52 protein-coding genes and 1 pseudogene (1 of these 53 running past the window's edge) are annotated in these 57671 nt (G+C 38.2%); 32 read left to right on the top strand and 21 right to left on the bottom strand.

Going from position 1 to position 57671, the window contains the following annotated elements; all coding sequences use genetic code 11:
- The first annotated feature begins 408 nt into the window (after positions 1-408).
- A complete protein-coding gene (locus tag FJX03_07460) occupies positions 409-717 on the top strand; it encodes a hypothetical protein (protein MBM3633517.1) in 309 nt (102 codons plus the stop codon).
- A gap of 234 nt (positions 718-951) precedes the next feature.
- On the top strand, positions 952-2844 hold the full coding sequence (locus tag FJX03_07465) for a hypothetical protein (GenBank protein ID MBM3633518.1): 1893 nt from the start codon (positions 952-954) through the stop codon (positions 2842-2844).
- Between the two features lie 54 nt (positions 2845-2898).
- Here the strand turns inward: FJX03_07465 and FJX03_07470 are convergent, their stop codons facing one another.
- A complete protein-coding gene (locus FJX03_07470) occupies positions 2899-3654 on the bottom strand; it encodes a hypothetical protein (protein MBM3633519.1) in 756 nt (251 codons plus the stop codon).
- Positions 3655-3891: 237 nt separating this feature from the next.
- On the opposite strand from FJX03_07470, the pseudogene FJX03_07475 reads away from it, so the two are divergent.
- A pseudogene (locus tag FJX03_07475) lies at positions 3892-4980 on the top strand (IS3 family transposase).
- Between the two features lie 288 nt (positions 4981-5268).
- Here FJX03_07475 and FJX03_07480 read toward each other — a convergent pair.
- On the bottom strand, positions 5269-6183 hold the full coding sequence (locus tag FJX03_07480; GenBank protein ID MBM3633520.1) for a trypsin-like serine protease: 915 nt from the start codon (positions 6181-6183) through the stop codon (positions 5269-5271).
- 491 nt (positions 6184-6674) lie between these two features.
- Between FJX03_07480 and FJX03_07485 the strand changes: the two genes are divergently transcribed.
- Positions 6675-7151, top strand: coding sequence for a hypothetical protein (locus FJX03_07485; protein ID MBM3633521.1), 477 nt, complete (start codon positions 6675-6677; stop codon positions 7149-7151).
- A 50-nt stretch (positions 7152-7201) separates the two neighbouring features.
- Here the strand turns inward: FJX03_07485 and FJX03_07490 are convergent, their stop codons facing one another.
- Entirely contained in the window at positions 7202-7870 is a 669-nt protein-coding gene (locus FJX03_07490; GenBank protein MBM3633522.1) for a hypothetical protein, read from the bottom strand.
- A 364-nt stretch (positions 7871-8234) separates the two neighbouring features.
- Between FJX03_07490 and FJX03_07495 the strand changes: the two genes are divergently transcribed.
- From FJX03_07495 to FJX03_07585, 19 genes are all read left to right on the top strand, one after another.
- Complete coding sequence (locus FJX03_07495) at positions 8235-8924, top strand: hypothetical protein (protein MBM3633523.1); 690 nt, start codon at positions 8235-8237, stop codon at positions 8922-8924.
- 198 nt (positions 8925-9122) lie between these two features.
- Entirely contained in the window at positions 9123-9797 is a 675-nt protein-coding gene (locus FJX03_07500; protein ID MBM3633524.1) for an iron-containing redox enzyme family protein, read from the top strand.
- Positions 9798-9832: 35 nt separating this feature from the next.
- Complete coding sequence (locus FJX03_07505) at positions 9833-11113, top strand: HAMP domain-containing histidine kinase (protein ID MBM3633525.1); 1281 nt, start codon at positions 9833-9835, stop codon at positions 11111-11113.
- 119 nt (positions 11114-11232) lie between these two features.
- The gene (locus FJX03_07510; protein ID MBM3633526.1) at positions 11233-12264 is read left to right on the top strand and encodes a response regulator; all 1032 of its coding nucleotides are present in this window, start codon (positions 11233-11235) and stop codon (positions 12262-12264) included.
- Between the two features lie 126 nt (positions 12265-12390).
- Positions 12391-13113, top strand: a complete 723-nt coding sequence (locus tag FJX03_07515) for an ABC transporter ATP-binding protein (protein MBM3633527.1) — start codon at positions 12391-12393, stop codon at positions 13111-13113.
- An 87-nt stretch (positions 13114-13200) separates the two neighbouring features.
- A complete protein-coding gene (locus tag FJX03_07520) occupies positions 13201-14196 on the top strand; it encodes an ABC transporter ATP-binding protein (GenBank protein ID MBM3633528.1) in 996 nt (331 codons plus the stop codon).
- Between the two features lie 2 nt (positions 14197-14198).
- Positions 14199-14591, top strand: coding sequence for a hypothetical protein (locus tag FJX03_07525; GenBank protein MBM3633529.1), 393 nt, complete (start codon positions 14199-14201; stop codon positions 14589-14591).
- A 178-nt stretch (positions 14592-14769) separates the two neighbouring features.
- Positions 14770-16203 carry a pyruvate kinase gene (gene pyk / locus FJX03_07530; protein MBM3633530.1) on the top strand — a complete coding sequence of 478 codons (1434 nt, stop codon included), beginning with the start codon at positions 14770-14772 and terminating at the stop codon, positions 16201-16203.
- A 2-nt stretch (positions 16204-16205) separates the two neighbouring features.
- Complete coding sequence (locus FJX03_07535; GenBank protein ID MBM3633531.1) at positions 16206-18017, top strand: M3 family oligoendopeptidase; 1812 nt, start codon at positions 16206-16208, stop codon at positions 18015-18017.
- Positions 18018-18356: 339 nt separating this feature from the next.
- On the top strand, positions 18357-18512 hold the full coding sequence (locus tag FJX03_07540) for a Flp family type IVb pilin (protein ID MBM3633532.1): 156 nt from the start codon (positions 18357-18359) through the stop codon (positions 18510-18512).
- A gap of 228 nt (positions 18513-18740) precedes the next feature.
- Positions 18741-18893 (top strand): Flp family type IVb pilin, encoded by a 153-nt coding sequence (locus tag FJX03_07545; GenBank protein ID MBM3633533.1) that lies wholly within the window; start codon positions 18741-18743, stop codon positions 18891-18893.
- A 99-nt stretch (positions 18894-18992) separates the two neighbouring features.
- Complete coding sequence (locus FJX03_07550) at positions 18993-20321, top strand: CpaF family protein (GenBank protein ID MBM3633534.1); 1329 nt, start codon at positions 18993-18995, stop codon at positions 20319-20321.
- The gene (locus FJX03_07555; protein MBM3633535.1) at positions 20318-21313 is read left to right on the top strand and encodes a type II secretion system F family protein; all 996 of its coding nucleotides are present in this window, start codon (positions 20318-20320) and stop codon (positions 21311-21313) included. The genes FJX03_07550 and FJX03_07555 overlap by 4 nt, the downstream gene beginning before the upstream one ends.
- A gap of 2 nt (positions 21314-21315) precedes the next feature.
- Positions 21316-22299, top strand: coding sequence for a type II secretion system F family protein (locus FJX03_07560; GenBank protein MBM3633536.1), 984 nt, complete (start codon positions 21316-21318; stop codon positions 22297-22299).
- Complete coding sequence (locus tag FJX03_07565) at positions 22289-22786, top strand: hypothetical protein (GenBank protein ID MBM3633537.1); 498 nt, start codon at positions 22289-22291, stop codon at positions 22784-22786. The genes FJX03_07560 and FJX03_07565 overlap by 11 nt, the downstream gene beginning before the upstream one ends.
- A complete protein-coding gene (locus FJX03_07570; protein MBM3633538.1) occupies positions 22783-23346 on the top strand; it encodes a pilus assembly protein in 564 nt (187 codons plus the stop codon). The genes FJX03_07565 and FJX03_07570 overlap by 4 nt, the downstream gene beginning before the upstream one ends.
- Before the next feature lie 12 nt (positions 23347-23358).
- Entirely contained in the window at positions 23359-24987 is a 1629-nt protein-coding gene (locus FJX03_07575; GenBank protein ID MBM3633539.1) for a hypothetical protein, read from the top strand.
- Between the two features lie 198 nt (positions 24988-25185).
- Complete coding sequence (locus FJX03_07580) at positions 25186-26109, top strand: cation diffusion facilitator family transporter (GenBank protein ID MBM3633540.1); 924 nt, start codon at positions 25186-25188, stop codon at positions 26107-26109.
- Positions 26110-26122: 13 nt separating this feature from the next.
- Entirely contained in the window at positions 26123-27475 is a 1353-nt protein-coding gene (locus FJX03_07585; protein ID MBM3633541.1) for an RsmB/NOP family class I SAM-dependent RNA methyltransferase, read from the top strand.
- Positions 27476-27799: 324 nt separating this feature from the next.
- Here the strand turns inward: FJX03_07585 and FJX03_07590 are convergent, their stop codons facing one another.
- The 7 genes from FJX03_07590 to FJX03_07620 form a co-directional block, all read right to left on the bottom strand.
- The gene (locus FJX03_07590) at positions 27800-28300 is read right to left on the bottom strand and encodes an Hsp20/alpha crystallin family protein (GenBank protein MBM3633542.1); all 501 of its coding nucleotides are present in this window, start codon (positions 28298-28300) and stop codon (positions 27800-27802) included.
- 277 nt (positions 28301-28577) lie between these two features.
- On the bottom strand, positions 28578-29168 hold the full coding sequence (locus tag FJX03_07595; GenBank protein MBM3633543.1) for a BON domain-containing protein: 591 nt from the start codon (positions 29166-29168) through the stop codon (positions 28578-28580).
- Between the two features lie 23 nt (positions 29169-29191).
- The gene (locus tag FJX03_07600; protein ID MBM3633544.1) at positions 29192-29554 is read right to left on the bottom strand and encodes a YraN family protein; all 363 of its coding nucleotides are present in this window, start codon (positions 29552-29554) and stop codon (positions 29192-29194) included.
- A gap of 5 nt (positions 29555-29559) precedes the next feature.
- Positions 29560-30402, bottom strand: coding sequence for a 16S rRNA (cytidine(1402)-2'-O)-methyltransferase (gene rsmI / locus FJX03_07605; GenBank protein MBM3633545.1), 843 nt, complete (start codon positions 30400-30402; stop codon positions 29560-29562).
- Positions 30403-30409: 7 nt separating this feature from the next.
- Positions 30410-30880: an SsrA-binding protein SmpB gene (gene smpB, locus FJX03_07610; protein ID MBM3633546.1), complete on the bottom strand. Its 471-nt coding sequence runs from the start codon at positions 30878-30880 to the stop codon at positions 30410-30412.
- A gap of 27 nt (positions 30881-30907) precedes the next feature.
- Complete coding sequence (locus FJX03_07615; protein ID MBM3633547.1) at positions 30908-31219, bottom strand: hypothetical protein; 312 nt, start codon at positions 31217-31219, stop codon at positions 30908-30910.
- Positions 31220-31234: 15 nt separating this feature from the next.
- The gene (locus FJX03_07620) at positions 31235-32110 is read right to left on the bottom strand and encodes a 4-hydroxy-tetrahydrodipicolinate synthase (GenBank protein MBM3633548.1); all 876 of its coding nucleotides are present in this window, start codon (positions 32108-32110) and stop codon (positions 31235-31237) included.
- Between the two features lie 31 nt (positions 32111-32141).
- Between FJX03_07620 and FJX03_07625 the strand changes: the two genes are divergently transcribed.
- A complete protein-coding gene (locus tag FJX03_07625; GenBank protein ID MBM3633549.1) occupies positions 32142-34085 on the top strand; it encodes a lytic transglycosylase domain-containing protein in 1944 nt (647 codons plus the stop codon).
- A 19-nt stretch (positions 34086-34104) separates the two neighbouring features.
- Here the strand turns inward: FJX03_07625 and FJX03_07630 are convergent, their stop codons facing one another.
- Together FJX03_07630 and FJX03_07635 are read right to left on the bottom strand one after the other, a co-directional pair.
- Complete coding sequence (locus tag FJX03_07630) at positions 34105-35373, bottom strand: mechanosensitive ion channel (protein MBM3633550.1); 1269 nt, start codon at positions 35371-35373, stop codon at positions 34105-34107.
- A gap of 276 nt (positions 35374-35649) precedes the next feature.
- A complete protein-coding gene (locus FJX03_07635) occupies positions 35650-36771 on the bottom strand; it encodes a peptidoglycan -binding protein (GenBank protein MBM3633551.1) in 1122 nt (373 codons plus the stop codon).
- Between the two features lie 297 nt (positions 36772-37068).
- Between FJX03_07635 and FJX03_07640 the strand changes: the two genes are divergently transcribed.
- On the top strand, positions 37069-37338 hold the full coding sequence (locus FJX03_07640) for a hypothetical protein (protein ID MBM3633552.1): 270 nt from the start codon (positions 37069-37071) through the stop codon (positions 37336-37338).
- A 42-nt stretch (positions 37339-37380) separates the two neighbouring features.
- On the opposite strand, the gene FJX03_07645 is transcribed toward FJX03_07640, so the two are convergent.
- Both FJX03_07645 and FJX03_07650 read right to left on the bottom strand, forming a co-directional pair.
- Positions 37381-37605: a Trm112 family protein gene (locus FJX03_07645; protein MBM3633553.1), complete on the bottom strand. Its 225-nt coding sequence runs from the start codon at positions 37603-37605 to the stop codon at positions 37381-37383.
- A gap of 12 nt (positions 37606-37617) precedes the next feature.
- Complete coding sequence (locus FJX03_07650; protein MBM3633554.1) at positions 37618-38286, bottom strand: hypothetical protein; 669 nt, start codon at positions 38284-38286, stop codon at positions 37618-37620.
- A 169-nt stretch (positions 38287-38455) separates the two neighbouring features.
- Between FJX03_07650 and FJX03_07655 the strand changes: the two genes are divergently transcribed.
- The 3 genes from FJX03_07655 (at position 38456) to FJX03_07665 (ending at position 42750) form a co-directional block, all read left to right on the top strand.
- On the top strand, positions 38456-39760 hold the full coding sequence (locus FJX03_07655) for an MHS family MFS transporter (GenBank protein ID MBM3633555.1): 1305 nt from the start codon (positions 38456-38458) through the stop codon (positions 39758-39760).
- 477 nt (positions 39761-40237) lie between these two features.
- The gene (locus FJX03_07660) at positions 40238-41098 is read left to right on the top strand and encodes a hypothetical protein (GenBank protein MBM3633556.1); all 861 of its coding nucleotides are present in this window, start codon (positions 40238-40240) and stop codon (positions 41096-41098) included.
- A gap of 548 nt (positions 41099-41646) precedes the next feature.
- Positions 41647-42750: a TraB/GumN family protein gene (locus tag FJX03_07665; protein ID MBM3633557.1), complete on the top strand. Its 1104-nt coding sequence runs from the start codon at positions 41647-41649 to the stop codon at positions 42748-42750.
- A gap of 813 nt (positions 42751-43563) precedes the next feature.
- On the opposite strand, the gene FJX03_07670 is transcribed toward FJX03_07665, so the two are convergent.
- Together FJX03_07670 and FJX03_07675 are read right to left on the bottom strand one after the other, a co-directional pair.
- Complete coding sequence (locus FJX03_07670) at positions 43564-44370, bottom strand: glucose 1-dehydrogenase (GenBank protein MBM3633558.1); 807 nt, start codon at positions 44368-44370, stop codon at positions 43564-43566.
- A gap of 126 nt (positions 44371-44496) precedes the next feature.
- Entirely contained in the window at positions 44497-46113 is a 1617-nt protein-coding gene (locus FJX03_07675; protein MBM3633559.1) for an NAD(P)H-hydrate dehydratase, read from the bottom strand.
- Positions 46114-46218: 105 nt separating this feature from the next.
- On the opposite strand from FJX03_07675, the gene FJX03_07680 reads away from it, so the two are divergent.
- From FJX03_07680 to FJX03_07695, 4 genes are all read left to right on the top strand, one after another.
- Positions 46219-47574 (top strand): MBL fold metallo-hydrolase, encoded by a 1356-nt coding sequence (locus tag FJX03_07680; GenBank protein ID MBM3633560.1) that lies wholly within the window; start codon positions 46219-46221, stop codon positions 47572-47574.
- Entirely contained in the window at positions 47574-49085 is a 1512-nt protein-coding gene (locus tag FJX03_07685; protein ID MBM3633561.1) for a thymidine phosphorylase family protein, read from the top strand. The genes FJX03_07680 and FJX03_07685 overlap by 1 nt, the downstream gene beginning before the upstream one ends.
- Positions 49072-49965, top strand: a complete 894-nt coding sequence (locus FJX03_07690; GenBank protein MBM3633562.1) for a ribose-phosphate pyrophosphokinase — start codon at positions 49072-49074, stop codon at positions 49963-49965. The genes FJX03_07685 and FJX03_07690 overlap by 14 nt, the downstream gene beginning before the upstream one ends.
- Positions 49966-50741: 776 nt before the next feature.
- A complete protein-coding gene (locus FJX03_07695; GenBank protein MBM3633563.1) occupies positions 50742-51935 on the top strand; it encodes a DUF4102 domain-containing protein in 1194 nt (397 codons plus the stop codon).
- Here FJX03_07695 and FJX03_07700 read toward each other — a convergent pair.
- The 5 genes from FJX03_07700 to FJX03_07720 all read right to left on the bottom strand — a co-directional run.
- Positions 51899-52906: a hypothetical protein gene (locus tag FJX03_07700; GenBank protein ID MBM3633564.1), complete on the bottom strand. Its 1008-nt coding sequence runs from the start codon at positions 52904-52906 to the stop codon at positions 51899-51901. The genes FJX03_07695 and FJX03_07700 overlap by 37 nt on opposite strands.
- Before the next feature lie 1047 nt (positions 52907-53953).
- A complete protein-coding gene (locus FJX03_07705; GenBank protein ID MBM3633565.1) occupies positions 53954-54448 on the bottom strand; it encodes a hypothetical protein in 495 nt (164 codons plus the stop codon).
- Positions 54381-54848, bottom strand: a complete 468-nt coding sequence (locus FJX03_07710; GenBank protein ID MBM3633566.1) for a hypothetical protein — start codon at positions 54846-54848, stop codon at positions 54381-54383. Before FJX03_07710 ends, FJX03_07705 begins: the two co-directional genes overlap by 68 nt.
- A gap of 125 nt (positions 54849-54973) precedes the next feature.
- On the bottom strand, positions 54974-57559 hold the full coding sequence (locus FJX03_07715; protein ID MBM3633567.1) for a hypothetical protein: 2586 nt from the start codon (positions 57557-57559) through the stop codon (positions 54974-54976).
- Positions 57543-57671: the 3' end of an ABC transporter ATP-binding protein gene (locus tag FJX03_07720; protein ID MBM3633568.1), read on the bottom strand. 1653 nt of this gene lie beyond the right edge of the window; the window shows 129 of its 1782 coding nt (coding positions 1654-1782); the start codon falls outside the window, past its right edge — the gene reads right to left on this strand; it ends in the stop codon at positions 57543-57545. The genes FJX03_07715 and FJX03_07720 overlap by 17 nt, the downstream gene beginning before the upstream one ends.

Consider the following 57671-nt stretch of genomic DNA (forward strand, 5'->3'; position numbering starts at 1 on the left):
CTCGGTATCCTTTTTCTTTATTGATTAAAAAGGATAATAGCAATGAATAGAGCAGCAGGAAAGTCGGGTAAAAACTTAGGGAGGTAATTTTTAGAAGGCTAAGCTAATTTTCAGTGCAATCGCCATGGTTCTTGGAAAAATTGCCCGATATGGGCTATATTAATTTCAGCCATATTAACTCCTTGTTAGTTAGTGTGGTCAGTGGGGTCTAAGTGTTAGTAGCACTTGGGCTCCACGCTTACTTAGGTTCAGACAATTTGGCAGGCTGCCGTATTCATCTTAAACCTATTTTTAGATTAAAAGGGTTGGGTGTAATATGCAAGTAAAAAACCTTAATCTATCATAATGATAGGGAAATATTGCTTAAATGTCAGCAAGACATATTAGAAGAAAACTCACGAAAAAATTATGCTTTGGTGCTTAAGTATTGCTTCAGGAGTTGCCTCGGAAAACTCTGTCGAAGCAGATCAGCTTCAAGCGGAAATGCGAAAGACTTATCATACCCAAGTTGTTGAGAAAGAAATTGGAGATTACACAAAATTGTTGGAAGGGGTAAAGGAAGATAACAGCCCCTTAGGCGTTATGTTAAAGGCACACTATTCGGAACATTTAGCCAATCTTAAAAAACTTCTTGAATCAGGCGAAATAAGCAAAGATATTGAAGGGCAATTGTATCAACTCCACCAAACGGATAGCTTATTTTCTCGATATTATTAGAAAATCACAGCTTAGTTTGTCTCAAGACAACTTGTCCTTAAGCTTCTGCAGTCCTTCTTATTTTGATACCCACATTGGCCTAATCAATTGTTAAAAGAAATTCTAATATTATAAATCATTTTACTTATTGCCCATAACTATAAAAAACTAGAGCATTTAAGAAAAAAAATAGTGTAAAAGAATCTTGAATAAACATGGTTTATTCTTTCATATTTTTCCAAATAGAGTTTGATAATGCTAAAAATTTATCGAATCATTCTTTCTTACATTCTATTAAGCCTATTTATGATAGCGTCCTCCTCTTATGGGACGTTTGCTGCCGATGCTCGGGAACATAAAACACACGTTCTACCTTCTCCTCAAAAAGCTATGAGTTCTTATGGAGGTATAGAACATAGAGAAAGCATTGAAAAAGTCAGAGTATCTTCCTGTGTGTCGTTGGGAGGTTCATGCATAGCAAGAATCAATGATGTTCTGGATGGTGCGAATGAATTTGTTGTTTCTTTCATGTATCGGTTTAACTCCCCAACTCTCATAAGAACTCTTGAAAGGAAGCACCTAGCCTCTATCCCTGTTATTATTTTTCTCGATTATGGACAAACCTATGAAAGCTCTTCCGAGGGTTCTCACTACCCACAGTACGCTCGGCAATTAATAGACAGTGTGCCTACGAGCCTCGTTAAACTCGGCGGAAGATCCTATCACCAAAAAGTATATATCTCAAAAAAAAGTGGCGAACAGGCCATTGTCATCTTGGGCTCTGCTAACGCAACTTTTGAGGCTGATAACGAACATTCAGAAGACATGGTTTTCGTTCAAAGTAATACTCTTGCGCATTTCTATCTGCAAGAATTTGAGAAATTATTGAGAATGGAACCACCTAAAAAAGCATCAGCAACAGAGTTTCCCGAACAGCAAGTTATGGTGTTTCATGAACATCGGGTTCTAAAAGGAGCCAGTAATACCGATTATTTGAGTAAATTAAGGGGGCTTTTAAATTCAAAAGATCAACCAACTCTTATGGGGGCTCATATAGGGGATGTCGTTTCTTTAGCCATATCTACAGGCTTTCCAAATGATGGGGGTACCCAAAGGTGCTTAAATATTGTCAATGACGCACTTGGAAGTGATCAAAGCGAGTTTTTATTTCTATTTGAGAATTTCATTAGCTTAAATGAAGCGCTATCTGGAGAAAAGATAGGAGAAAATTTAAAAAGCAAGACGCCTAAACTCATTGTTCTTGATAAGAATAAACATAATGCCGCTTCGGTGAAGGGACTAGAAAGTAAAGACAATACGGTTCTTCTCTTTAAGCCTTTCTCGGGAGGAAAGTTTCACCATAAGCTCATTATTCATTATCCCAAAGAAGGTTCTCCGATTGTATATACAGGCTCATTTCATATTTCTACGAACGCCGTCCAAAGAAATTCTGAAAATATTATTGGAATTAGAAGCCCAGAATTAGCGGACGAATATCTTGCCTCTATCTTGTTAAATTCGGGTCTAGGAGAACAACCAAAAGTATGGAGATTCATCTTTAAGTATGAACAACGGTTACGAAAGCTAAGGGTAAGTCAAAGTTTTCAAGATAGTAGAGTTTTACAAACAGCTCGTAAAATATTGCAAAAATGTCAAAAAAACATGGAGAGATATCTTGATCGACTAGATCGCGTTGAAACTCACTTACAAATGGCTGCTTCAGATCATGACCAGCAGCTTGAAATTGGTAAATACTTTGAGCACTGTATTAGACAGTTTCAAGAGGGGAACGGACAAGATAAGCTCCGCGCAATAGAGGAATTAAAGGGACACGTATTTAAAGGGTCTGTTATGCAAATTTATTTAACTGACCTAAAAGAAAAGTGGAAAGAGATACGAAGTAAATTTGAGGATGTCGACGTGCTACCGGATTTTGATGGGAATCATCTAGAAGACTGGTTTGAAGAAATGAAGGTATGGATAGAAAATACTAAGGAAGAGCAACAATCGCAGAAACTTCCCTTTAAAGAGGAGTTAGCCACCATTGAGACAATACATATAGCACTGTATGACCTAAATGAGTATGAGGCCACGTTCTCTCGGTTGCATGATTTGGAAGAAGTATTAATTCTTTTCCTTAAAAAATAAAGGTCCGTAACAGTCAGAAATGAATTCTAGGTGTCGCAAATAAAAAGCTAGCTATTATTTTTGAGCCCGATATTTATCATCGATCTTCCAACGAACCTGTTTTGATATACCAGTTCCATTAACGTTTAGCTTTAGCGACCTCGTAGGCCCCCCCAGAAACGTTCCAGCAACGCCATCATCTATCTTATCATTATGAGAAAGATCCAATTCAATAAGGCTAGACATAGCAAGAAGAGTAGGAACACATGCGTTAGTGATACCATCATTTATTGCCAATGAAAGTGATTGAAGGGATTCCAAACGAGATATTGAAGAAAATACACTTGTATCCGTAATGTGATTGGCATCAAGGACCAAGTGCCTTAGCTTCCTAAATTCTCCGATCCTTTCAATATGGGCATTAGTTAAGCCACAACCCTTTAAAGAGAGGACCTCGACATCTGGGTTAATTGTGTCCGGCGAAATGGTTAGAGAATATTTTTTAAAAAAGTTGTCATCACTTCCGTATCCTACATACACCCCATGTAAGTATATTTCCTTACAGCTTGGATCCATAAATTGTCCTAGTTCATGTTCTTCCAGGGGATTATCTATAACAAGAACTTTCTGTTTCTTATGAGGGGCTGAAGGAGATAAGGTTAATGGTGATAACGAAAGGGAGGGAGAACTATCACCAATAAAATGGTGTAGACTAGGACTTCTTTGGACAGCAACGTCGCCACCATTATGATCAGCAGCATTTACATAAGAAATTGCGCATGTCGATAAGATAAGAAGCATAGATGAGAGATTAAACTTTAACATAGTCATTTTTTCCTCCTTGCGATATGAAATAGGAGATAGAATTAGTTACAATAGATTTATAAGCTTTTATTTATTTTTTTTCAAGGCAAAAGAAGATTTTAATTAATTGTAAAGGTTAATTAAAGGCTCACTTACTATATCCTCACTTTTCCTTTTGCTACTAGTAAATCCTTGCTGTTCTGACCCCCTATAAATGGTCCAAAAAATAAGTTAGGATTTGGACCTTAAAATAGGGAGAAAAATATGGCACGAAAGAAGTTTGAAGCCGGGCAAATTATTGGGCATTTGAGAGTAATTGAGATATTTATTGGCAAAGGCAAGACAGCCGCAGAAGCCTGTCGCGAGGTTGGGATCACTGAGCAAACCTACTATCGCTGGCGCAAGGAATATGGTGGCATGCAAGTCTCTCAAGCCAAGCGACTTAAAGATCTTGAGAAAGAAAACTCGCGATTGAAGAAAGCTGTTGCCGAACTTACCTTAGATAAGCTGATCTTAAAGGAAGCCGCTGAGGGAAACTTCTAAGCCCCGAACGTAAGCGCCTAACCATTATTCGTGTGGTGCAAAAATATGGCGTTTCTGAACGCCGAGCGTGTTGTGTCTTAGGGCAACACCGATCCATCCAACGTCGCAAATCTCTTCAGAACTGTGATGAAAATTCCCTCACAGAAGACATTATTCGCTTGGCAAGTCAGTATGGCCGTTATGGGTATCGACGCATTACAGCTTTGCTGAAAGCTGAAGGGTGGCAAATTAATCATAAACAGGTGGAACGCATCTGGCGAAGGCAAGGATTGAAGGTTCCCGCAAAGCAACCCAAACGAGGTCGGTTATATCTTCACGATGGTTCCTGCATTCGTCTACAACCCTGTTGGAATAATCATGTGTGGAGTTATGATTTTGTTAGTGAGCGGCTTCACAATGGAAAAAAATTCCGTATGCTTACGGTCATTGATGAATTTAGCCGTCGCTGTTTAGCCATTAAGGTAGATTATCAACCAGGTTTTAGAGGCCCTGGCAGAGTTGTTGTTTATCAATGGTGTACCAAATTACATTCGAAGCGATAATGGCGCTGAGTTTACAGCCCAAGAAGTTCGAAAATGGCTTGCGTAAGTTGGTGTAAAGACAGCCTACATCACACCAGGGAGTCCTTGGGAGAATGGATTTAATGAACGATTTAATGGGTCTTTGCGGGATGAATTATTGAATGGAGAGATATTTTATACCCTGATAGAAGCCAAAACCTTAATCGAAAACTGGCGCTATCATTACAATGAGGTTCGGCCCCACAGTTCTTTGAACTATAAACCGCCTTCCCCAAAAGTGGTCACTTCAGCCTCAAAAGACCAGAATTTATTCAACGATTCTGGATCGCTTCATGAGGGTGTAAGATCTATCCATTAGCCAGGAATCCTTATTTAATAACTGGACCTGCTACTGGGGGCTTGACACTCTAGTTAAATAATCTTTAGACAATCTATATAGTAAATGCGTGAATTATGCAAAGAGACCAATCATTGTATAAAAATTTGGCAGTAGTTACTTCACCCCACTAGAGTTTCTGCATAATATTTTTTAAAATCCCCATAGCTTAAAATTTACTTAAGCTATGGGGAAAATATTCTATGAGCGCTGCATCCAATCTACCAACAAATCAAATTTAGCATCATTTATTCTTGTCGCCGTATTTTCGACATTGGGCCTTCCTGACGTGTGAATAGCACAGCAATAGCGATTTTTATCCTTTAAAGCTGCCCACACACCCGCACCACTTTGGCCTCCATACGTGTCGATTGAATATTTAAGAATTTCACTATCAAATCGTCCAACTTGACCTTCCATTGTATATAATTTATCCCCACCCTTATCACCGGGATAGCCCGTTACATTAATGGTTAATTTCTTAAGAAATGCATCTGATGGCGTCATTAATCCATACCAACCCACTTGATTTCCTATATCCCGATCTAGGATGAGCATGGCAAAATCATTGTTAGAATCTTTATTATTCGTCCATTCTTTGACTGTATATATTCGTTTCACGTGCGCTGAACCATAAGGGCGAGCGGTTTCGTTAAGGCCTGGCGTAAATGAAATGGAAGTTGCCCACCCCTTTTCAAACACACAATGTCCCGCGGTCACCACATGTCGCGGCCCTACCAGAAGACCACTTCCAATAAAATTGCCATCCGCAAAAGTCATATCAAGGTGACCATGAGGAGACCAACCTTGTAATTGAGGGGCATCAACATGTATTCTATCATCTCTGCCAATGATAGCCCCAACTCTTATCGTTTTCGCAGGATCAACTAAATTACATCCTGTTAATTTACAATTGTCGTATGAAGTAACATCAGGAGAATACCTAGGAAGCGGGCGGCTATCCTTCATTAATTCACGCGAAACAGGCGTTAATTGCATTTTATAATCTTCAGCTTCTTCCTCATATCCCCCCCAACAAAAGCACAAAGCTTGTCCTGCACTTACGATGTAAAAAATTGCTATTGTTAAAAACAGAACTATTTTTTTTGTTCCCATAATTTCTTATCCTTTCTCTCAATTTAAATATTTTAAAACTGTCTACAAATCCCCCTTTTGGAAATATAAACTAAATTTATTTGAGAAATTCTTGGAACAATATTCGTAAACAATACTTAAGTACGTACGTAAGTATGTAATTTCTTCAAAAACCATCAAAATATGTGAGGCACATTTATTGACAATTCCGGGGGGGTGGCTAAGCAGTTGAAAGAAGAGGTCTTGGAAATCAGCAAGCGAGCTGCTTCTTCATGAAGTAAAATTCCCCTTCAACCCCATTTTATTGACTTTTCACGTAGGCAAAAAAGGGCAAACTCTAAATTTCTTATTACGAATTCTAAATACACAAAAATTTTCCATATGTATTCTAAAAATTTAAATTAAGAATATTATTTTTTATTTTAAATAAAAAAATTGACTATACATAATTCCATTGATATGACTAACAATCATCAGAAATTTTATAATTTACAATTGGATTGAAAAATATAATGCAAATTTTAGTTATATTACTTTTTTGTGCTCAAACATCATGCTTGGCATCGCAAAGCGATGAAAATACAATAGCAGAAAAACCAGCTCCCGCCGCTAGTTTATGTTCCTCGGTTAGCAAATCACCTGAAGAAAAGCTGCTTGAGTTTCAAAATATTTGGAAAGGGGAAAGGCGTGAGGGGCTTCCCGGATTATTAATTTTACCCCCCTCATCTTCTTCTATTAATTTTCCGATGATTTTCATTAATGACGGAACACAAACTTATAGCGTTTTGCGAAAATCATTATCTAATCCAGATGAATCGTTTATCTTAAAATTAGTTATTATGGCAGGGGAAGAAAAGAGCACAAAAGCATCTGTTCGTGAAGTTTTACATAATAAAATTGTTATTTTTAAACCCCTATTAAAATTTAGCTGTACTTACAAAGGGAAAACATATCCTATGGCGGATCTTCTTTCCTTTCCATCTACATAATATTAAGGAAGTGATGCTCTATTTTGCACTAGGGACTGGAGGTGAGCAACCTATCGCACCAACAATGAATGTTCGATTAAATAGTTGCGGAAAGCCGGGTTGACCTTTTGGTCTCGCCACATTGTTTGGTAGAGATTTTTATCCAAATCATCCATAAAATCAACAACAGCATCATAGTTTTCGACATGTGTCGGAATGCCCACTATAGTCAATTCGTCTTCAGCTATGGTCACTTGTTCTTCCGAAATGATGAAGCGTTGGAAAATTTCAAGATAATCAAGATTTGTCTCATTGAATGTTAGCATAAGATTGACAGCACCTTTTTCTTCACAGAATAAAAAGAGTTGCTCCAAAACCTTTAATTGAAACTGCACCATCAACATCCCTTGCAGATATTCGTCCCAACATACCTTTTCATTAAACCGACGGGTGTCAATGCGGGGAAAATTGCACGATAGAATAGGCATGAGATATTCTCCCTCGTCGCCTTCTTCTGGGGAGCACGTCAAGGCTTCTTTAAGCTCCAAAGTCATTTCACAAGTTAGTTGGAGATCAAAGTCCTGAGCCCTAAAAACATATAAATTTTCTGAAAATGACTGAAAATCAGTTAAAAATGTTTTTTGGAGAGGAGACGTTAGTGGCGCCGGTTTTGCGTCAAAATCATGAGATATACTGCTCCCACGATGAAGATCAATAGCGTTGACAATGAGTTTAAACATAAAACTGTCTCCTAAAAAATGAGCTCAACAGGTATACAATATCATATATGTGTATATTAATCAACAAAAATTGCATAAGTCTACACATTTATGCATAAATATTTCTTTGAGTCATTATCATTTATATCATACTTAATCTGAATATTTGCATTTAATTGCTTGATTAATATATGAATAATAACTTTTTGTCCTTTAAAAATTTATCTTTTAAAGATACACAAAAATGTTGTGACGAACACAAAAGATGTGTATTGTAAAATCAGATTTGTCGTTAATTTTACTTAAATAATGCGTGTCGATTAAATTTGTGTTGCAGAAATGAATTATTATAAAGACCTTAATGTATTTCTTGAAAGGCTTGCAGATGGAAACATCTGATATTTCTTTATCAGATCAGGATGCCCCCCAAACAGTTGGGGAGCGGTTCCGCCTAGCGCGCGAACTCTCCCCCCTATCTCGCAAGTCTTTCTGTACAAAACATGATCTAAATTGGTACACCGTACAGTCTTGGGAACTTCGTAGAAATTTTTCACGCGGCGTTAATGTCAGTAAATTTTGTGAGGCTTTAGCGGCTGAGGGAATTATATGTACAGAAGATTGGCTCATTGAGGGCATTGGCCCCAAGCCTTATTTAGAATCTTCGCAAGAAGGCAGCGCGTATGCCCCGCCCATAACCGCCCGACAACTAAAGAAACACAGCTCTAACCTTATTGAAAGTCTTATCCAGGAAGAAATCTCAATTTTTTGTGCGCATAGCCAAAAAATGGGTAGGCAGGGTGTTGCCATCCAAATAACTGATGAAGCTATGGCCCCCGATTTTGAATATGGTGAATTTGTAGGCGGATTAAATATCCCTGCAGATAAAATACACCACTTTCACCAAGTGGTTTGCCTTGTTGAAGCCACACCTCACCATTTTCTCATTCGTCGTTTATTAAAAGAAGGGGAGACGTACCTTCTTTTGGCAAATAACAAAAATTACCCGCTAATACGCCTAGAACAAATCACAAGCATAAGTGAAATAGTCTGGCGCCGGCGAAATTCGACACTTTAAAGAATAATAATATGCGGCATTTTGCTGCGGATAGTGAAGATTTAAAAATGATAAAAATTACTAAGCCGAATATTGTATTTAGCCATTGTTTTATCGATTTTTTGATACAATTTGTCAGACAAAATTCTAGAAACAAATGGAGTAACTTGCCATGAAAAAACACCTAAAAGAGCTAACAAATAAGAAAGGACAATAATTATGAAAGTTTTATCCAATATCAAATATTTCCCTGAAAAGTTACCTTCCCTAGAAATTTTAATTCGACGGAATAAAAAATATAAAGATCATTTCAAAAAGAATTTATTGTTTAATTTAATGGACTCAGGATATTTCAACACAAAACGCAAACGAGATATTTTTTTGGAGTATTTCCAAGTTTGGTCGAATTATTTTCAAAAAACGATGCTCTTAAAAACCGCACTGTGTGACGATCCAAATTTTACGCCTATTTTCAATCAACATTTCACGGAAGAGTTTGGTCATGACCAGATGCTCAATAGCGAACGACCAAAAATTAATGTCAAAAAAGATCCGGTATTAGAAGCACTTTGCAACTGGTTTTTATCAAAAATGCTTTCTTTGAGCCCCCATGAACAAGTTGTTGTTATGAATTTATGCGTTGAAGCTACAGCCGTTATTTTCTATAGCTACGCAATACCCGCCATAGATCCCCATCATCAACTGGAGCATTTTAAAGCCCATGAATCTGTGGATATAGAACATGAGAATATGGGTCTATCTTTATTAGAAGATCTACCCGTATCTCAATACGAACGACTACTTGGAATACAAGAAGATTCTTGGGGAATATTTGAAGCCTTAATGAATCGCATTGCAGAACTCGTACAAGAAAAATCGCCGCATACTGTTTAGATCAGGGGCAAAGAAAAACATAGGGGTATATTGATATGATACAAAAGTTACGCTCTATCTTTTCGGATCGAATTGATGTGTCTGACACATTGATAAAAACGTTAGGCATCTTTGGAGTTGTTAATTTCCCTTTGTTTTATTTTGTGAATAAACTGTTTCTTGAAAGAGAAAACGAGTTTGTTTTTTTAAGATTATCTGCTTTTCTCCTGAGCGTTCCCCTTCTGTTTATTGACTACTGGCCTCCTTACCTCAAACGATATAAACTATTTTATTGGTACTCCTACATTTTCTATATTTTTCCATTTTTTTCCACATATATGTTTATTGAGAATTATGGATCTAACATGTGGTTTACCAAAGTGATTATCGGTCTTTTTTGGCTTATTTTAGTCACGGACTGGATGACAGTTATTGTCATCCTTCCCTTGGGAGTTTTAACAGGATGGATAACTCATTATTTGATAAATGGTCCCGATCATATTGATATGTCTATCATGACAGAGCTTTCTATAAATTATGTGTGGGCCGTATTAATTGCCACTGTCTTCTCTCGCGGAAAAGATAATATTCAAAAGGAGAGACTTAATGCAATGAAATCTCTTGCGGGAACAATTGCTCATGAAATGCGAACACCTTTTTTAGGAATACGTTCAAGTGCGGGTGGAATTAAAAGATTTCTCCCTTCACTCATTGATGGATATAAAAAAGCGAAGGAAGCTAACTTAGGCGTATCTCCAATTTCAGAAAAAAACTTACATCAATTAATGGAAACGCCTGATAATTTGGATAAGATTACTTTAAGCGCCTCTCTCGTAATCGATATGCTTCTTACCAGTTTAAAAGGGGAAATATTTACAAATAAGCATTATGAGGTGAAGTCCATTAAATCATGCGTATCGGAAATGTTCCAAGAATACCCCCTTACAAATGATGAAAAATCCCTACTGAATTGGACCGACAATCCTGATTTTACGTTCCACGGCAACGATCTGCTGATGAAACATGTCTTATTCAATCTAATGAAAAATGGCCTTTATGCTATTAAAGCAGCAAATAAAGGAAAAATAATGATATGGACAGAAACAACCCCGAAGGGAAATTATTTATACTTTAAGGATACAGGCACAGGAATGTCTCCTGCCATGGTTTCTCATATATTTGATAGATTTTATAGCCAAACTCATCATGGAACTGGTATAGGACTCGCCTTTTGCAAAGCTGTAATGACTAGTTTTGGCGGCACCATTTCTTGTGAATCAAAAGAAGGGGAATACACAATTTTTATTCTAAAATTTCCAATCCCTTTGAATGCGTAATAAAAAGAGGTATTCGTCTGCGGGCAATTTAAATTTTTGACTTCTTCGTGAATTAATGAGATGAATCTTGATAAGAGGTTCATACAAATTATGAAAAATATTATTTATATCCTATTTTTATGGAGTCACTTATGAGAACTATTCCTATTTGTATGTTCCCCACGAAAGTCATCCTCATTGATGACGATCTCTCTTCTCTGAAAGATCTTGAGCTCAATTTAGATGATTCCCGTTTCACCTATCAATTTTATAATAACCCGCAACAAGCATTGACGGCCCTCACAAAAAATTACCAGCCGGACTCGTTTGCCAAGCGATTAATTAGCCAGCCAGATGAAACCAAGTGGCAACACGCCATGCTTGATGTCAATATTTACGACCTCATGAATGAAATATATAACCCCAAACGTTTTGAGAGCATCTCCACTGTGGTCGTTGATTTTACGATGCCAGGTATGAATGGGTTGGAAATATGTGAAAAAATTACTGACCCTTCCCTTCAAAAAATTCTGTTAACTGGGGAAGCTGATGAAAATTTAGCGGTTCAAGCTTTTAATAAGGGTCTCATTCATCGTTATATTAAAAAGCAAGATCCCAACGTCTTTAAGATTTTAAACCAAAGCTTGAAAGATGCTCAGCGAACCTACTTTTCAAAAGTCTCTCAACTTATGCTGGATGTCGCAACATTTAACACCAAAAAAACGTGTCTACGCGACCCCGTATTTATTGAGTTTTTTGAGAAACTTCTCCAGGAAAAAAATATCATTGAATATTATTTATTTGAAATTACAGGAAACTTTTTGCTTCTAGATGAAAATGGCACTGCCTACGGCCTGTTTATTTATGATAAAGATCAATTAAATATGTGGCATGAGGACTTACCAGAGAGTGAAAGCGTTCCCCCTCAACTCTTAAAAGAGTTAAAAAGTCACAAAACAATGATTTGTTTTCATGATAAAAATAGCATTTCTATTCCTGCGGGGGCTCAGTGGGCTAAATATTCTTATCCTCTGCATATTTTACAAGGTAGCCATGAAACCTATTATTATGCTTTTGCCAAGAATATGGTGGACATAGAATTGGGCGATATATCTACATTTCAAAACTATAAAAAGGAATATCAACAGAATTCTTTCCCAAAGAGTTTTTAACCCTCATTTTTATGAGTTTCCCCTAACTTTAACGATGTACGCGTAAATCACATTAATAATATTCGTCATGCAAAGACCATTTTCTATTTGAAAAAGTACAGGTTACAGTTTTATGATCTAAAAAAAATGATAATTAAAATTATAGGCGGGATAAGGAAATTTTATATGCATAAAAGAGAATTCCCGCAAACTGTTATTCAATTCATTGTCCATTTCTTACGCCCCTACACCTGGCATGTCCTGGGAATCACGTTTATTTGCCTTTTATGGGCATTGGATAGAACCATTGAGCCTTATATCATAAAAATCATATTAGATATTCTTGAAAATAATTCTGCAACGGAAACCAGTCTTTTTTTGCAATTAAAAACTCCACTAATGGCATTTATCATTATCAGAATTTTTATGAACGTTGTGAGTCGTTTTCATGATTATATTTGGCTAAAGGTCATGCCTCACTTTAACAAAAATATAGTTATACGCATGACAAAATATATCCAAAAACATTCTCATGCTTACTTTCAAAATCATTTTGGCGGCAGTTTAATAAGCAAAATATCCATGATGGCCGACACAACAGAAATCATTTTAGATCAATGGGTCTATGAATTTCTATTCCCTTTCTTTTCTTTATGTATCATCACTTTCACAATGGGATGCATACAACCTATCTTCGCTTTAATCATTGGACTATGGGCTATTCTATTCGTTGCAATCAGCTTTTTCTTATCCCGAAGCGTTCAAATTTTATCTGAGGAATTATCTGAAAAATCGACTACTCTTGTGGGCAAACTCATGGATAGTATTTCAAATATATTAGCTGTTCGCCTATTTGCCCGTCGCAGGTAGGAAATCAAATTTTTAGAATCAGTTGCTCAAGAAAAAGTAAAAAAGGCTGAAGAGTTAGGATGGAATGATCTCAAACGAAATGCCGTTTTGGATGCCATATCAAATATTCTCATCGTAGCTATAATTTGTTACCTTATTTTCGCCCGCCAAAAGGGGCATGTAACCATTGGCGATTTTGCTTTAATTATTACCCTCACATTTTCTGTGGTTGATATTGTATGGGATATTACACGTAACTATATGAAATTTGTTGAAAATTATGGAAAATGCACCCAGGCACTAAGAACGCTTATTGTGCCCCACGCTGTAAAAGATGCGCCAACCGCCCGTCCTTTAGTAGCTAAAGAAGGAAGCATTGAATTTAAAAATGTTTACTTTGCACCCGAAAAAGGCAGACCCGTTTTTCAAGACCTTTCTTTTAAAATCCGGGGAAATGAAAAAGTTGGCATCGTGGGAGAATCAGGCAGTGGAAAAACAACGCTTTTAAATTTACTTGTTCGCCTAATGGATGTTGAGACAGGAGCAATTTTAATAGATAAGCAAGATATTCGATCGGTAACTCAAGACAGTCTCCATCAAAATATAACCTTTATTCCTCAAGAACCTTTACTTTTTCATCGTACAATCTATGAAAATATTAAATATGGGAATCTCCATGCCACGGAAGAAGACATTCGAGATGCCGCAATAAAATCCTACGCTGAGGGTTTTATTAAATCATTCCCAAAAGGATATCAGACACTCATTGGAGAAAGAGGGTCGACATTGTCGGGTGGACAAAGGCAGCGTATCGCTATTGCCCGTTCTCTTCTTAAAAATTCTAAAATCCTCATTCTCGATGAAGCCACGTCAGCCCTCGATTCAGAAACGGAACATTATATTCAAGAAAGTCTAAAAGGCTTGATGAAAAACAAGACCGTTTTGGTCGTCGCCCATCGTTTGTCGACATTATTACAAATGGATCGTATTATTGTGCTGAGGCAGGGCAAGATTGTCGAAGAAGGTACACATAAATCTTTACTGCTACAAAACGGCTATTACGCAAAATTTTGGAATAGGCAACATGAGAAAGAAGCGGCTTAATTATGGGAGACATAAGCCAAGCATATTTAACTGTTAAAAGAATAGGGGGATTTTTTTATAAAGTTTCTTTCCCCATTTTTTGCTGTCATATTAGTTTGATCATCAATATTTTGGCAAGCGACAATGGCGATCGTAGCGAAGATAGGCGTTATCTCCCCCTCAACCCAGTTTGCAAAAGCCCAGAACTTATAAGCCCTGTACCTTTCACAAGAAATCCTCCCCCGAAACAACCCGCTACTTCTGCTCCCCTTTTAAGATCATTTGAAAATTTTGCGGCTTTGCCTGTTACAGCTCAAAGTAAATTATTAGGTCAGTGGGGCATAACGCTTGAAAATCTCAAGTCCAAAACTTACGTCAAGAACATTAACCCCGATACCTTACCTCCGGAGGGGTAAAATAAACTCTGAAATTCCTAAATTTTTAAAAAATCCTTTAAGCCCATTTTATATCTTACCCCCTTCAGCTCTCTCCCCTCATTTTATTATGACTTTTTGATATCGATTCCCTCTATCCCTGGGGCGCTGAAACTGAGATAATAGAAAAATAAAAATCTATTCTTATAAGTTATGGGTTATGCGCCGTTTTAGAAAAGCAAAAATAGTTGCCACTCTTGGACCTTCAAGCTCCTCCCCCCAAATGGTTGCTGATTTATTTTCTGCAGGTGTTGACGTATTTCGACTCAACTTTTCTCATGGGTCGCATGAAGACCACCAACAATCTGTCAAAATTATTCGAACTTTAGAAAAAAAAGTTGATCGTCCCATTGGAATTCTTATGGATTTGCAAGGCCCTAAGCTTAGAGTTGGCAAATTTGCCAATCGTCAGATTACTCTTAATTCAAAAGACTTATTCCGACTCGATTTAGAGGCAACACCTGGTGATGAGAAACGTGTAAATTTGCCTCACCCAGAATTGTATACCTGTTTAGAAAAAGGGACAGAGCTTTTACTCGACGATGGAAGATTACGTTTAAGAGTTCTTGATTGGGGGAAAGACTATATTAACACAGAAGTGGTTATTGGGGGCATTCTGTCAGATCGAAAGGGACTCAACGTACCCGGTGTGATTTTGCCTATATCGGCCATGACAGCAAAAGACAGAATTGATTTGGAATTTGGATTGTCACAAGGTGTTGACTGGGTCGCTTTGTCTTTCGTGCAACGTCCAGAAGATATAACAGATGCCCAAGCCTTAATTAAAGGACAAGCCAAGATTATTGCCAAATTAGAAAAACCTATGGCGATTCAGCATCTGTGGGAAATCATTGATTTAGCTGACGGCATTATGGTTGCCCGGGGAGATTTAGGGGTTGAGATGGCTCCTGAAGATGTACCGAGTATACAAAAGCGTATTATTCGGAAATGTCGGGAAGCTGGGAAACCTGTCATTGTCGCCACCCAAATGCTGGATTCTATGATTTCCAGCCCCTCCCCAACCCGCGCAGAGGCCTCCGACGTCGCAACGGCCATTTATGATGGTGTCGATGCCGTCATGTTATCAGCTGAGTCTGCTTCCGGAAAATATCCCATAGAAGCCGTTTCTATGATGGACCGCATCATTATTAGGGTCGAACAAGATGGAATTTATGAACAAATGCTTGAGGCAGCACGTCCCCTGCCCCTTGCCCGGGTATCAGATGCCATTACAACGGCAGCAAGACATGTGGCGAATACAATCGATATTGCTGCCATCGTAACATTTACAGATTCTGGCGCCACAACTTTACGAGCAGCCCGAGAACGACCAGATGTTCCCATAATTGCAGCGACACCAAATCTAATCACCGCACGAAGATTGGCTTTAGTTTGGGGTGTTCATGCCGTTTTAACACCTGATATTTATAGATTTTCGGAAATGGTGAATAAGGGATGTCAAATCGCTTTTGAACAAAAATTTGCCCAACAAGGTGATATGATTATTATGATTGCCGGGGTGCCCTTCGCAGTTTCTGGGGGGACGAATATTTTGCGCATTGCAACCATTGAAACTTTTTCAGAGGAAAGCTAACAATGACCACTTCATCTGTACAGAATTCTGCTCAGCAAACTGAAAACCTTCTTCCTCGATGGGATTTAACAGACTTTTACGCTTCTCAAAATGATCCAAAGATTGAAGAAGACTTGAATGAGGCCGAAAAAATGGCCAAAGCCTTTGCGGCAACTTATAAAGGAAAATTTGCCGCCACAAATTCTTGGACAGGTGATACTCTATACCAGGGTATTGTTGATTATGAAAAAATTGATGAACTTTTGGGGAAACTTATCAGTTACGGGTACTTATTGTTTGCAACAAATGTCAACAACCCTCCCGTATTACAGTTCTTTCAAATGGTTCAAGAGCGGTCAACTATCATTTCCTCCCATCTCATCTTCTTTTCACTTGAACTCAATCAAATTGAAGATGACGTTCTTCAGAAAGCTTATCAAAATAGTTCTCAATTAAGTCATTATAAAGCCTGGATTGAGGGGATTCGTCTTTTTCGTTCCCATCAATTATCAGCTGATTTAGAAAAACTATTACATGAAAAGTCTGTGACCGGCCGTAGTGCTTGGGTACGATTATTCGAAGAAACTTTGGCAGGTATAAAATTCTCGCTGAATGGCGAAGATATGGCCCTGGCAGAAGTGCTGAATCGCTTTGGTAACAAGGATGCCAAAGTGCGTCATGATGCTGCTCAAGCTTTATCTGAAGGATTAACCCGTCATACATCAATTCTCACGTTAGTAACGAATACCCTTGCTAAAGACAAAGAAATTGAAGATACGTGGCGCCTTTATCCTCATCCTGTTGCTTCAAGAAACTTATCAAACCAAGTTGAGGATGAAGTTGTTGAGGCTCTCACTACGGCTGTTAAAGAAAGCTATGGTCGTCTTTCTCATCGGTACTATTTCTTAAAAGCCAAATGGTTAGGTTTAGAAAAATTGGAATATTGGGATCGCAATGCCCCCTTACCTGATGCGACAGACACCCTTATTTCTTGGCCTGAAGCTCAAAATATTGTTTTGAATGCTTACAATGATTTTAATCCGGTATTGGCAAAGATTGGACGACGATTTTTTGATCAACCCTGGATTGATGCTCCTTCCCAACCCGGTAAAGAATCAGGAGCTTTCTCCCACCCCACAGTCCCCAGCGTACACCCTTACATCTTATTGAATTATCATGGAAAATTGCGCGATGTCATGACTTTGGCGCATGAGTTGGGTCATGGTATTCATCAAGTTTTAGCCGCTGATCAGGGGCTCTTTTTATCAGGAACACCCCTAACAATTGCTGAAACGGCTTCCGTATTCGGTGAAATGCTGACCTTTAAAGCACTCCTCGCAAAAACGACAACTACAGCTCAGCGTCGCAGTCTACTTGCCTCTAAAGTTGACGACATGATGAATACTGTTGTACGCCAAATTGCTTTTTTTGAATTTGAACGCACGCTTCACACGCGCCGCCGAAGTGGAGAACTGACTGCTGAAGATATTGCGGATATATGGATGAAAACTCAGCAAGAAGCATTGGGTGAATCTGTTCGTATTGATCCTATTGTGCGACCCTTTTGGGGCTATATCTCTCACTTTATCCATGCCCCCTTTTACGTTTATGCCTACGCGTTTGGAGATTGTTTAGTTAATTCATTATATTCTGTTTATGAATCTGGACATCCCAATTTTACAGAGCTTTACGTTGACTTATTAAAAGCAGGTGGTTCTAAGAGATATCCCGAACTATTAAAACCGTTTGGCCTAGATGCAAAAAATCCCTTATTTTGGCAGCAAGGCTTAAATGTCATCTCAGGATTTATTGATGAGCTAGAGAAAATTTCTTAGATTATAAATTATTTAGTATAATTTTTATATTTAACTATTGAAATTTTCATCTATCGACCCAAATTAACTGCCAAGATGGCAAAAAGTTTGGAGAGATAGCCCCTATGATATCCTATTTTTTTAAAGATGAGTGGGGGAGCCTATCCCTCGAATTTTCCCTTCTGGGTTTCCTTATTGTCTTTAGTCTATTTGTCTTGATCAATTATTTTTTCACATAAAATTCCCCGTTTTATACTTCTTATTTCTTAACGATTTTTTAACCTATCGCTTTCAGTATAAAAATGAACAAGATAAAAATTATCTTGAATTTGACATTAAACATTAAAAAGGAGTTTATACATGAAAAAGTTTAATTTTTTATTCGATGAAAAAGGTGGTGGTTTGGTTGAGTATACTTTGATTGTTGCCCTGATTGCTCTTGCAGCCATTGCTGCTATGACAACCGTTGGAACCAAAGTCAATACAAGTATGACCAGCATCTCCAACAAATTGTAGTGCGTTGCAGGAAGACCCTTTTTATTCGACCTTAACAGTCCTTAAAAAGGGTCTTAATTCTAGCGTAGCTATTCAGAATAAAAATACTTTTTTGGCATTAACTTCGTCTTAATAATTCTTCCCTCAAAATGATCAAGTAAGTGATACATCGGTTTAATGACTTTGGCTTATTTTAAACAGTCAATCTGATTAAAATTTTTAATACTTAGAGGAGACAAAGAAATGAAAATGTTATCTTTATTTAGCAAATGTGAACAAGGCGGTGGCTTGGTTGAGTATACGTTGATTGTTGCCTTGATTGCGCTTGCAGCTATTACAGCGATTACAACTGTTGGTACGAAAGTTAACGCTGACTTTACCAGCATAGCTAACAAGCTCTAAACATAGATTCATTGAATTCTTTGTTTATATAAGAGAGAGGGAGCCAAAGCTTTTTTGTGGCTTGGTTAAGCCTTGTACAGCAAGGTTAAGGGGATCCTAATGACTACCACAGTGATTAATAAAAAACCAGTGACGCAAGTATCAACGCAGGAAAGCATCAATAATCGCTTAATGCCTTTGCGATCAATGATTTATAATGCACTGATGATTCGGATAGATCCTAGCACAGCTGTGCACATGACCCCAGGGGAACTTCAACACGAAACTGAAGACTTCGTTGTTCAGTTTGTTAATTCTCAAGGAGTGCAGCTTAATCGACGTGAGCAAAAGCAGGTCGCAACTGATATTGTCAATGACATGATCGGCTTTGGCCCCCTCGAACAACTCTTAAGCGATGACAGCGTAACGGATATTATGGTGAATGGGCCTGACATGGTCTATGTCGAGCGCCACGGGAAAATTGAAAAAACGTGGGTAACATTCCGAGATCATGCTCATATATTGCAAATTGCTCAGCGTATAGCCGGCAGAATTGGCCGTCGAATTGACGAAGCCAGCCCCATGGTAGATGCACGGCTGCCAGATGGAAGTCGTATCAATATCATTACCCCACCTGTTTCTTTAAATGGTCCTGCCCTATCCATTCGTAAATTCTCCCGCCGTTCCATAGATTTTGACCTAATGGTTCGACAAAAAAACCTCTCTGAAAAAATGGCAGAATTTCTCCAAATTGCTACAACCTGTCGTTTAAACACTCTTGTTTCGGGAGGAACAGGTTCTGGGAAAACAACACTTTTAAACGCCCTTTCCCAACTTATTAATCCTAATGAACGTATTGTTACGATTGAAGATGCAGCTGAGCTGCGTCTCAAGCAACCTCATGTCGTTCGATTAGAAATGCGCCCACCCAACATTGAAGGTGAGGGTGCTATCACAATTCGTGACTTGCTCAAAAATGCTCTGCGTATGCGTCCTGATCGCATTATTGTGGGAGAAGTTCGGGGGCAAGAAACTGTTGATATGTTGCAAGCAATGAACACCGGACATGATGGTTCTATGTCAACAATCCACGCAAATAGGGCCATAGACGCTCTTTTACGACTTGAAAATATGATCACCATGTCAGATTCAGGAGTATCAGGTAAAGTAATTCAAGCGCAAATTGCAGGTGGCGTTGATCTGATTGTCCAAGTTGAACGGATGAGAGATGGTGTGAGACGTATTCAAGAAATTATTGAAATTGTTGGTCTTGAAGATGGGGGCATTAAAACCCAAACATTATTTGAATTCACCTATCATGAAGAAGATAAAGAGGGTCGTATAATTGGTGAATTTCAACCTCGCGCAGGAACAATTCCAACCTTTATGGAAAAAGCACGATATTTTGGTTTAGATAAAAAACTTGCGCAGATCATGGGGATATCATGACCCAAGATTATTATACTGCCTGGGCCTTTTCTATAAGTATTACTGTCCTACTTTATTATGTATTTCTTTCTCGTTTGTTTCCAATAATTCGAGCCAATAGACATTTGCAGGGTCGATGGGCAGAGTATGGGAGTGGCGTTATTGAAAAATGGGAAAAAGTAACGCCAAAAGTTGATGAAAAGCGTTTAAAGTCACTTCAAGTAGAAAACAAACTGAAATCTTTTTTATCACAGCCCATTCCTGCTTTTAAGCAAATTGAATATCTTCTTTATAGAAGCGGATTTTTCCCCAATATAAAAATCCATTTAGCCAGCCAAATTTTCAGCAGTTTCGCTTTATCAGATGCAATATTTATTACCTATGGTTTACCCCTAGGTCGTTCTTTTCTTTTTGGTATTTCCGCTTCATTGTTTGGCCATTTTATGTTACTCAGATTCAAAGAAAAATCCTGGAAAAAATCCTTTGTGAGAGTATTTCCTGTGGCCCTCGACATTATCACACGTGGGTTAAAATCCGGTATGACTCTGGGTCGAGGAGTTGCCATGGTATCTGAAGAAGTTGAAGATCCGGTAGGAAACGAATTTAATTATATTGCCTCTCAATTACAAATTGGAATCACACCCGATGATGCTTTAACGGAAGCTGCAGCCAGAATTGGTATTGAAGAGTTTCGATTCTTTTCCCTCGCCTTAATTATTCAGCGAGAAATGGGCGGTAGCCTTGCGGATATATTAGGAAAATTATCTGAAGTCATTCGAGAAAGAGATCGCTTTCGCAAGAAGGTGTGGACTCTATCTGCAGAAAGCCGTGCCACTGCACTAATCGTGGGAAGTCTCCCCATCTTTTTGTCTATTGTTGTGGAATTTATTACGCCTGGATATACAAAGTTCTTCTTCACCGATCCTAAAGGAAAAATAATGCTTTGGATTTGTATTGGGCTCTCTGTAACAGGCGCTCTCGTTATCACACGCATGATGAAAGTGGAGGAATAGCGATGACAGAAATAGATTTCGCCACATTTCAATCCCTAAATATGGCAATTGCATCCGGTATAAGTGTCTTTGTTATGGTATTTGTGTTGGGCAAACTAATATTTACAAAACCCGCATTGGAAGCTCGTTTAGAAGATTTGCGTATTCAATACAACCACATTCGATCTTCTTCTAAAAAAACGAATTTAAACAGCCCGTTTTTTCAACGCAAAAAAAAGGTTGAAAAGAAAAAGGAAGCTTTTGCAAAACGGATGATGGATTATATACTCAAAAACCCATTTCTTGGGGATGAATCCATGAAAACCACCTTTGAGCAAGCGGGATGGATTTCAAAAGATACTCAAGCCTTTTTTCTTGGTTCCAAACTTTTGTGTTTTCTGTTCGGGATAGGCATAGGGTATGTCGTCATTCGCCTGCGTCCTAGCTTAGCAGAATCATCTTTTGCTATTACGTGGTTTATCATAATCCTTACAGCACTTTCCGGTTGGTTAGCCCCCGACTTATATTTAAAAGGGACTATTAAAAAACGTGTTCAACAAATTGAAAAACAGTTTCCCGATGCCTTAGATCTTATCATTATCTGTTTACAGGCTGGATTAAGTCTGAATCGCGCTATTGAACGAGTTGGAAAAGAGATTGTGCAATTTGGTAAAGAGATCGCCCATGAATTGATTCTCACGAACATTGAATTGGAAATGATTTTGGATCGTCGACAAGCTTTACAGAACTTATATACACGCGTCCCAAGTCTTATCATTCGCACCTTTACGACAACAATCTTACAAACCATACAGCAAGGAACGCCAACCCTCCAAGCGCTTGAAGATTTATCAAAAGAAATTCGAGATGGGCGGATGCAACGAGCCGAAAATCAAGCCGCAAAATTACCTTCACTGATGGTCATTCCCTTGGTTTTATTTGTAATGCCAAACCTCTTTATCGTTTTGTTAGGCCCTGCCATAGTGAGGTTGATGAATGTCTCATAAACCATTTTTTTTAATTGATCTTCGACCATTAAAGCGTAATCAAAAAGGGACTTCGCTTATTGAATTTGCTGTCGTATTTCCTATTCTAATTTTGATTATTTTGAGTACGTTAGAATTGGGGATCATGCTTGCAATTAAAGTTAATTTGCAAAGTTGCACCATGGCAGGAGCTAATTATGGAGCAGGGGGAACCTATTCTGCAGGCACTACGCGAACCGCTTCCGCAATTGCTGTAATGAATAATGGAATTTCAGGTCTTCTCAATATGGCTAATTTAACCATCACTATTCAATCATTCCCCTCATTTACAATAGCAAATTTAGGTGGTGTGGGTACGGCGGGAACGGGTAATCCTGGTCAAGTCAGTATGTATAAGGCGAGTTATAACTATTCTCCATCAAGTCCATTAGTTGCTGGTATTTTTGGTACGCAAAAAGTGCTGCAAGCGACCACTTATACAAAAAACGAAGGAACATTTCCATCATGATTTTTTTCAAAAAGATTCAAAAATTTAAAAAGGAATCGCTTGGGGCCTCAATGGTAGAATTTGCCCTTATTTTGCCTTTCTTAGTGACTGTTTCTTTGGGAATTTATGAGACAACAAACTACATTCTTCTCAGTGCAAAATTAAATGAAATTGCTTCGGGCATTGCCAATTGGGTTAGTGCTCAAACGAGTACAGCAACAATAACAGATTGTCTAATCGGCGCAAATTTAATGGGCACAAATTACAGTTTTGCAACAAAAGGTGCCGTGATGGTTACCGGCCTCCAACAAGTCGGCTTAACGAATAATCAAAAACTTGTTTGGCAACAAGGTTCGGTAGGTGCTTCTAGCAAAATCACAACGAACCCAGGAACGGGGCAAGTGCAGTCCACTCCCTTTACCCTTCTCTTAAATTCAAACGTGATTGTTGTTGAAGTGAGTTATGACTACCAACCCTTATTTTCTTATTTCTTGAGTATCTTTCCTTCTGTCAAATTATCAAAAGTAGCCCAGTCCGTTCCAAGAGGGTCTGGTGTCTTTAGCCCTTTACCGGCAAATTAAAAGGAGTTTAAAATGTTAAGCACCCCCAAAAAAATCTTGTCTTTCATTAAAAATGATAGAGGAGCTGTGCTTATCTTTGTTGGAATGAGCCTTATACCCATAATATTGATCCTGGGCTTAGCTGTTGATAGTTCCATCGCACTCCAACAAAAAAGATCCTTACAAGCAGCTGTAGACGCAGCCGCTAGAGCCGGTGTCGCTAATGGTAACGGGGTAGCAGCAACTATTACAACGGAGGCACAAAAAACATTTGCTGTTAACATAACAAGCCTGCAAAATGTAACAGGTCCCAATGTGAGTGTGAATACAACCAACAATACGGTAACCGTTACGGCTTCTATTGTCGTTCCCACCACTTTTATGAGCATTGGCGGCTCAACCACTAAAACATATAATGCAACGGCAACCGTTCCCATGGGCAACCAAAATATTGCGGAAGTTGCTATTGTTTATGAAGTTTCTGCCCGTTTCTTACCAAACAATTTTCATCAAAATATCTGTAACGCCCTCATCACTTTTGTGAATAACCTTCCTAGCAACGTGATGGTGAGTATTACACCAATTGCTACAGAATTTTTGCTTGAATCATCTACAACTGTGTCAAATAGTTTATTTGGCCATCTTAGCGTAACCACGAATGATGAATCTGCGAACCCAGCATTTTACCCTTTAAGTACAAATTATATATTTAACAATGCAGCTTATAATTCCACTCAAAATCCTTTTTATTATGCAAATGGTATTTATGCCACTTACCCAACAGATCCAGGCGTTCTAACAAGTAATCCTGTACCTTCTATCTGCCCAGGAGGTTATACATCATGCGCGCCAAAAATGTGGCCAACAAAGTGCCCACCGAGCACAACAAATATATCTTGCTCACAAGTTTATACCTACATATCAAACCCCTCATATCCCATACTGCCATTAACAGCCAATAAAACAATGGTTGTGAATTATCTAAACAAGCTAAAGAATTTTAAAGCTTCTGCAGATGGCTTATTTCCCTCTCTCATATCATGGGGCTGGAGAACGATTGACCCATTATGGAAAGATTTTTGGCTAGTTAATTCGGATAAAGCGACCACACTAAGAGCTACAGGAGAATATCCCAAAGCATATGATGGAGTTCAGAAAAGTATGATACTTATTTTCAACAATTCTGAATATTGGAATGATTTTACACCCAATGTAAGCGCCTACTATGTCAACAAATGTGGTGATGCAACTAGGGTTGTAAACGGCTTGAATCACTGGTGGATGTCCGGTTATGGGATGATTCCGGTTCCAACTGATTACATTAGCAAAGTTGACGATATAACGTGTGAAAATAAGTGGTTTAAAACAATGGACAAAAGCCTCGGGTTAAATTTGTCTGATGCAACAAACTATAAAGGGACAGTCACTGGAACCTCATTTAAGGAGAGTATATTAAAAGAAGTTTCCGCCAAATTTTTCCGCATTTGCAAAAATATTAAAGCCAAAAATGTTGATATTTATCTTCTTGCAAATGGAAATACGGGCACTCTGTCACCTTGCTGTAATTCAAGCGCAAATGCTTTTACCATAGGAAATTCTGCAACCAGCATATCAACGGCCTTGAATTCCGTACAATCAAAGATTGTTGCGAAAATTAAGTGATAAGAGCTTTATCTAACTAAGGCAAATGATTTGACGCAAATTCAGAGCCGGGGTCACAGGGTCGTGACAAGCATTTGCTTATTGCTGACTCGAAAAATATATACCTTCCATATCCCCTGAGTTTGGAGCCCCTATTTAAGAGGTATTTGACATGGGCGTCATCCTTCGCCACAATAGGGAAAAATTGGATGATAACGCATGAATCACGAAGAAACTCCAAAAAATACACCGATCTCCCAACACACCAAATTGTTGGTTAGTCTGGCGAGTTATGCCTCCGTCGTGGTCGCAGCTATTCTTATTCTGGCCAAATTTTTCGCTTGGATGCGATCAGATTCCTTAAGCTTACAAGCCTCATTAATTGACTCTTTGCTTGATATAACCGCTTCAGTAATTAACTTGTTGGTCTTAAGGCAGGCCTTAAAACCAGCTGATAAGGAACATCGGTTTGGCCATGGGAAGGCAGAGGCCCTAGGAGGCTTGGGGCAATCTGCCTTTATTGCGGGATCTGCTGTTTGGATCATCATCGATGCTATACATCGACTCATTTACCCCCATCCCCTGCAAGAAAGTTTGACAGGTAGTATTGTAATGATTCTGGCCATCGTACTTACCTTGTTGTTGGTTATTTATCAACGATACGTCATCAATCAAACCCGATCGCTTGCTATTTCAGCAGATTCACTCCATTACTTAGGCGACTTATATACCAACATTGGTGTTCTTATTTCCTTAAATGTTTCTTTTTTATTTGGGTGGACACGATTAGACCCACTTGTGGGAGCTGGCATTGCCGGATATATTTTATACACCTCATGGGTTATTGGTCAAAAATCATTAGACGTGTTGATGGATCGAGAATTGCCAGACGAGGAGCGTTTACGCATTACTGAAATTGTTCTCCAAAATCCGCTTGTGTGGGGAATTCATGACTTGAGGACCCGTTCAGCTGGTTTACAAGACTTTATTCAAATGCACTTAGATATGGACGAAAAAATGTCTCTTCTGGAAGCTCATGATGTCGCAAATGATGTAGAACTAGCCCTTCAAAAGGCTTTTCCTCACGCTGAGATTATTATTCACCAAGACCCCTTACCCAACCGCGAGGCTGTTTCCTTATGAGAACTGTACCTTTATGAGACAAGGAGCTCGCTTTCAAGCCGCTGTAACTTTATTGGATAAGATTCTGACTTCCACGGCTCCAGCGGATAGTCTGGTCACAAGTTATTTTCGCCAATGCCGTTATATGGGATCAACAGATCGTCGCGTTATTTCTGAAATAGTCTATCAAATCTTGCGCCGATATGAAGAACTCGCCTGGTATATTACGGGCATTTCCCCTAACAAACCTGGGTGGGGAAGGATATTGGTACTTACTTATGCCCATATAATACAAAATCTCACGATTCCTCAACTTCAAGCCTTATGCCAAAAGGAAGGTCACACGGATAAATTTGACCTTGAACCACTCTCCACACTTGAACTTTTTATTCTGAAAGAGATGGAACGTCGAAAACTCGCCGAAATGCCCTTAACTGTTCGCTTAAACATCCCGACTTGGGTATTACCACATTTACAAATGACTTTCGGGGCACAACTTGAAGAAGCTATCCACGCATTAAATCTACCTGCTCCCCTTGATTTACGAGTCAATACGCTGAAAACTACCAGGGATGCCGTTTTTGCCCAGCTTAAAGCAGAAGGATTCGAAGCCACCTTAACACCTTGGTCTCCCATCGGTATTCGTTTAATCGAACGTCGCCCCTTATCAGGACATGAGTTGTGGAAAAATGGAAATATCGAAGTTCAAGATGAAGGATCCCAATTATTGGCTCTTTTAGCTGATGCGCAAAATGGTATGACCATTATGGATTTTTGTGCAGGAGCAGGAGGAAAAACCCTTGCCATGGCTGCAACTATGCAAAATAAGGGGCGAATTGTCGCAACGGATGTTGCTGCCTGGCGATTGACTCGAGCTAGAGAACGCTTGCGCAGAGCAGGTGTCAACAACGTAGAATTTCGAAATTTGGAAGAAGAAGCAACGATTAAATGGTTAAAGCGGCAAGCGGAACGTTTTGATCGCGTTTTGGTTGATGCCCCTTGCTCAGGAAGTGGGACGTGGCGCCGGAATCCCGACTTGAAAAGACGATTTTCTGAAAAAGATCTAGAAGAACTTGTTGCTAAACAACAGCAAATTCTGACTCGAGCCGCTTCTCTTGTGAAACCAAAAAAAGACAACACTCCCGCGGGGCGATTAATTTATGCTACTTGCTCCCTTTTTCAAGAAGAAAATGCATTGCAAGTTCAAAATTTTCTACAAGACCACCCGGATTTTCATCTTTTACCTATTCAAAGCGTATGGTCTGATGTCTTAAATATACCCTGCCCCCTGACCACAGAAATGTTACAACTTACACCCCATGCACACGGCGTTGATGGTTTCTTTATTGCTGTGATGGAACGCAGCGGAAAACGCCATGAAGGTTAATATCGACAGGTGCTGTTTAAAATTTCATAATGGGTATAGATAATTGACTCAAAAGGAGAATTTTGAAAATGGTTTTTAGACATAAATTCCTGAAATACGGTGTTTCATTTGGATCCGCCCTTGCCATGGTTATTTCTTATACAACCCACCATTCTATTCTATGGGCTATCATTCACGGTCTATTTGGTTGGTTTTACGTAGGCTATTATGTTTTGGTCCACGGTTAATCAGTAAAGCCCTTCTCACTCAAATTTCAGGCTTTTATTGATTAACTCGCGTCCAGAGTAACACGCAACACCTTGACCCTGCGGGTCAAACTTTGCCTTACTTCTTACTCTTAATTTCGATGACTTTTTCTGTCTCTTCACTATTTATTGGCTTTGTAACAATGATTGTGAGTACGCCTTTTTCTAGATTTGCCGTAACTTTCTCACTATTAATATTAAATGGCAATGGTATGGAACGCATAAAGCTACCATAAGCACATTCCATAATATAATAATTCTTTTGATTTCTATTTTTTGCCGCTTTTTTTTCTGCATTTATTATCAATTTATTTTCGAGAGAACTAATCCGAATGTCTTCTTCTGGAACCCCTGGAATCTCAATACGTATTTCAAATTTTTGATTATGATCACAAACATCAATATTTAAATCCCCAAAACCTATCACAGGTACAGAATATTCAGAAAGCATATAATTTTTGAATGTTGTGAATCTATTCTGAACAAATTTGCTAAGGCATATGAACTGTTTTCGATGGCTTCGAATATTATTTATTTTTTTTACCTTCTCAAATTTATCAATAAAAGACTTAATGTTCATTTTCTTCTCCAAATAAATATTACAATTAATAAACAATTATACTTGGTTAAAACTTAAAAATAAGTTAAGAAACTGATATATTTTGATTGTTAAATTTATTCAATGATTTCAAGGGAATTTTGAGATATTTCGGAATAAAATGCTTCATAAAATGAAAAGAAAACAAAATTATAATTTAAGTATACAAAAATATAAAATGCCACCATACTGTCAGCTTGAATAAATAAAATTTCTAGAAGCTAAAACACTATAGCAGCATTTTCATAAGGGGAAGTCTTTAATTCACTTCTTCCTTCATCTTTACATAGCTTACAACCTTTGAAACACCAACCGTATTGCTGGCGTGATTGACAACTCTATCTAATTCAGCCTGATCTTGCGCAATTCCCATAATGTAAACTTGGCCACTAACTGTCTTAATACTGTAGTTACGGGACTGAATTTCACCATCAAACATCAGTGTACTCTTTAATTGAGTGGTAATCCAAGTATCTTTGGTATAGGTCCCAAGAGATGCGCCCTCTGAACGACCAATATTGTCAATCACCCGTTTTACGCCTTGAGGTTCCCATGCAATCTTTACGGCATCCAAATGCATTTGTTCATTGGGTACAGCGCCTGTTAACATAACTTCTCCATTTTGTACATTAACATCAACTACACGATGAAGTTCCGGATCCTTTTGATAGAGACTTAATTTTATTGCAGAAGAAATTTTTGTGTCTGCCCAGGCCCCAGAAACTCCTTTTTCTTTAGCAGCGGCGACTCCAACAGCAGCGCCGCCCCCGATAACCCCAGGTACACAAGCAACCAAAACACCAGAGCAGCTTATGACTCCACATAACAACAATAACTTTTTAAAATGCATAATATCTTCCTTTCTTTTTTTGTCTATCTCTCAACAAACCAGGCACTCACAATATGCTTAGGCCATTTATACGGGATAAGGTAAATTGCGTCAAAGCGAATATTCTGAGGCTCCCAAGTCAAACGCTTCAAATAAAGAGAAAGAGCCATTTCTATGCGTTTTCGCTGTTTTAGACTAATAGCCTCACCGGCTTGAAGGATGCTTGCTCTGAACTTAACCTCCACGGCAATTAGTGTTTTCCCGCGAGAAGCAATAATATCGACTTCACCTAAAGGAGTTTTATAGCGACGTTGAAGAATTTGGTACCCCTTCACCCACAATAATAAGGCGGCCATTAGCTCTGCCAAGTGACCTTGAGCATGATAGGTTTTTAGCCAGTTTCCCATCTTTTTTATTCTTCTTCCCGCAACTCCAAGGCCCGTTGGTATATTTGTTTCCTCGGTAAATCTAACGATCCTGACACTAAGGTACAAGCATCACGAATACTATGGGATGCGAGAGCTTGACGCAGCATATCGTCAATATTGTGTAAAGAAGGGTGTTGGAATTGAGAATTTTTAGGGCTTAATACGACCACAACCTCGCCTTTTGGTAGACCATTTTCTTCATAATACTGGATAACCTCTGCAAAAGATCCCCGACGCACTTCTTCAAAGAGCTTTGTAATTTCACGTATTACTGCAACCTCTCGGCCTACAAAAGATTTTGCCATCTGTTTTAGGGACGCTCCTAATCGTTTGGCAGATTCAAAGAAAATAAGTGTCGTATTAATTGAAGATAATTCTGAATAAGCAGCTTTGTCAGCAAACCCCGCAAAAAGAAACCGGTCACAAGCCATTCCCGATAAAACAAGGCCCGCAATGACCGCAGAGGGTCCTGGAATAAAGGTTACGTGGAGATGAGCTTTATAACAGTGTTGAACTAGCTTGAATCCGGGATCGGAGATAAGGGGTGTGCCAGCATCACTGATTAAGACAACAACTTGTCCTGTAGCGATTTTGTCAAGGATCAGAGGGCGCATTTGATCCGCATTGTGGTCGTGATAACTGATGAGTGGTTTGGCAATGCTATAGGCAGATAAAAGTTTTCGACTTACTCGGGTATCTTCGCACGCTATCACATCACAATTTTTTAAAGTTTCTAAGGCCCTTAAGGTAATATCGCCTAAGTTTCCGATGGGTGTAGCCACAAGATAAAGGCCTGGTTTGAGTCTTAATCCCTCTTCTTTTGCCATTCCCTCGCTACCCCTTGGTGCGCATCAAACGCGCTTTGTCGCGCTGCCAATCTCTGTCTTTAATCGTATTACGCTTATCAACATTTCTTTTTCCTCGACCCAACCCCAACTCAACCTTCGCTCGACCTTTCCCATTGAAATAAACTTTAAGCGGCACAAGGGTCATACCTTTACGACGAATGGCATTTAAAAATTTTGTTAATTGTCGCTTCCTCATTAATAATTTTCGGGGGCGCTTGGGTTCATGGTTAAAGCGATTGGCTTCAAGATATTCCGGAATATTGGCGTTAAATAAGAAAATTTCGCTTTCCATTTCTCCGGCGAAAGATTCATTAATGCTGCTTGTGCCGAGGCGCAAAGATTTAACTTCCGTGCCCGTAAGCATGATGCCAACTTCGAGAGTTTCTGTAATTTCAAAATCAAATCTTGCTCGTCGATTTTGAGCAACGACTCGATATTGGTCAGGAGCAACAGCCATCTATTAAATCCTTAGAACCACTTAAGTTTACAACCGTTCAATTATTGTCTCATCTTGAACAACTGTCTCTTCCTCGATAACATCAATCCCTTTTACGAGAAAAAGAAGAATAGCTATAGGAAAGAAAATAATCCCCCAAAAAAACAACCAAAACCAGGAGCCATAATATTTCAGGTAAAATCGAGAATTGGCTTTGCTGATAGACGCATTTTTTACTAATAAAAGAAGACCTATCGGTAGCCATATAATTAAAAAAAGAACGAGAAAGAAAAGATTGCCACCATACCATCTTGGACAATATACCTTTGATGTTCTTATAATTTTTTTTGTTTGCAACATTAATAAAATCTCCTTTTAATTTAGCAGGCCAATGGCATTCATGGCTTCCCGAATTTGGTTTTCAGAACTTGCGGAAACCGGAACAAGGGGTAACCTTACTTCATTATGACACTTCTTCAATAATGAAACAGCAAATTTCAAAGGTGAAGGGTTGGTTTCCACCAGCAACACCTCACTTAAAGGAAACAAGTCATCTCTTAGAGCTGCAAAAGAGGGCAAATCAAGATCTTGCCAGGCTTTCATCATTTCTTGACAAAGTTTTGGAGCTACATTAGCAGTTACAGAAATGCACCCATCTCCTCCTTTAGATAAATAAGCTCCTGCAGTTGGGTCATCTCCGGATAGAAGACAAATAGGTTTTGGAGTTATCTGTCGCAATTGAAGGGGGCGACGCATATCTGTCCCTGAATCTTTAACTCCCACTATGGTGGGGAGGTCAAATAATCGTGTGTATAAGGACAATGGTAAATCAATACCTGTACGCCCCGGATGGTTATAGATAACAATTGGCAAAGATGAAGCCTTTGTAATGGCTTGAAAGTGTTGAAAAATTCCTTCCGGCATGGGTTTGATATAGTAAGGCGTCATAACAAGAGCAGCGGCTGCACCCAAAATTTCTGCTTCTTTTACCATGTCCACAGCCTCTGAGGTTGATTGTGAACTCGCGCCCATAATGACGGGCACTCGGCCGCTGGCAACTTTAAGTGTTAACGAAAGAACTTGTAGACGTTCACGCGAAGAAAGAAGCCCCCCCTCTCCCGTAGACCCACAAACAACTATTCCTTGGCTTCCCTGTTGAATTTGCCACTCGATAAGGTCACAAAGAGCGGATTCATCAACTTGATCTTGAAAAAATGGTGTAATTAGAGCAACAATAGAACCTGAAAACATCGCTAAACTCACTATAGTGGAAATAGAGTTAATGCAAAATATTGCGAAATCTAAGCTGACAATAACGACATATTTTTCATTTGCCAAGTTTTTGCTCGTATGTTTGGCATTGATTGTTCCCTCAAAGGCATATTCTCACGAATTAAGTCGATGTGGGAGAGCCCTCCAACTTGCACTTCAGGGAAGTTTTTTGGAAACAGAAAAGATACGTGCCCAGTCATGCCCGGTTACCTCTTCCTTAATTCAATGGTTGCAATTGCAAAATCCTATAGAGCGTACAGGAATGTCTTTTTCCAAAATTATTAGTTTTTTACGCAATCACGCAGATTGGCCTTTAAAAGAAAGGTTACAAATTTATGCTGAAGAAAGTTTAAAAGAAACCGATAACCGTAATGAGTTAAGAAAATGGTTTGATGAAAACCCACCTCTTACTGCAAAAGGAGCAACTTTTTACGCACGGGCATTAATTAAAGTGGGCCGGAATAATGCTGCGAAAAGTATAATACAATATGCTTGGGTTAAATTTGATTTTGAAACAAACGCTCTCAAGTCCTTTTGGCAAGAATTTAAGGATCATTTAAACCAAGAGAATCACTATCAGCGCGTGGATCGTCTCCTCATGAAGGAAAAAACCTCAGCGGCTCGTATAATGTTTCCCTGGCTAAATCAAGGGCAAAAAGCCTTAACGGATGCCCGAATTACCCTTATTGAAAAAGGGGGTGATGTGGATACAAAATTAGGCAAAATTCCCATGGAATTATCGTCGGATCCAGGCCTCGTTTATGATCGGATCAAATGGCACCGCCGAAAAGAAAATAATACCCACATGATGGCCCTCCTAGAGACTGCCACCTCACCAGTAGAAGATGAAGAACTTTGGTGGCGCGAAAGAAATTTATTAATTCGACGCATGATGGATGATCGACGATATCAAGATGCGTATAACTTGGCTAAAAATCATGGCCTATCTGTCGGAGAAGACTTTGCTAATGGAGAATGGTTAGCAGGCTGGATTGCTTTGCGTATGCTTAAGAAACCCGAAGTGGCTTTAAGCCATTTTCAAACGTTATATGATAAAGTCAAGACACCGATCAGCATTGCAAGAGCCGCCTATTGGTCTTCACGTGCTGCTTCAGCTTTACGAAAACCTCAAGAGTCACAAAATTGGATGACAAAAGCAAAATCCTACCCAGGAACCTATTATGGGCAACTGGCCTTACGAGGAAGCGTAACCGGGGCCGCGCCACAATTACATCCAAAACGCCGTCCAATCGACGCTCACACAAGACAAAAATTTGAGGATCGACCTCTGGTAAGGGCCGTGCGCTTATTATGCGCTGTAGGGGGAAAACACCTTGTTGAACCTTTTGGAATAAAACTTTCTCAAGAATTGACAGATCCCGGAGAGCAAATCCTTTTGATCGAAATGGCTGCTGCTGAGTGCGGTCCATACTATGGCGTTCTAGCATCTAAAAAGCTGCCCATGAAAAATGTTCCGTTAATTGAAGCCGCTTATCCCATTTTACCACGCCATTTTCAAAAAGAGACAAGCAAAACAAATTCGGCATTGGTACATGCCATTATTCGTCAAGAAAGTCGTTTCAAAGCAGATGCCTTAAGTCCCGCCGGGGCACAAGGACTTATGCAACTTATGCCAAAAACAGCCCTGCAAACAGCAAGAAGATCTAAGAACAACCTAGGATCTTTAAGTGACCCCAATGTTAATTTACCGTTAGGATGTGCACATTTAAATAATTTATTAGATCGTTTCAAGGGATCCTTAATTTTATCAATCGCAGCCTATAATGCGGGAGCAAAAGCCGTAGAATCTTGGATAGAAAAATATGGGGACCCTCGTCACCAAGGTGTTGACTTAATTGACTGGATTGAAACTATTCCCTATGCGGAAACACGCAACTATGTTCAACGAGTATGGGAAAATTATGCCTATTATGCCCAACGATTGAGTAAATAATTTCTCAACACCATATCGTTTACTGGAAGAATTTTTTAAAACTTGATAACAGTCCATTAGAAGGAGCAACTTTTCTCTCAATTAATTTTCCCATTTGAGACTTTGTCAATTTATTTGCTTCTTTTTTCTCAATTGCTTGCTTTTTCATTTTTGTAAAGGCTTTTGACGTACCTTTCAAAGCACTTTTCAGTAACTCTTGGGAAATTTCATAAACCACCACATTTGTTATTGCCGTTACAGTTGCAGATCTTTTTTCATTGAGAAGCAAAGCCATTTCACCAAAATATTCAGGGAAACCTAAGCAAAATAGTTTTTTTTCTATTTTATCTCCTGCTTTGTTTTTATAGGCGATAGACACTTCGACACTACCTTCACCAATTAAATACATAGACTGCCCTTCTGTGCCTTCACTGACAATGATCTCCCCCTCAGCAAAAACCCAACGTTTCGCGTTTTCAGCTAATTTCTTTATTGTAGCTCGTGGTAATTCATTGAAACACTCAACGTTCTCAATAAAATTTGCAAGTATGAGGGGAGACTCTTCTTGATAAGATTTTCTTCCCTTTGACAAAGTATATTCACCTAAAACCTCAGATATCTTTAATTTGTAAGCATGTAAATGCTTCGTCAACGCATTGATCACGTCGTGCTTAACGTCACGACATTCTATTATATCCGACACCAGGTAACGAACTTCGTAAGTAATACCACTTCGGTTTGTCTTAATCGCAGCTACGTCACATTTTTTTTGATAAACACTCGTTACACTCATAACTCCTGCTCTTAGGATGCGTTCCGCTCTTTCAACAGGAACCGTATGATCCAAACAAATCTTAACGCTATCCCAATAACTCCGACGCGGTTTGCTATAATTTGTAAAACCTTGAGCAATTTTTCGATGGGGAACAACAATAATATATCCATCCATATTCTCAAGAATAACTGTACGCCAGTTGATCTTTATAACCCGCCCTTCCGCTCCGTCTAATGTCTTAATCCAATCATTGAGCTCAAATGGAGATTCTGTTTCTAAAATAACACCAGAAAACGCATCAAGAATTAGCTCACCTAGAGCAAATGTTAAGCCTGCACTAACAAGTCCCCCCAATGTCAAAATACTTAAAATAGATTGCCCCAAAACAAACACAACAATGGAAAGAAAAGCACAAACGAATATAATAAATTTAGTTGTACTTAATACAATACGAGGAACATCTTTCTTATAAACAACTTCATAACGCTCAAAAAAGGACACTTTGATGAGGAAATAAAGCACAATCCAGGACATCGTTAGAAGAAGTCCCTTCAAAGTTTGGAGAACAATATGGAAAGATCCCTCTGGGAATAATGAGATTGGCACGAACGACGTAGAGAGAATGAGCCCAATCAATATTGCAACTAAAAGTAAACTTTTATTTTTAAACACTCTTGCTCAACCCATATTCATAAGAAAATCCTTATCTCATCGTAACGGATGTAAGTAAATTTTTTATGAAGATATAAACAATTTTTATTTTGCTGAATTTACCTCAAGAGTTTAACCCACACCTAGGTTTGGCAGTGTCTACCGTTGGTCGAGCCTAAACTCTATGCGGCGATTACGAGCCATGGATTTTTCAATATCCATGGAATTTTCTTTTCCATCAGCTTTCAAGCCTGTCCGAACCTCAAGAGGTTGGAATTCTCCAAAACCAGCTGCCACAAGATTTTTAGGCTCAATCCCTTGAGAAATCAGATATCGAACCACTGAAATGGCCCGTGCTGAAGATAACTCCCAATTCGACGGAAAGAGGGTCCGTTTAATTGGAACTGTGTCTGTATGGCCATCAACACGCAAAATCCAATTAATAGATGCAGGGATTTTTGCAGAAATTTCCTTCAAAGCAATGGCTAATTTATCCAGTTGCTCGAGCCCATCTTTGCCAAGTTCAGCTGAACCTCTATCAAATAAAACTTCGGATTGGAAAACAAATCGGTCTCCAACTACTCGAATATCATGACGATCACCTAAAACTTTCACCAACTTAGAGAGGAAATCTGAACGGAATTGACCTAATTGTCCTTTTTGGGTAGTCAATTGAGTGGGATCAACACCCTTTTTTTGGCTTATATCATCAACTTGCACTTTCAATAGAACATTTTCTGCTTGCACCGCTTCAAGTTCCCGACGCAAAGCTTCTAGTTCTGCTAATTTCTTAGCCAGAGTATCTTCGAGACGACGATGGAGATTTGCAAGCTCAAGCTCCTGTTCTTTATATTTGGCTTCGTCAGATTTAAGAGCTGAATTTAAATGATTAAGTGCCTCTTGTAACTCTATTATCTGCTGGCCCAGGTTTGCTGCTTTGTCTGCTTCTTGAGTCTTGGCAATTTTCTCAGCTGCAAGATTTTGCGCACTAATACTTAACTGGCTTGTCAAAGCTATAATTTGGGCTTCCAAGAGCGAGAGGGTCTTTTGTGCTTCTTCCTTAGATAGGCGTTCCATCTTGAGTTGACTTGATAAAGTATCAATCTGCTGATTCAAACTGAGTAAGGATTGATCTCTATCATTCAAAGCATCCGTTAAATATAACTGGGCTACCACAAACGTCATGAGAACAAAAATAATTACCATTAATACGGCAGCTAAGGCATCAACAAATCCAGGCCAAATATCAAAGCTATGGTGACGACGACGGGCAGCAAACATCTCGCGAAAATCCTTCTTAATGGAATTCTGATAGGTCATTCTATCGAAGAGTGGATGGTCTGTCTATTGGCCAGTTTCCCCTTCAATCATGGAATTATTTACCCGCAATAACGAATAAATTCAGTATTTAACTTTTTTGGAAGTTCTCCCAGGAACGAGTACAAAAAACTCCTAAACACACTATTTTCCTTAAATATTCAATAAATTCAAGAGCATATAAACCAAAAATTAATTATTTTTAGTTAAGCTGAGGTTTAAGTGCAAATGATTGCACGAAATTTACAAGGAGTAATGAAAATGTCTAGCCAAAACAGAGAACTTCAAACACAAGAAATTAAGAATATTATTCAAAATCAAGGTCAAGCAAACTTGGGTGGAACAGAATTCAAACTAAACAACCCAACACACAATGACTCAAATCTTCAAGCCATTGTTAATGCTCCAAACTTTACTTCAAGAGTATTGGGCACGCCAACACAAGATGGTGTACATACGTATGAGTTGAATGGTAATGGAAATTCAATCAAAGTAAACATTACATCACGCAATTCAAACCAAAATAACTAGTTTTTGATCTCGTTATTTATTAAGGAGGCCGATGAGGTCTCCTTAATTTTTTCTTTTCTTAGGAGGCGATTTTGAATTTGGAGTCGATTGCTTTTCTTCCAAATTACGAGCCTCATCAGCCAACATAATAGGAATTCCATTTCGTATAGGATAGGCAAGACCAGCCGAGCGACTCAGGAGTTCTTGATTTTTTTTATCATACTCTAAAGGCCCTTTAGTCACAGGGCAAACAAGTATCTCTAATAAGCAAGGATCAATTTCGGTCATTTGTATTTCTCATTAGTGACATGTTTCATTTCGTGTTTGAGAATCTAACACAGCCATTTCCATCAATGCTGTCATCAACTTAGATTGTTCTTGAGGATTACGAGACTCAAGCAAGGCCTGCTTTTCCCTAACTTCAAAAGGACAAGCCACTGATAACACATTCAAGAGTTGGTCGTTAGAAGCTTTTTCCAAGCTTTCCCAATCTGCATTTAAGTCATTAGTCAAAAGATATGATTTTAGACTTTTTAATAAGCGGTCGCGATCAATAGAAAAATCAAGCTTTTCAAGTACATCTCCCGGATAAGATTCATAGGAAACCCGCGCTTGACGGCATCCATTTTCTGGAGCCAATTCTTGTAAGATGTCGAAACGACAAACCCCCTTCAATATGACTGCTAAGGTATTTTCTTCCGTTTTTCCAAATTCAACAATTTCTCCAAGACATCCAGTAGAAAATAAAGGCGCTAAGACTTGCCCATCAAACAAGGTTGAGATGGGTTGAACCAAACCAATGTATTTGACTTCCCCTTCAATACAAGCCGCAACCATCGCTGCTTGAGCTGCATCAAAGATTGGCACAGGCAAAAGTGTACGGGGCATCAAAATCACACCTCGCAAGGGCAATAGGGGCAGGACTTCTGGAAAATTTGGCATTTGATAAATTGTATTTTGAGTCATCATTTAAATATTTGCAGAATTATGATATAAAATTCAAGACATTTGTTCATCCCCAACAAAAGTCTGAAGAAAAAGAAAGGCAACTTGACAAGACTTTGATAGCAAAATATAAAAACATCAAAATCTTGATTTTTCATTGAAGGGCCGTTTGTGAGCTTAGAAAGGAAATTCCATGAGTACTCATTCTAAGAATAACCGCCACATTACGTTATTAGCCAGCCTGGGATCAATAATAGAATATTATGACTTTGTTGTTTATGGGATGATGGCAAGTTATTTAAGCGCTGTTTTTTTCCCTCCCCAAAATCCTGCAACGGCTGTACTTCAGACTTTTCTTATTTTTGCTGTGGGATATTTTGCACGACCCGTAGGTGGGACGGTTATTGGCGTTATTGGTGATCGATTCGGACGTCGACCTGCCTTCTTATTATCTACGACATTAATGGCCTTAAGTACCCTGATGATTGCCCTTTTACCCAGTTATGATACTTTGGGTATTTATACTGTTTTGCTTCTTGTGTTTTTTCGAATACTTCAAGGACTCTCTTTTGGAGGGGAGCTCCCAGGAGCCATGACAATTGTTGCTGAATTTTCTCCCGATCATCGTCAAGGACGCAAAACAAGTCTTGTGCTTGCAAGCACAAGCCTGGGAGCGTTACTGGCCAGTGGAGTTCTTTATCTTATTTCCGCAAACCTGAATCAAACAGAAATTTTGTCCTGGGGATGGCGCCTTCCTTTTCTGGGTGGAGGCGTTTTAGGTCTTTTGTTACTTGTTGCTCGCCATACCATCCAAGAAACTCCTGTTTTCTTGAAAAATAAAACAGAGATTCGCAAACCACTTTTCTCACTACTCACTAACCACAAAAATTCTCTGTTAAAAGGGGCAGGACTCACCACCTTTTTGGCAGCTCTGATTATTACAAATCTTTATTTTCCTTATTTTATACCCAAATATTTTAGCTATGCGATAAGTGAGGTTTATAAAGGAACAACGCTCAGCCTAATTTTTGTCATCTTTGTTTTGCCATTAACAGGAATTTTTACTGATTACTTTTCTAAAAAAATAAAAATTCTTCGATGGATTTGTGGAAGTTACATTGTGTTCTCTATCCCCATTTTTTCTCTTCTCCTAACAAGCAATAAAATGGCTTTAATTGCATTTTTAATGATTCAACAATTTTATATTGCTCTTTTTTCTGCAAGTTTTTTCCCAACATTAATTCGCATTTTTTCATCTCAAGTTCGCTATACCAGTATCGCTCTATGCTACAATTTTTCATGGGCTTCCCTGGCAACCCTTCCTATGGTCTATACAGCTCTCCTCGATTTTTTTGAATCTCCTTGGGTTGTTCCAATAATATTGTCTGGCCTTGCAGGGGTATCCCTTCTCGCAACGTCAAACATAGATCAAAACGAACAGATTAACGATACACCTATTCAAGAAATTGACTCCATAAAATATGATCTTGTTGGTTAGTCTTCAATCGTTTTTAGGGTTTATTTGAGGATATAATCTGCAAAAAAGAATTCCTTTAATTGGTTACCCTAATTTTTTATGTCCCGTGCGACAATAAAGTCTTCGTCCATAAGCTATAATAAATATTAGTATTAAATGTTGTTATATTGATTGTGGCGTGGATTATAGGCTCCACGTGGCCTCTAGAGATAAAATCAATATAGACCTTATTACCCTAATTTTTTGTTTTGGCATGAACACTTACTTCTATGTATCGACATCTCAGATGTAAATGACCTCGCAAAACACCATAACGGACATTATAGGGTATACAACCATACGTCGTCATGCATGTTTGGGTACAAGAATTCCAATGCCTATGTGTTAGAAACACTGATTATGGGCTCTGATAAAATTGCCGTACTTTTCTTTTGGCAACGACGGAGGTAAAAATATTCTGTCTTACTTTCAGGGGTTAATCCAGTTGAAAAACCAGGGATGCAACTGATGTACAATAAGGATTTATATGACGAAAAACAGGTAGCTTTAGAAGTTGATAAACTTTGCTATCCGTTTTTACAGCCAAGGGGTTTTTCCTTCTTTCAATTTAAAAGAATTTATAAGGACGGTTCTTTCGTAATTTTGGCGAACCGCCCTGAATATTTTCAAGATTATTTGGAAAAAGATTTAATTGACCCACGTCATACAATTTCAATTTATATTCGTCAATCCTCAATATTTTTCTGGGATGAATCCTTATCTAGCCCTCGACTTTCGCTTATAAAAGATGAATCAGGTATTCACCATGGACTTACCATTATTAGCCGAAGAAAGAATTTTTTTGACTGCACAACTTTTGGTATGCCTGAGCATCATCCCTGCCCATTTGCTTATTACTTCCACATCTTAAAAGAACTCCAAAAATTCTCAGAACTTTTCCCCAGTCGAGCGCGTATATTAATAGAAAAATCATCGGAAAATTCCTTAAAATTTTATAATCCCGGCCAACCCTTCTATCGCAAAGGGTTTTTTCTTCCTAAACGCTCTGCTCGTTTCCAAATTGGTGAGGACCCCCTGGACTATATAACAACTTATGAAGCGTTGTGTGTTCAGCTATTGCAAGATGGAAAATCATATAAAGAAATAGGCTCAATTCTCTCGATGGCTCCCTCTACAGTTGAGACACATCTGAAGCGCTTAAAAGCAAGAACAGGACTCACCTTACAAGAACTTACTTTACAATTCTTCCAAAAAAGTAATGGCAAGCGTATTGTCAATTTAGAATCCTCCAAAAATTTCCACCCCATAACACCTCTTGACCCAAAAAAAAGAAAGCAATCAACACGCGCACTCAAGTGATAATCTGAAATTTTTACACTAGAAGTACTTTTAAAATGCATTCCAAACGATATCCCTATTTTTTCCCCAAATACTCATTTACACCCCTAAATATTTCAAAAATTTCCAGCGCTACATTTTTCCTTTTAATTCCTTTCTTACGAAAGAAAAGCATATATGAGGTGTGACATACATGGCTTGAAAAATATCTACGGAAATTATCAGTAAGTAAGGTACTTAGGTAGCGTATACGTAAAAAATTTCACCAAACTCTCGAGTGAGATTTGAGGGATTTCTTTCATGAATTATGCTTATTTTTTGGGCTCACCTATAAAAAATATTAAAATTAATACCCCCCGGATATAATAATATTTTCTTCTTCCCCTTCGCTAAAATATTTATGTAATGTCATTATTCTTACAAAAACAAATTTATCAATGCTTTGTCTAATAATTTTGAAATATACCACAATTTGATTTATTAAATATTCCTGTGTATAAAGAGATTAAGTATAAATTAAGCATGTGAATATACATTCACATTTTAAATGAATATGGGAAAAATTTTATATGATTATAAAAACGCTTTTTGTAGTTTTGTCGCTTCTATTGGGAACGATAAGCCAGGCTGCTGATAACTCATCGCAAGAAGCACAGCAAAATGAATTTACCTATTATGAACTTTATCGGGCAAAACGAGAAAGTCGAACCGTCTATATTCATGGCACTATGCATACACGATCTCTCGAGAATAATCCCCCCATTCTCAATAGAGCTATTCAGAATGCAAAAGCCATATTCATTGAAAATTTTAGTGATGATAAGGAAAGTTCAGATGATACTGAGGGTGTCGAAAGTTCAGGTGACATCCATGATTCTCTAAAAGCGAAACTATTGCGCAAAGATGATGAACCTGATTGGTTAAATTTATTTAAGACCCACCCTTTTTTAGATGGATCTAGAACTACAAATCTTTACATTTATTTGAAAGATACGTGTGCAGAAAATATAAGCATAATGACCCACGGATTATCTTTTGATGAATTTCTAAAAAGCACCAGTGCTTTTGGAATTTTTACATTAATTTGTACTGCATTAAACCAGGAAACGAGCAATCCAAATTTAAGTTATGATCGTAGGCTTTTTGATATGTTTAGAACCACGAACAAGCCTACTGAATTTTTAGAAACAATGTCTGAGATTCAAGAGACTCATCTCGATGGTCTATATCCAGATAGCATAACCCAAATTCTTGAAAAAAGTAGTCAGGATACCTTAAGCTTTTTAAATTTTATCTGTGAAGTCATATCAGGAATGGAGCAAGAGCTCAAACAGCATACAACTCTTTACAAATCGGGAAGAGGAATTATATTAAGAAGATTGTTACCAAATTCTTCGCCATTTATAGATGCGAGAACATCTTTATGGTTTACAAAATATTTTGGAATCCATCCTCAGCCTATTATTGATGAAAGTCTTTTCTGCATGGGATTGGGTCACCTTCATCCTCACATTAATGAGAGTTATGGTATTCTGACTCCCGGGTTTTTATGTAGACTTGAAGATGGAGGTTGGAGGTTAGAAAATCTAAGTTTGAATGGAGCTTGGATTCCTTGGTCTACCAAAAGCTATTTAGATAAATTACGTCAGAATGAAGAAATGCAGAAAACATAAAATGGAAATGCCAAAATGTAAGAAATAAATAAGAAGATAAAAATCGCTAATGCCTCAGAGTCAACTCCATGAAGATAAGTTCTCATCCCAATAATTTTCCTTGATTAAACTTGTTTAGGCATAATGCCATATCAAGGATTCTTAATAGTGAAGAAACGTCCCTCAATTAATTTACGTTAGAGTTCTTTATTATGCCTTATCAAGATTCTCCAAAAGAAAAAGTTGGAAAGCAGCACTATGAATTGGAAGCAGAAATTTTATTGTACCTGCGCAAAAAAAACGACCAGAAAAGCACATTTGGATGAAGGAGAGTTATAGACAAATTCTATTAGATGCAGCAGAAAAAAATCCTATAGAAGCCCTTGCAAGATGGCAAAAAGTGTCCGCTGATTATAGCTTTATGTCATGATCAGATGCTCTTTTGGGCCCTCAGCAGCGAAATATAAATGAAGTTGTCAGTACAGCAGATCGAATTCAATAGCACGCCTCTGGACCCAACATTTGAAGACATTCTCAAAGCTTATCAACATGGAACAAAAAGAATCCCAAGGAGAAGTGGCTGTGGAAGTTCATCTCCTTGAATGAAAAGTATTTCAGAACATCCGGGACTGCCCTTGAGAGAAACAAAATAGATAAGAAACTAAGCCGTATTGTTGAAATTTATAAAGGGGATGAAAAATTTAAGTAATAGGGAGTAGCTTCTCAAAGCGATGCTGCAATCCAAATACTTAAGGAAAAAATTCAAATGTGGAAGTGCCAACTCTCAAGCGGTATGAGCTTAAACTTGTGACTAATCATAAAGATTATTAGACTCTATTGACTCTTTGGCGAAGCTGCTGATCCTGCTAAAATCCCCCCATCAATCGTAATGTCAGTTCCAGTTACATAACCTGATTCATCACTGGCTAAATACAAAACAGCGTATGCAACATCTTTAGGATCGCCCATTCTTTTAAGAGGAATGCCTTCAGCTAAGTCCGAAATCGCTCTTTGACGGCCTTCGCCATGTTCTCCCAATATATCGTTCCATAGTGGCGTTAAGATAGCTGCTGGTAGAACGGCATTACAACGAATATTATACCTCTTTTGAGCACAATAGAGAGCAACGGTTTTTGTGTGATTGCGGATAGCTGCCTTACTTGAAGCATAGGCTGCGGCACTTGGAATCCCAACGACCCCTGAGCGGGATGACATATTAATGATGGAGCCCCCTCCCCCTTTCATAAGGGCAATACCATATTTACAACCTAAAAAGGTCCCATTAAGATTGACTGCATGAATATGATGCCAGCTTTCTAAACTTGAATTTTCAGGGTCTAAAGGACCTAAATGAGTAGCTGATCCCATGATGCCAGCATTGTTAACGAGTATATCCAGCTTACCAAATTGTGACTTTACAAACTGCGTTATTGCCTGCCACTCCTCTTCACGAGATACATCTAACGGGTAAAAACAAGCAGAGGGCCCAAGATCTTTAGCAACCTTTTCACCTTCTCGCTTAAGGATATCTGTAATAATTACGATAGCTCCTTCTTGAACAAGCAATTCACAAATGGTTTTTCCAATTCCTTGAGCTGCACCTGTGACGAGAGCTATCTTTCCTTTGACTCGGTCTACCATTTGTCACCCTCGATTTCTAATTAAGTTATTAAACATACTGAGAGACTTTTTAGAAAGCTGCCAAGAGTTATAAACACCCTCCAATTGCCCTCTCTTTTTGTGATCAATCCTAGCACCTCCTTTATATCATTTGCCCTGCTTAACATCTCTACCCTTAGAAAATCCTTGCAATACTATCGGAAGTTGCTGAATGATATCTGACGCCATTAGAAACCCTGCACCCGATGTTCCACTGTACAAATCAACTGCACAACCAGCTAAATACATAGCCACAACGGCAGCTTCAGATGGGGATAATCCTTGAGCTAAAAGACCAGCGCAGATACCAGCCAAAACATCCCCACTTCCTGCTGTGGCTGCAGCGGAATTTCCAGTTGGGTTTAAAAATAGCTTGCCATCAGGACAACCGATAATACTGGGAAAGCCTTTTAGAAGGATCACACAATTCCAAGCTTTCGATTTTTCTTGCAGCAGTGTCAAACGATTTTCTGAGGTTAAGGGGATAGTTTTTAAGAGTCGTTGAAACTCTCCCTCATGAGGGGTCAAAATCCACTTTCCATGTGCATGTGTTCGAATAAAATCTTCGCCCATTTCGGCCAAAATATAAAGTCCATCCGCATCAATAACCGTTGGTTTATTGGCACATTCTATAAATAATTGCTCGATTAATCTTCCAGTTTCTTTTGATCTTCCCAATCCACAGCCAATTAAAGTGGCTTTACATTTTCGGCTTCTTTCTAAAATTTCTGATAATGACTCAACTCCAAGGGTTCCTGTATCCGTTTGCTGTAATCCTAAAGTAATCGCTTCAGGGCAATAATTTTGGACAATCGGTTGCGCAGACGGCACCGTTGTACATATAACGCCACCGACACCTGCTCGAGAAGCTGCCTGCACCGAAAGAGCCGCCGCACCGGCATAATCACGCGATCCGACAACTGCCAGGAGATAGCCAATCTGATATTTATGGGTGACACGATACCGTTTTGGTAACCACGCTTGAATCAGAGCATGATGAGCAATAGTGACACAATAACTCTCGTTCGCAATACCTCTCAAAGCAGAATGCGGAATGCCAATATCAACTACTTTATAATGTCCTGTATAATCAGGGCCATCATTCAGTAACAAGCCAATTTTTGCTACAGCAAGAGTTAGGGTAAGATCAGCATTAACTGCAATACTTTCAACCCTACCCGTGGTTGCATCTAAGCCGCTGGGAATGTCTACGGATATCACCGGTACATGTTGTTGATTTAACCATGTAATTATCTCCTCAAAAAAGGGACTTAAGGCTCCTTTAAAACCGGTCCCCAAAAGAGCATCAATAAAAAAATCTGCATCAGCAATAGATACAAAATCTTCTGAACATTGAAGATGTTGTATCTTTCCTTTGTTTCCTTTGGCAATTATTTGTTGCGTTGTGTGTAAATTATGTTGTGCATCGGCACTTAAATTCTTTGACTCCGTTAAGATATAAACTGTAACTTCGGTACCGCTTAAAAGCAGAAAACGTGCTATAGCCAAACCATCTCCACCATTATTACCTTGCCCACAAAAGATACCAACGCGTTTATCGGATAAATGTCCAAAGCGATCTGCTATCATTTGGGAAACGGCTTTTCCCGCTGATTCCATTAAAGTTAAAGAAGATATACCAAGCTGATCGATTACCCAACGGTCAACCCTTTGCATTGCATCACCGCTAAGTGCGATATCTCGGATAATTTCTGAGTTAGGCAAGATAAAACCTTAATCCTCTTTATTCAATTTTTCTTTATCGCTTCCTTAACAACTCTAATTTATGATTTACTCTAATAAAAGAGAATTTTTTATGAGAAGAATTTGATGAAATTAACATTTTTTGGAGGTGTGGGAACTGTTACGGGTTCAAAATATTTACTGGAAACAGGCAGCAAAAGAGTTTTGGTCGATTGTGGACTTTTTCAAGGTAAAAAAGAACTCAGACTTCAAAATTGGGCTGCCCTACCGATTGATCCGAAAACCATCGATACAGTTCTTATAACTCACGCTCATATCGATCATACTGGGTATATCCCTCTCTTAGTTAAAAATGGATTTAAGGGCCGCATTTATGCGACAGAAGCAACAATAGAATTATGTAAGATTTTATTGCCCGACAGTGGTTATCTTCAAGAAGAAGATGCCAGGCGAGCGAATAAATATGGCTACACAAAACATGCTCCTGCTTTACCCCTTTATACAAAAGAGGAAGCTATTCGATCTTTGGATTATTTTGTCCCTGTTAGTTTTGAAAAGCCTGTACAAATTTTCAAGGATTTTCAAGCAAGTTGGCATCGGGCAGGCCATATTTTGGGGGCTTCCTTTATACACTGCAGGAGCGAAGAGACGCGTATTCTTTTTTCGGGAGATATCGGACGACTCCAAGACCCCATTATGAAACCACCTGTTCCAATCGAGGCGACTGATTACTTAGTGATAGAATCAACCTATGGAGATAGGCTGCATGAAGTGAGTAACCCTATGGAGAAAATAGCGCGGGTTATAAATCGTACCGTCAAACGCGGCGGAACAATTCTAATACCGGCGTTTGCCGTAGGTCGTGCCCAAGCGCTCCTTTATTATATATCTAAAATCAAGGAAGCCAACCTTATCCCAGATCTTCCCATTTATTTAGATAGTCCCATGGCCATTGATGCGACAAAAATTATGCATAGTCATCCTCGTGACCATCATCTTTCTAAAGAGGAATGCAGGCTAACATGTCAAGTCGCAAAGTATGTTAATACAGCTGAAGAATCTAAATGGCTCGATTCGCAAGCTTTCCCAAAAGTTATTATTTCCGCAAGCGGTATGGCCACAGGTGGGCGTGTTCTCCATCATCTTAAAGTGTTTGCTCCAGATCAGCGAAATACCATCCTACTTTCCGGGTATCAAGCTGCGGAAACACGGGGCGCTTCTATCCTTGAAGGCAAACCAGAAGTCAAAATCCATGGTGAATGGGTGCCTATACGTGCGGAAGTTGCCAATATCAGCGAACTTTCTGCTCACGCAGATTACGAAGAAATTCTAACATGGATGAAAGGATTTCAACATTCACCTCGGAAAGTTTTTATCACCCATGGGGAACCTAACGCCTCCCTCAGCTTGAAAAAGCACATTGAAGACCGGTTTGGGTGGCCATGTTCAATCCCCAAATACTTAACCGTTGAAAGCTTATAATGAAAAAAGAAGGTTGTGGTGCCCTGCGCCTTAAATATTTGGGGATTAACACGTATAAAGAGAAAGTTCTTTACCTCCCTGTCGATGCTGATGTATGCCGCTCAGAAGGATTCGAAGTTCACGCCCGCGTAAGAGTTGCTGTTAATCAGAAGCAGATCATTGCTACCTTAAATTTTGTGGAAAATGGACTTTTATCTTCAAATGAAGCTGGACTTTCTAATGCAGCCTGGGATAGTTTAGGAGCCTCGCAGGGTGATCAAGTTTTCATTTCTCATACATTACCTCTTCATTCTTTTAATTCAGTACGTTCTAAAATCTATGGCCATTCTCTCAACCAGACACAAATTCATGATATTATTGCAGATATAACTACAGGCCTCTATTCAGATATTGAGGTTGCATCTTTTCTGTCTACTTGCGCTGGAGGGCGATTAAACCCTGATGAAATTGTTTATATGACCCAAGCGATGATCGAGACAGGGAGTCGCCTATCCTGGAACGTAGATCAAGTCGTTGATAAACATTGCGTGGGGGGAATACCTGGTAATCGGACCAGCCTTATTGTTGTTCCTATTATCGCGAGTTATGGTTTAATCATGCCGAAGACATCCTCGCGAGCCATTACCTCTCCTTCCGGCACAGCGGATACTATGGAAGTTCTCGCACCTGTAAATCTTGATCTGCCAACGATGCATAAAGTTGTGAATCAAGAGAATGGCTGTATTGTGTGGGGTGGCTCGGTCTCTCTTAGTCCTGCAGATGACATTTTAATTGCTGTGGAACGTGTTCTTGATATTGATAGTGAAGGCCAATTGATTGCTTCTGTGCTCTCAAAAAAAATTGCAGCTGGCTCAACACACATCGTTATCGATATGCCGATAGGGCCCACAGCAAAAGTTCGAACGCCAGAGATGGCCAAACTTCTCAAAAGATATTTTCTCTATGTAGCTGATGCACTTGGTGTTTGTGTTAACGTCATTGAGTCTGATGGCCAACAACCCGTTGGCAGGGGAATTGGGCCATCTTTGGAAGCAAGAGATATTTTAAAAGTTCTTCAAGGTGATCCGGATGCGCCCCTGGATTTGAAAACCCGTTCACTTGATTTAGCAGGGCACATACTTGAATTTTCAAATAAGGTTTCGAAGGGGGAAGGAAGGCTTATAGCGACCAGAATTCTGGAAAGTGGCGCAGCTTGGAACAAATTTCACGCCATCTGCGAAGCGCAAGGTGGATTTCGTGAACCAAAAACGGCTCAATATACTCATACCATCGAAGCAGAAGAGGCAGGACAAGTTAAAAGTATCGATAATCGGCACCTTGCAAAAGTTGCCAAACTTGCCGGTGCTCCTTATGATCAAACGGCGGGAGTTGATTTGCACACACCTATAGGTTCGCTTATTGACTATGGACAACCCCTGTTTACCATTCATGCTGACTCCAAAGGTCAATTATCATATGCTCTGGATTACCTGAACTTAAATAAGGATATTATTAACATTGAAAAAGAGTAGCACCCTTATTTTTTCATTATTTGGTTCTGATCATTTTGTCAATGAACTCACAAAAATGCTGGAGTTTGAAAAGATTCAAATGATCTGCCACCAATTCCCGGATGGAGAAAGCTATTTAAGATACGAGTCACCTGTTTTGGGAAAAAAAATCGTCATCATCGATACGCTGGATCGCCCCAATGAAAAAATTCTGCCTCTCATTTTTGCTGCCGAAACCGCAAAAGACTTGGGAGCAACTGAGGTTGGTTTGATTGCTCCTTATTTAGCTTATATGCGCCAAGATACCCGCTTCCACACCGGTGAAGCCATTACATCAACTTACTTTTCAAAATTAGTTTCCCAAGCTTTTGATTGGATGATTACAGTGGATCCTCATCTCCATCGATACCATTCACTTAGTGAGATTTATACGATACCAACTCAAGTCGTCACGGCAGCACCTGTGATCTCCTCTTGGATTCATAAACACATCAAACAACCCCTATTAATTGGTCCAGATGGAGAAAGCAAACAATGGGTGTCACAAATTGCAGAAGCTATCCACGCTCCTTACACCGTACTTGAAAAGCTGCGATTAGGTGATCATGATGTTAAAGTCTCCATTCCCAATATGGAAAGTTTTCCTGATCATGTTCCCGTCCTTGTAGACGATATTGTTTCAACAGGACAGACGATGATTGAAACCATACGCCACCTCAGGTCTCTGGAAACAAAACAACCTGTTTGTGTCGCTGTCCACCCCATATTTTCAGGGATTACAACTCAAACATTGATCGAGGCAGGTGCGCAACAAATCGTTTCTTGTAACACCATCCCTCATAACTCGAATCAACTGGATCTTTCCCAAAGTTTGGTGCATGCACTGAAAAACTTCATTTAATAATTCTGTTCCTCATAAAAGGCAAAATAACACACCCATTTTTTCCCTTCATTAAGTTCTAAAGGTTAGCCTGAGTGTGTCTTAAACCTGAACTTATCTTTGGCTTTTTTTAAGTAAAAGTCTCTTTATTCGGGGTTTAATTTTTTGATATTTTCAATAATTGCTTCAATAAATAAGAAAGTTTCCGTATTTGAAGAAGTTATCCCGTAGATAACATCCTGTGTAAAATAGTGCTCTGCATAATTCCCCTTAAGATCATTTCTCTCCTTTGACAATGAATCAACCTATCTACTTTGGTAATCGCTTATTCGATGCCATTTTCAAGTTTTGTGCTTTTTCAAGAGAATTATCTAAAGAATTTTCCGTAACGTTCATAAATTTTTCTGACAGGGGAGATATAAGTTTTGGGATCATAAGCTCTGGTTGCCGTTCTAGAGAACTTTTAATGATTTCTGGCAGCGTACTTATATAAATAATCGCTTCTTTGCTACCTATATACTACCTGGACGCTGTAGGGGGTAAATCAAAAACCTTGCAAGTTTAAGGATAATTGGTGGGCCCTGTTGGATTCGAACCAACGACCCTCTGATTAAAAGTCAGTAGGACTACTCATATCATTCGTTCTCATAAATTATATAATTATTTGAAAAAATTACGTTTTTTAAAAATTTTTCATTTTCCTAATTAACATATAATCGCTTCGAATCAATTCCTATTGCTTCCGGATTGCTTCCGGAATTATAATTTATTATGACAATCGATAAGAGATAAAATTGATGGATGGTAAAAAACTAACCAAGCGTGTTGTTGAAAGTATTAAGCCACACAAAAGCGATGAAGTGCTTGTATGGGATTCTGAAATTAAAGGCCTGGGCCTAAGAGTATATCCTACAGGTCGCAAAACATATTTCGTCCAATATCGGAATGAATTTCTTCGCACACGTCGCAAAAAGATCGGCATTCATGGAACTGTTACAGCTGAGCAAGCTCGGGAAATAGCCAAAGGTCTCTTAGGAGATGTAGCCCAGGGGGAAGATCCCTCACAAGATATTCAATCAAGAAGAATTAAACCATCTCTCGCTAATCTGGCCAAAGAGTATCTTGAGATCTATGCCAAAACCAACAAAAGACCGAAAAGTTTTCGAGAAGATCAGAAGATGTTAGAAAGAATTATTCTTAAACGTTGGGCAGATAAAAAGGTTGAAGAACTTACGGCTCAAGATATCCAATATTTACATCATGAGCTTAAAGATACCCCCTACATGGCCAACCGTGTTCGGGCGCTATTGAGTAAGATGTTGAATATAGCTATTCAGTGGAAATGGCGCACGGATAATCCCGTCAACGGCGTTCAAAAATATCAGGAACAGAAACGCAATCGCTGGCTTGATGAAGAAGAGTTAGAAAAACTATGGGTCGCTCTTGAATCACACCCCAACCAAAGTATTGCTAAGGCCATTTGGTTGCTTGTGCTTACAGGCTCCAGGCGCGGAGAAGTCTTGAGTGCTACATGGGATCAGTTTGATTTGGATAAAGGCATTTGGACGAAACCAGCACATACAACGAAACAAAATCGTATGGAGCATCTGCCCCTCTCCACTCAAGTTATTACTCTGTTAAAAAGCATGAAAGAAAAGAGCAAAGACAAATACCTATTTCCCAGCAAAATACCTGGACAACCTCTCCAAGACATTAAGAAATCTTGGAGCACCATTCAAAAAAGAGCTGGGCTCGCAAATGTGCGTCTCCATGATTTGCGGCACACTCATGCTTCTCATCTGGTATCCAGCGGATTGAGTTTGAGTATCGTTGGAAAATTATTAGGCCACACTCAAGCTTCAACGACGCAAAGATACGCCCATCTAGCGGATGCGCCCTTAAGGCAGGCTGCTGAATTTTTTGGAAATAAGGCTCAAGAAATTCGAAATAGGAGTCAAAAAACTACAGAATCTTCTACTCTTCCACTGTAAGCCATTTCTTCTCTTAAATTATCAAGAATATGCTGGCACTGAGTATAGTAATATACACTCTGCTCCTTGCCAATCTTGGATACATAGTTTTGTTTTGCTAAATTAGCTTCTTCAAAATCAAACTTGAGTTTAAGCGATCGATAAAAATCTTCATCCATATATACTTCTGATTTTGGATGCGTATTATTTCTTATACAGCATCTAGCTGTTCTATGTATTTCCTCTAAATTAGCAAATGGAGTTCCTAAGCTATTAAGGCAAATATGATTTTGAGTGGCGGAAATATGCAGCATAGAATCATCGTAATATTCGTTTGACCCCTGAGAAAAGATACCATACACGTTTAAGTCTAAATGTTTTTTATAGATGGCTTGCACTTCCTGAAAAATATATAGGAGGGTTTCAGGGCTATAATTATAGGGAATGTTATCTTCGAACGTTCCCACTGTCCAATTGCTCTTTAAGATCAATGAGTCAGCAAAAGAAATAAATGAAATGTTATGATACTTTATTGCGAGGGCATCAATTGCGTTTCTAATATTTATTAGCTTATCTCTGGATAGTTGCCCCTCCTCAATTGCTGCCTTTACATCAGCTGCATCGATCAAGGCAAAAACGGAATATTGCTTTAAATATAAGTGTTTTAACCAACCGCTTTTTACAAATAAATGAGGCTTTTCATCGCATCTCCAGCTACCCACGCAAATGATAAATTGATCCTTCGGCAAATTTACTACCACCTCATGAAGCCTTTCATAAGTGGGATACCATGACAGTTCAAAGGAATGTTCATTAATTTGCTTAACGGCTATATGACAAATATAGCCCACGGGCTCTGATTCAATCCCATTGAACCCATTTACACAATATTGTTCAAATGCCTTCAGGTACTTCTCGTCCATCAAATAGCAATCTCTACTTAATGGGATATTATTATTTTCATATATATCGAATTCCGGGTGTTCAAACATTTTCTAAATTTCATTTCTAGCGTAGTTAATCAATTAAAATTTAAAAGATGACCATAAAGCTGTCAACTAATACGATAGCTTTCATAGCTGACTACACAATTTTAAAATAAAAAGGTTTACGTTTTATTATCTTTGACTTTTTTACAATAAAACTGCCCTTCCAATATGTCTGCCCAAACGGGCAGATCGATCCGGTCATAATGACCAGTTCGATCTGGTCAAATTGACCAGATCTTATATTGTATTGATACAGAGAATACTAGCTCAGAGAATACTCTTCCTCCTCTAAATCTCCTCCTTCATCGAAAATCGATCGAAAGGAAGAGGAAAAAATTGAAAGGCTTAAAGTCATTCATTCGAATTTCAAAGAAAACTGCGCCTTATACTTGTCTATGAAAATCAACAAATCGATCTGCCCACAATGGGCAGGTCGATCAGCCCAATTTGGGCAGATAATAATCTATGGATTTCAGAGAATACGAACTCAGAGAATACTCTTCCTCCTCCAAACCTCCTCCGTCAGCAAAATTGGATTGCAAAAAAGTAGAAGAGAAAGAAGATGATAAATTTTTAGTTAAGTTAAATTTAAATTAGCATTTAATCTTCCGCAAATGGTCGCCTGATGCCCTTTGATCGATATTTTAGGAAAAGGTAGTGGGGCCAATTTAAAATCACCCTACGATCCTTTTAAGTGGCTTTGCGAAGACAATGACAGATTAGAGCCATTTGAATGAGGAGAAGTTGTAAAGAAAGTTAGTTAATCAACCACAATTGATTAGGATTCTCGGTTGAGATAAAAAATTTCAATACAAAGTCTGCAATAACCCCCAAACAACAGCTTACCAAAACCCCTGAATTAATCCCATCTAAAATCCAAAAATCCTCCATATTTTTAAGATATATTACATACAACAAATGCGCGGTTGCAAATTCAACTCATAACTCAGCATTTCTAAATTTTTTAAAATGAGTGTTTTATAAAATTAGAAATTTAATAATATAATTTTTAGTAAAACTAGATAGAAATTATATATTTTCTTTTACAATTTATAAAAGTAAGCATGCACTTAACTTTTCCAAAGCTTCATGTTGATTAGGATGATCACTTTGTCTAGAAATATCACCTATAATTTCTACAGCATTGCTATTATACATAGGCTTTGAGTGTAAAATTAAAGCCGCGCGAAATTGCAAAGAATGTTTATTATTTCTGGCAATTCGAAGTAAGTTATTTGCCGCATGAGTTTCAGCATTGTTATCTCTGCAATTTAATTGATATTTATAAATTTGTAATTCAACATCATCTTCTACACCATAATGATATAAATTATTTGAAAGTATACCAAGTGCCCAATCGCGCTTATCACCTTGGTAGCGATAGAAAATATTATTATAAGTGCTTTCTATAGCACTCTTGCCTAAAGAAATATCATTAACATTTCCCCTTTTCATTAACGTAATTGCCGCTTCTATTTTAATACGTAATTGATCCGTCCATACATCTGCAGAAGGAGCTTGATAATATTTTTCTGGACTTTTCAAGTACACAAACTAAGATTTTTCTTGCTAAATCTTTGATTTCGTCATTATCAGCATTTTTAAAAAGAAATGTTGCAGCATCAACGGCTTTCATATTTGTTTCCTCAAGACAAGAAAGTAGTTTTATTTTCCCAACTTTCTTATCGCCTTCGTTAGAACTTGTGTATAAAAATTGTGCAGCAGTTAATGATTTATGATGACTCTTATCTAAAGTTATAGATCGTAATGCTGCTCTCCCTTTATCTTGTTGTTCTAAATTATCACTTAAATAAAGATTGTGGGCATTTTCAAGTGCACCAATCATATTACAAAAAATTACACAAATCATAATTTTAAAAAACAATATTATTTTTATCTGAAAAAAAATCTTTATAAGATCTTTCTTATTAATACTAATTATCATTTTATAAATTCTTCAATTCTAAATTTATCGATAGTACATTCTTTAGCTTGAATCTTGATGCTTTATAGCTGCCAGACCCACTCATTCATTTAATGTATTACTAAACACTAGCTTTTATTGTTAATTTAAAATTTATATTTTTCTTTAAGTTGTTTAACTTTTTCTCCCTCTACCAACCATAAGGAAAACTTTTTTAATAAATTTTTATTTATTTCATGATTGTCTTCTAGTCCATTATTATTGTCATAAAAAGCTAATTCATTTAAATGACCGGAAAATATACGAACATTTGATTGTTTACGCGGACATTTCATAATTTCTCTATAAATAAAATTTTCTTCATATCCCATATGAAAATCTTGCAATAAAATATCTGTTAAATATTGAACAAGTTGCAAATGAAATCTAAGAACGTCATGCTGTTCATCAGGAACTTCAAATCTTGCCATACGCGCATAAACTGCCGCAAGGCCACCAAGCGGAGCTTTAGCACTAATCCACGTTTTTGGGCTCCACAAACATTCAACATATCCCCATCCCCAAAGAAATCCACCATAGCCAAAAAGGTCATTTAATGCGGCTAATTTTACGGAATCTTCGTCACTAGTAAGATTTATTGTGGCTTTAAATATTTCCTGCAATGTTAGAACTTTTGGAATAATTCTAGTCATTAAAGGCAATGGCGCTCTAGCTACAAGTGATTTTTTTAAAAGTTTCTTAGCTTCACTTTTTAAAGTTTTATCTTTCTTTTTTTCCGAAGCTTGGAATTTTATTTTATCAGAAGAAATATTCAGAATTTTTTTTGCTTGTACAGCTTCTTCAACGATAACCTTAGCTTTACGAAGTGAACTTACCTTTTCAGCTTTACATAATATACTTTCCTCTTCTTTTCCAGTTATAGCATTTTCAAGTAGATATTTTTTTTTCATAAACGATAAAAACCTTTTTAATATTGCTCTTTTGATTTTTACATCTAATTTAAAAAATGGAATTTCTACAATTCTCTCTCTAAGAGCCGCTAAAGGATCATTAACTAATTCCTGAGCATCATCGTCATTAAATGAGCAATGTTGTTGAGACTCTTCCTCATTGACACATATTTTTAATTGTTCCTCGTTTGAAACTAAATTTAACCAAAACATACCCATTATATTGCTAGATATATTTCCTATCCCACCTACAAATGCTTTTAGCCCCCATCCTGAACTGATGGAAGATACTGGAAGTAGAGGTTCTGGTTTGAAGGATGGAATTTTTTTATTTGCAGTGATAACTATGATTAGATCCTGAATAGACAATCCAACATCGAAATAATTGCTATGAAATTCTTCTTTAGTAGGATCTAAGTAATCCAACAACATACCTAAGGCTTGTGGTTGGGGATTTCCCAATTCATCCAATAATACTCTATCAAAATCATTGAGTATTAATGCAGAATTTTTATATGTCTCATTGGTGTTTTGAGTCTGCACCCTAATATTAAAACTATATTTCTTTGACCCACCGGCTCTTATTAAAAAATCTTCAAAAACATCATCTTCATTTTCATTGCGCCCTTTTAATAAAGTTTGAACAAAATGTCCAAATGAAGAAGTTTTGCTTCCAAAGGATTCGCCTTCTAAAGCTGCACTTGTAAGATCTTGAGGAGATCTTATAGATATTTCACAAGCAGGTAATCCCAGTTGTTCGAAAATAACTCTAGAAGCATTTGTCTTTCCTGTTCCTGGATCCCCAAAAAAATAAAATGCTCTCCCAGCGGAAGGAATACTAGAGTTAGAAGAGGCAACAAGTTGTAAGGCCATTCTTTGTAGTTGATGTTTTGTTACGTTAGTATAAGAGTTGAGTTCATTGTCAGAATCATCATCAATTTTTTTTGAATCTTCGGCTGCATTACCATTAAAATCATATAGATTAGGATCCCAGGGAAGTTTTTTCTTCTTGATGGGTAATCTTAAATAATTTTTTAATACGCCTCTAATATCTGTTGCAAAAATGCTATTTGCTCTAGCATCCATAAATGTTTGCTCTATTTTTTTCTGAATTTTTACCGGATAAAAACGCTTTTTTAGCACATAAGCAATTTCTAAGTCAGATATACCCACCTCATTAACGACATTTTTAATAATTTTATCTTTTTCACTTTCAAGGGTTGCTTTAATATATTCTAAAGATAATTGCATTTGAGAAGGTCGAAAAATGCGATCGGCGGCTTTTAAAGTTTCCCCCACTAAACCCGCTCCTGCAACTCCAAACAACACTGGCCCAGAAATAGATTCTAATGCACTGAATAATACAAAGGTTGTCATTTGTGAAAATACGCCGCCCACTACTTCTGCAGTAATAGTATAAGGCGAATTGCCAGATTGTTTTATGCGTTGCTCTAACTTATTTAGGTCTTCTTGTAATGTTGGGAAGACCCTGGTTTCAAGTTGATAGATTTTTTGATCAATAAGTTCTTGAAGTATGGTTGTTATTATTCCATCATCGTAAATTTTTTCAATATCTTCTAACTCCTCCGATGTGATTGGAGGTTTATTTTTATTATATACTCGTTCAGTAAGCCTTGTTTGATTATATATGCCATCATCCAACCAACTATAAGGATTTCCTTTCTCTGAACTGCCCATTTTTTCATTGGCTAAAACAGGACTAAATATATTTATAAAAATTTCTAAAATACAAATGGTAAAAATTTTACTGATAACTTTCATTTTTTTCTCCAATAAATGTGTTGGTGGTTTGTTTAAAAATATTATTTATATTATTCTCTTGAAAAATTATTTTTCTTTCTTTGGTAAGCTTTTTAGGGTGTAGTGATATTAT

It is taken from the genome of Alphaproteobacteria bacterium (assembly GCA_016870095.1).
GTDB lineage: Bacteria > Pseudomonadota > Alphaproteobacteria > Paracaedibacterales > VGCI01 > VGCI01.

What these genes read in the sequence shown, in the direction of transcription:
- FJX03_07490 (MBM3633522.1), bottom strand. Translation starts at nt 7,870, where the DNA reads ATGTTTAAACTCATTGTCAACGCTATTGATCTTCATCGTGGGAGCAGT.
- FJX03_07480 (MBM3633520.1), bottom strand. Translation starts at nt 6,183, where the DNA reads ATGGGAACAAAAAAAATAGTTCTGTTTTTAACAATAGCAATTTTTTAC.
- FJX03_07465 (MBM3633518.1), top strand. Translation starts at nt 952, where the DNA reads ATGCTAAAAATTTATCGAATCATTCTTTCTTACATTCTATTAAGCCTA.
- FJX03_07550 (MBM3633534.1), top strand. Translation starts at nt 18,993, where the DNA reads ATGACTACCACAGTGATTAATAAAAAACCAGTGACGCAAGTATCAACG.
- FJX03_07620 (MBM3633548.1), bottom strand. Translation starts at nt 32,110, where the DNA reads ATGTTTTCAGGTTCTATTGTTGCTCTAATTACACCATTTTTTCAAGAT.
- FJX03_07565 (MBM3633537.1), top strand. Translation starts at nt 22,289, where the DNA reads ATGTCTCATAAACCATTTTTTTTAATTGATCTTCGACCATTAAAGCGT.
- FJX03_07640 (MBM3633552.1), top strand. Translation starts at nt 37,069, where the DNA reads ATGTCTAGCCAAAACAGAGAACTTCAAACACAAGAAATTAAGAATATT.
- FJX03_07495 (MBM3633523.1), top strand. Translation starts at nt 8,235, where the DNA reads ATGGAAACATCTGATATTTCTTTATCAGATCAGGATGCCCCCCAAACA.
- FJX03_07470 (MBM3633519.1), bottom strand. Translation starts at nt 3,654, where the DNA reads ATGACTATGTTAAAGTTTAATCTCTCATCTATGCTTCTTATCTTATCG.
- FJX03_07715 (MBM3633567.1), bottom strand. Translation starts at nt 57,559, where the DNA reads ATGAAAGTTATCAGTAAAATTTTTACCATTTGTATTTTAGAAATTTTT.
- FJX03_07685 (MBM3633561.1), top strand. Translation starts at nt 47,574, where the DNA reads ATGAAAAAAGAAGGTTGTGGTGCCCTGCGCCTTAAATATTTGGGGATT.
- rsmI (MBM3633545.1), bottom strand. Translation starts at nt 30,402, where the DNA reads ATGGCAAAAGAAGAGGGATTAAGACTCAAACCAGGCCTTTATCTTGTG.
- FJX03_07535 (MBM3633531.1), top strand. Translation starts at nt 16,206, where the DNA reads ATGACCACTTCATCTGTACAGAATTCTGCTCAGCAAACTGAAAACCTT.
- FJX03_07485 (MBM3633521.1), top strand. Translation starts at nt 6,675, where the DNA reads ATGCAAATTTTAGTTATATTACTTTTTTGTGCTCAAACATCATGCTTG.
- FJX03_07660 (MBM3633556.1), top strand. Translation starts at nt 40,238, where the DNA reads ATGCAACTGATGTACAATAAGGATTTATATGACGAAAAACAGGTAGCT.
- FJX03_07510 (MBM3633526.1), top strand. Translation starts at nt 11,233, where the DNA reads ATGGAGTCACTTATGAGAACTATTCCTATTTGTATGTTCCCCACGAAA.
- FJX03_07645 (MBM3633553.1), bottom strand. Translation starts at nt 37,605, where the DNA reads ATGACCGAAATTGATCCTTGCTTATTAGAGATACTTGTTTGCCCTGTG.
- pyk (MBM3633530.1), top strand. Translation starts at nt 14,770, where the DNA reads ATGCGCCGTTTTAGAAAAGCAAAAATAGTTGCCACTCTTGGACCTTCA.
- FJX03_07585 (MBM3633541.1), top strand. Translation starts at nt 26,123, where the DNA reads ATGAGACAAGGAGCTCGCTTTCAAGCCGCTGTAACTTTATTGGATAAG.
- FJX03_07560 (MBM3633536.1), top strand. Translation starts at nt 21,316, where the DNA reads ATGACAGAAATAGATTTCGCCACATTTCAATCCCTAAATATGGCAATT.
- FJX03_07670 (MBM3633558.1), bottom strand. Translation starts at nt 44,370, where the DNA reads ATGGTAGACCGAGTCAAAGGAAAGATAGCTCTCGTCACAGGTGCAGCT.
- FJX03_07630 (MBM3633550.1), bottom strand. Translation starts at nt 35,373, where the DNA reads ATGTCCTGGATTGTGCTTTATTTCCTCATCAAAGTGTCCTTTTTTGAG.
- FJX03_07710 (MBM3633566.1), bottom strand. Translation starts at nt 54,848, where the DNA reads ATGATAATTAGTATTAATAAGAAAGATCTTATAAAGATTTTTTTTCAG.
- FJX03_07545 (MBM3633533.1), top strand. Translation starts at nt 18,741, where the DNA reads ATGTTATCTTTATTTAGCAAATGTGAACAAGGCGGTGGCTTGGTTGAG.
- FJX03_07625 (MBM3633549.1), top strand. Translation starts at nt 32,142, where the DNA reads ATGCAAAATATTGCGAAATCTAAGCTGACAATAACGACATATTTTTCA.
- FJX03_07505 (MBM3633525.1), top strand. Translation starts at nt 9,833, where the DNA reads ATGATACAAAAGTTACGCTCTATCTTTTCGGATCGAATTGATGTGTCT.
- FJX03_07525 (MBM3633529.1), top strand. Translation starts at nt 14,199, where the DNA reads ATGGGAGACATAAGCCAAGCATATTTAACTGTTAAAAGAATAGGGGGA.
- FJX03_07695 (MBM3633563.1), top strand. Translation starts at nt 50,742, where the DNA reads ATGGATGGTAAAAAACTAACCAAGCGTGTTGTTGAAAGTATTAAGCCA.
- FJX03_07555 (MBM3633535.1), top strand. Translation starts at nt 20,318, where the DNA reads ATGACCCAAGATTATTATACTGCCTGGGCCTTTTCTATAAGTATTACT.
- FJX03_07680 (MBM3633560.1), top strand. Translation starts at nt 46,219, where the DNA reads ATGAAATTAACATTTTTTGGAGGTGTGGGAACTGTTACGGGTTCAAAA.
- FJX03_07600 (MBM3633544.1), bottom strand. Translation starts at nt 29,554, where the DNA reads ATGGGAAACTGGCTAAAAACCTATCATGCTCAAGGTCACTTGGCAGAG.
- FJX03_07595 (MBM3633543.1), bottom strand. Translation starts at nt 29,168, where the DNA reads ATGCATTTTAAAAAGTTATTGTTGTTATGTGGAGTCATAAGCTGCTCT.
- FJX03_07575 (MBM3633539.1), top strand. Translation starts at nt 23,359, where the DNA reads ATGTTAAGCACCCCCAAAAAAATCTTGTCTTTCATTAAAAATGATAGA.
- smpB (MBM3633546.1), bottom strand. Translation starts at nt 30,880, where the DNA reads ATGGCTGTTGCTCCTGACCAATATCGAGTCGTTGCTCAAAATCGACGA.
- FJX03_07500 (MBM3633524.1), top strand. Translation starts at nt 9,123, where the DNA reads ATGAAAGTTTTATCCAATATCAAATATTTCCCTGAAAAGTTACCTTCC.
- FJX03_07570 (MBM3633538.1), top strand. Translation starts at nt 22,783, where the DNA reads ATGATTTTTTTCAAAAAGATTCAAAAATTTAAAAAGGAATCGCTTGGG.
- FJX03_07635 (MBM3633551.1), bottom strand. Translation starts at nt 36,771, where the DNA reads ATGTTTGCTGCCCGTCGTCGTCACCATAGCTTTGATATTTGGCCTGGA.
- FJX03_07615 (MBM3633547.1), bottom strand. Translation starts at nt 31,219, where the DNA reads ATGTTGCAAACAAAAAAAATTATAAGAACATCAAAGGTATATTGTCCA.
- FJX03_07650 (MBM3633554.1), bottom strand. Translation starts at nt 38,286, where the DNA reads ATGATGACTCAAAATACAATTTATCAAATGCCAAATTTTCCAGAAGTC.
- FJX03_07665 (MBM3633557.1), top strand. Translation starts at nt 41,647, where the DNA reads ATGATTATAAAAACGCTTTTTGTAGTTTTGTCGCTTCTATTGGGAACG.
- FJX03_07580 (MBM3633540.1), top strand. Translation starts at nt 25,186, where the DNA reads ATGAATCACGAAGAAACTCCAAAAAATACACCGATCTCCCAACACACC.
- FJX03_07460 (MBM3633517.1), top strand. Translation starts at nt 409, where the DNA reads ATGCTTTGGTGCTTAAGTATTGCTTCAGGAGTTGCCTCGGAAAACTCT.
- FJX03_07700 (MBM3633564.1), bottom strand. Translation starts at nt 52,906, where the DNA reads ATGTTTGAACACCCGGAATTCGATATATATGAAAATAATAATATCCCA.
- FJX03_07590 (MBM3633542.1), bottom strand. Translation starts at nt 28,300, where the DNA reads ATGAACATTAAGTCTTTTATTGATAAATTTGAGAAGGTAAAAAAAATA.
- FJX03_07540 (MBM3633532.1), top strand. Translation starts at nt 18,357, where the DNA reads ATGAAAAAGTTTAATTTTTTATTCGATGAAAAAGGTGGTGGTTTGGTT.
- FJX03_07655 (MBM3633555.1), top strand. Translation starts at nt 38,456, where the DNA reads ATGAGTACTCATTCTAAGAATAACCGCCACATTACGTTATTAGCCAGC.
- FJX03_07515 (MBM3633527.1), top strand. Translation starts at nt 12,391, where the DNA reads ATGATAATTAAAATTATAGGCGGGATAAGGAAATTTTATATGCATAAA.